The organism is Myxococcus virescens (assembly GCF_900101905.1).
Lineage (GTDB): Bacteria > Myxococcota > Myxococcia > Myxococcales > Myxococcaceae > Myxococcus > Myxococcus virescens.
The window spans coordinates 57,234-114,904 of sequence record NZ_FNAJ01000004.1 but is presented as its reverse complement, the minus strand read 5'-3'; the positions used below and the strand labels follow the sequence as shown (position 1 = coordinate 114,904).

Genomic DNA, 57,671 nt, shown 5'->3' with positions numbered 1-57,671 from the left:
TCCTGGCTGGAGACGCGCAGCCCCTCCAGCGTCGCGGTGATGAGGTAGGTGCCATCGGTGCCATCCGCACAGCTCGCACCGAGCGTGTTGGGCGCATGGCGCTCTGGCCCCACGGTGCCCATGCCGCGCACGAGCACGCCGGTGTCGCACGCGGACGCGAGGGTGGCGCAGCGGGGCGCCTGGAGCGTCGAATCGAAGTCGGCGATGTCGGGGTTGCGCACCGTCACCGTCATGGGCGCGGCGCGCCAGGCCTTGAGCGCGGTGTCGTAGGCGCGGACCTCCAGGGCGGCCGGGCCGTTGAGCTCTTCCCGGGTGTCCCAGTCGAGCTCGAAGGGGTGGGTGTCGTCACTGGCGCGCAGGAGGCCGTTGACCCAGAGGTCCACGCGCCGGACCGCCGCGTCGTCCCAGGCGAGCACCCGCACACGTGAGGTGGCGCGCACGGTGCTCCAGGGGAAGGGCGTCACGACGTGTGCCCAGGGGCGGTGGACGTCCCCCGTCGAGCGGCGGAAGCCCGCCTGGAGCAGCAGGTCGGGGGAGCCCGGCCCGGCGTCCTTCACGCGACCCGAGATGGCTGCGCCCGCGAGCGCGTCCATCACCTGGGCCGGGGTGGCGGTGGGGTGGATCTCCAGGTAGAGCGCGGCGGCGCCGGCGACGTGAGGTGTGGCCATGGAGGTACCGGAGAAGACCTCGCTTGCCGTGTCGTTGGCGATGCCGGCGGAGCGAATGTCCTCGCCCGGCGCGTACAGGTCGACGCAGGGGCCGTGATTCGAGAATGACGCGCGGGAGTCCTCCACGTTGGTGGCGCCCACGGTGAGGGCTTCCGCCGTGCGAGCAGGAGACTCGTCGCACGCGCTGACGCCGAAGTTGCCCGCGGCCACCACGGCGGTGACGCCGGCGGCCACGACGTTGCGGACCGCCTGGTCCAGCGCCTCCGAGACCTCCAGCCCGATGCTCAGGTTGGCGACCGCGGGGGACTGGTGATGGGCGGCGACCCAGTCGATGCCGGCGATGATGCCCGACAGGGGGCCTTCTCCGTCACAGTTCAGGATGCGCACGGGATGCAGCGTCACGGCCCGGGCCACGCCCCAGGTCGTGCCTCCGAGGGTGCCCGCGACGTGGGTGCCGTGCCCGTCGCAGTCCTCCGCGCCACCGTCGGGGTCCACCGCGTCGAAGCCCTCGCCCAGGCGTCCCTGGAACTCGGCATGCGTGGAGCGGATGCCCGTGTCGAGCACGTACGCGTGGACACCCGCGCCGCTCAGCGCCGGGTGATAGAGACCATCCAGGGGCAGGTCCTCCTGGTCCACGCGGTCCAGGCCCCACGCCACCGTCTCCGCCGTGGCGAGCGGGCGCACCCATGCATCCTGCTCGATGAAGGCCACGCGCTCGTCGGCGCGCAGCGCCTCCAAACGCGCGTCGTCCAGCTCCGCCGAGAAGCCCTGGAGCGCATGCTCATAGGTGTGGAGCACCTTCGCGCCATGCGTCTTGGCGAGGTTCGATACGTGCTCCCGCGTCTTCTGGGGCTCCTGGGATGCGGCGCGGGCCTCCGGGCGGAGCACGACGATGTATCGGTTTGGAATGGGGCGCTGGCGCGGGGCCGCAGGGGCGAGGGGAGCGGGCGGCTCGGTGCAACTGGTAGTGATGGTGAGCAGACACAGAAGCGGGACGAGATGGAGTTTCCACATGGGGCGTGGGCCTGAGGTGGGACGCCTCTCGCGGAGGCGTCATGCCTGTGCGAGGGCGGCGTCATGGTGCGCCCGCTTGGACGCCACGGGTGTCGGGATTGATCAATCCGGAGGGCCACTTTCTTCAGGCCGCTGAGCATTCCTGTGAGAAGCACCGCCGTTCCCCCGTCGTTCGACGTGTCTTCTCGCCTGTGCGGCTGATGCGCTGGACGGGGCTGCAGGCCCATGTCGGGGCCCCCGGCTGCAGGGCCCACGGGCGGTAGAGACCTGGACGACGACGCTCAAGAGAAGCCGATGGCGCGCCCTCGCCGAGAAGGTTGTAACACCTGGGACCGTTGGTCTACTGGGGGTGGGTGCACGCACTCTTGGGCAGATGCCGCACGTTGTTCAAGGACCTCCCAGTCCCGCTCGTCGAGAACACGAAGGTGACGGTTTACGTGTCCGAGCTGGAGGTCGGGCGGGAAGGTGGGCTCATCTGTACTTTCAGGTTCGCGTTCAAAGATGAAGTCGGGAACTGGGCAACCGTCGCCGAAGACCCGGTAGAGCTCGTTCCCTCCGAGTATCTACACGACCCACGCATCCCTTCGTACCTTCGGGCCGTGCCGCGTGCGGTGACCGAGCTCATGAATGCGCGAGGCTGCCTGTGGTTTACGCCGGCGGCTGCGCTTCAATCAGAGGCGACGACCGAGGACGCGCTCGTCGCCGAAATCGTAGCGCGCAGCGAGCCGATGTGGTGATTCGGTCCGGCATCGACGCGCGCGACGAAAGGAGCATGGACTGTCAGCATCGCGGGGAGCCCTCACGCTTTGGTCGCCCCCCAGCCTCGGAAAGGGGGGCGACCCGTCCGGACTGCCACGGTGAGGCGGCGGTCCCGAAGCCCGCCTCAATCACAGTAGAGCCGTTCTCGAAATTGAGCGAGCAGGCATGAGAGCGGTGGCCGGGCCGCTGATCGGCATGGAGGGGCTGGCCATGTTCGAAGCCGACCGGTGGACCTGACTGATGAACAGTGGAGCCTAATTGAGCCGCTACTCCCCGCAAGGAAGCCCTCTCGCCATTGGCGCGGCAAGCGCTTCTCCCCACGAAACCAAGCTCCTCGATGTCCACTCGACGAGAGCCTCATCGGCGACAAAGCCTATGACGCTGACAAGCTCGACGAGCGATTGTGGCATCAGCGAGGAGTGAAGCTGATTGCCCCGCACCGTCGAGGACGCAAGACGAAGACGCAGGATGGGCGCGAGCTGCGTCGATACCGCCGACGTTGGAAGATGGAGCGGCTTTTCGCCTGGCTCCAGAACTTCCGGCGTCTCGTCACCCGCTATGAAGTGAAGGTGGAGAACTTCCTCGGCTTTCTCCACCTCGGCTGAATCCTCATCCTCTTGAGGCAATTCTGAGATCACCTTTACTGCGCTGACGCCCGTGCGGACGGGCAGTCACGACGAGGTTAGAGGTCGACGATTTCGCAGTCGCGCACGAGGACGTTCATCATGAGTCCTTGCACCCGGCCGCGGACTTTGACGCGCGAGCCTTTGGAGAGATTCGCTGCCTTGTTTACGTGGTCGTCGGCGACGTAGCACTGGACCTGGGGAATCTCGAACTGCCGGCCGGTTCCGACGGTGATGTAGACGGAGTTCATGATGTCCTTCTTCACGTCGTCCACGATGCCAGCCGTTTGGATGACGTGGTCCTTGAAGTTCGAATCCGCGCGAACTTCGTTGTCAGAGTACTCAGAGAGAAGGGACCGGAGTTCTACGTCCTTCGGTGGGGGGCGGTTCGTCGCCGCGCTAGTTCCTTCGGAGCTCGCTCCACTCCGGTTCGTCCCCTTGTTCGCAGCTCCGATCGCGCCCGCCATGCACGTGCCGAAGAAGCAAAGGGAGAAGACGCCGCCCAGGACGAGGAACGTCACCTTGAGCGCCGACATGCCGCGCGGTGGCGGCGCACCGCACTTCGGGCAAGCGGCAGCGTTGCTTGCAACGTCATTCCCGCACTGCTTGCACTTCACCATTGCCATTGTTTCCCCCTCATGTGCACGTCCAACCGGACGATGCTGGAGTAGGGCTGCACTTCTAGGTGTTTTGCACGACCACCTGCAAGGCGTGGGTTGGATTCACCCCAGTCATGGTTGGGCGCCTTGCCTGCCGTAGGAACGCCGGGGTGCGGTGTCCTCGAGTTGGATTAAGAGGGTGTTGTCGAGCCTCGGCGCGGTGATCACCGTGAGGACATGGAGAAGAGCTATCCATCAGGCCTTACGGGCGAGCAGTGGCGGTTGGTTGAGCCGTTGCTGGAGGACTTCTACCGACGGAGCGGTCGGCCACCCCTCCATCCACGTCGGCGCATTCTCGATGCCCTCCTGTACGTCACGAGGGGAGCTATCTCCTGGAGGATGTTGCCGCACGACTTTCCACCGCGGGACACGGTGTACAGCTGCTTTCGACGTTGGCGTGACGCCGGGCTACTCGAGCGCATCCACGCAGCCCTGCGCGCGGAGACACGCTACCGGTTAGGACGCAATGCCCATCCCAGTGCAGGCGTGCTGGACAGTCAGGCCGTGAAGACGACGGAAAAGGGGGGCCGCCAGTCATGACGGTGGCAAGAAGATAAAGGGCCGCAAGCGCCACTTGTTGGTGGATACCGAAGGCCTCGTTCACGCGCTGCGCGTCCATCCAGCGAACGTCCAGGATAGGGACGGCGCGCAGTTGCTGCTGGGCCGCAAGTCCAAGGAAGACTTCCCACGGACGCGGAAGCTTTGGGTGGACTCGGGCTACACGGGCCGGTGCAAGTGCTGGCTGGAGGATAAGTGCGGATGGGAAGTGGACATCGTCCGTCGTCCCAACGAGGGGCGGCAGCGTTGGGACGGTCTACCCCCTGAGATTGAGCGGCCACCGCTTCCTCGTGGCTTCATGGTGGTGGAGCGCCGCTGGGTCGTGGAACGTACCTTTGGCTGGCTCAATCTCTTTCGCCGCCTCAGCAAAGACTACGAGCAGAAGCCCGCCTCCAGCGAGGCTTTCATCTGGCTGGCCATGACAGCGCTCCTGCTGCGACGACTCGCTCCTCCATGAGGGGGCGACAACACCCTTTAGTCCCCTCCCATCGCGACCATCGGCGGGATGAGCGTGTCGTCCTCGCTGGGGCCCTTGAATCATCTCGTCGATGTCGCTCTTGCTGACGCTAGGCGCGAGTACCCTCGCGAGTCCTGCGGCCTCGTGGTGGCCGCAGCCGGCGAGCAGCGGTACGTGCCCTGCCGTAAACAGGCCGAAGGGCAGGCCCACTTCATCATCCACCCGGAGGGCTACGCGGGAGCGGAGGCGGAAGGGGAGGTGCTGGCGGTGGTGCACTCCCACCCCAACGCCGCCCCGGAGCCGAGCGAGACGGACCGCGTCAGCGTGGAGCGCTGGGGGCTGCCCTGGCTCATCGTCAACGTCCCTTTGGGATACTGGCGGCTGTGGCACCCCACCGGATACCAGCCGCTGCTGGTGGGCCGTCCCTTCAGCCACGGCGTCCTGGACTGCTTCAGCCTCATCCGCGACTACTTCTCAAGCACGTGCGGAGGAGGCGAGCGCGGGGTTTGAGGCAGCGGCCAGGAAGGAGAGGACACCGCGAGTGGATTTTCGCAGAGTTGCTCCGGAGGACGTTCGACGTCGAGGTGTTCGCCTGCGTGAGGCGTGGAGGCAGGCTCAAGGGTCTTGGCGTACGTGAAGGGGCCCCGGGGGCGGACAATTCAGGAGCACCTGGGCATGCCCACGGGATGTGCGAGGTCGGCCCCGGCACGAGGGCCACCCCAGGCCGCAGGGTGTTGAAGCTCAAGAGGTGCCAAGAGGTCCAGGCCCCTGGTACGCACCTGAAGGGAGCGCGGTCTGGGCAGGCGTGTACCCCAAGCCAAGGGGGTTGCGTCCGGGCAAGGTCCTCTGAAATTCCGCCGATAATGCGGCGCGTCGCAGGCGGCCCCCGGAGCGGAAGAACACAGTTGTTCCGCTGACTTGCGAGGCCCGCCGATAATCTTCACGGGGCGATGTCGAGACCTCGCGCGTGGCTCCGACATCCCAATGAACGCGCACCCAATGCCGGGGCGCGGAGGCCCAGAGAAGAGAGAGCCACCATGAAGATGAAGTACATGCTGATGATGAACACCCCGAGCGGCGGTCCGTACCAGGTGATGAGCTGGCCGAAGAAGGACCTCCAGGCGCACATCGCGTTCATGGCGGGCTTCGCGACGAAGCTCGGGGAGACGGGGGAGCTGGTGGCGGCCGAGGGGCTGGCGGGGCCGGACCAGGCCAGGCGCGTGCGCGCGGGCGCGGACGGCAAGCCCATCACCGATGGCGTGTTCCCGGAGTCGAAGGAGTTCCTCGCGGGCTACTGGATTATCGAGGTGGACAGCCCGGAGCGGGCCTACGCCATCGCCGCGGAGGCATCGGCGGCGCCTGGGCTCGGCGGCAAGCCGATGAACATGCCCATCGAGGTCCGCCAGGTGATGAGCGGTCCTCCGCCCGACCTGATGTGATGACGGAGCCGAGGGACATTCGCATGGAGCACCTGTTGCGCGAGCACGCGCCGCGGGTGCTCGGCGCGGTCATCCGGCGGTTTCGGGACTTCGGAGCCTCGGAGGACGCGGTGCAGGAAGCGCTGCTCGCGGCGGCCTTGCAGTGGCCTCGCGAGGGCGTGCCGGACGACCCGCGCGCCTGGCTGATTCAGGTCGCTTCGCGGCGAATCACGGACCACGTGCGCGCGGAGACCGCGCGCCGCCACCGTGAGGAGCTGGTGGTCAGTTTGGTGCCGCCGGAGCTCCAGCTCGTGATGTCCCTGGATGGCGACGAGCTGGCGGGCCGGGATGACGCGCTCGTGCTGCTGTTCATGTGCTGTCACCCGGCGCTGTCCACGGCGTCGGCCATCGCGCTGACCTTGCGCGCGGTGGGCGGGTTGACGACGGCGGAAATCGCCAAGGCCTTCCTCGTGCCCGAGGCGACCATGGCCCAGCGCATCAGCCGGGCCAAGCAGAGCATCAAGAGCTCCGGGGTGCCGTTCCAGAAGCCCACGCCGGAGGAGAGCGCGCAGCGGCTGGGCGCGGTGCTGCACGTGCTCTACCTCATCTTCAACGAGGGCTACACGGCCACCTCGGGGCCGGAGTTGCATCGCACGGACCTGTCGGGCGAGGCGATTCGGCTGACGCGGATGTTGCACACGCTGCTGCCGGAGGACGGCGAGGTGGCGGGGCTGTTGGCGCTGATGCTGCTCACGGACGCGCGGAGGGCAGCGAGGACGGGGCCCGCGGGTGAGCTGATTCCGCTCGACGCGCAGGACCGGAGCCTGTGGGACGCGGGGATGATTGCGGAGGGCATCGCGCTCATCTCCGCGACGCTGTCGAGGGGCTCGGTGGGGATGTACCAGGTGCAGGCGGCCATCGCGGCGGTGCATGACGAGGCGTCGCGCGCGGAGGACACGGACTGGCCGCAGGTGCTGGCGCTCTACGAAGTGCTGATGGGGCTGATGGACAACCCGATGGTGGCGCTCAACCACGCCATCGCGACGGCGATGGTGCACGGGCCGCGGGCCGGGCTGTCGCTGCTGGAGGGGCTGGCCAGGGAGGGCCGGCTGGAGGGGAACCACCGGCTCGACGCGGTGCGCGCGCACCTGCTGGAGCGCGCGGGGAAGACGGTCGCGGCGGTGGTCCACTACCGGAAGGCGGCCGAGCGCACCACGAGCCTGCCCGAGCGCGACTACCTGCTGACCCAGGCCGCGCGGCTGAGCGACGAGATGGCGTAGTCCCTGAGCGCCGCGCGCTACTTCGCCGTGGCCGACGCCGCGCCGAGCTCGCGCAGCTTCTTCACGGCGTTGTCGTTCTTCGGGTTCAGCTCCAGCGACTTCTTGTAGCGGGAGATGGCCTCGTCCTTCCGGCCGGCCGCCGCGTAGCCCTCGCCCAGGCTGTCGTGGGTGTTGGCGTCCTCGGGGAAGAGAGACGCGTTCGCCTCGAACAGCTTCACCGCGTCGGCGACCTGGCCCTTGTTCAGCCGTGCGTAGCCGATGACGTTGAGGATGTCCGCGGTGACCTTCTCCTCCGCGGGGGCCGAGCGCTTGTGCGCGGTGAACCAGGAGACGGCGGTGTCCACGCCCTTCGTCCGGACGAGGAGGTCCGTCGTCATGAAGGCGTTCTCCAGGTTGTGGGTGATTCCCTTCCAGCCGTACTCGGTCGCCACGCTGGCGACGATGCGGTCGAAGAGGAGCCCGCCGTCATCCGAGTTGGACATGATGGCCACGCCGCTGCCCGTCTCGGCGAAGGCGACGAGGAGCGAGCGGTAGCCCGCGTTCGAGCCGCCGTGTCCGAACCACGCCTGTCCCGGCGGGAGATGGAAGCCGATGCCGAAGGCCTGGGACTGGCGCGTGAGCATCTGCTTCGCCATGGCCTGGGACACCACGCGCTGGGACTTGCCCTGGGTGGCCTTGGAGACCTCCATCGCGATGCGGGCGAGGTCCGACGGCGTGGTCCACAGGCCGGCCGCGGCTTGCTCCGGATAGATGTGCCAGCGTCCTTCCAGGTTCTTTCCGCCCGAGCGCGCGCCGACGGCGGCAAGGGGCTCCAGGGCCTTGGGCAGCGGCTGCTCGTAGGTGCTGTGCTTCAGGCCGAGCGGCGCCAGCACCGCCTCCTTCATGATTTGGGCGAATGGCTTCTGGAGCTGGTCCGTGAGCATCTGCTGGACGATGGAGGTGCCGCCGCCGCTGTAGCGCGTCAGGGTGCCGGGCACCGTGTCCACGCGGACGGGGGCGGAGTTGGCGGGCTGCTCGCCATCCAGGAGTTGTTGCAGCGTGGGAACGGGCGCCTGGGCCGCGTAGCCGGGGAAGCCGTGCACCGTCGTCCCGGCGCTGTGGGAGAGCAGCCGGCGCAGGGTGACCTTCTGCTCGCGGGTGAACGCGTTGTCCGGCAGCTTCCAGGAGGTGAGTCTGGCGTTGATGTCCTCGTCGAGCGACCACTTGCGCTTCTCGGCATGGTGCATCGCCGCGAGGGCGGCCACCGGCTTGCTGATGGACGCGGCCTGGAAGAGGGTGTCGAGGGTGACGGGCGCGGTGCCTCCGGCCTCCTTCACGCCGTAGCCCTTGGCCCAGGCGAGCGAGCCCCGGTCGAACACGGCGATGCTCAGGCCGGGGATTTCATACAGGGTCATCCACTCCTGGAGGGACAGGTGGCGGGGCTTCTCGCCGGGGATGGGGATGGAGGGGAAGCCCTGCTCCACGCGGGTGATTCGGGCGGCCTCGGAGGGGCGGGCCATCCACTGGGTGGTGGGCTTGCGCGTGTCCGCTCCAGTGAGCAGGACGACGGCCGAGAGCCCCGTGAGGGTCATGCAGACGGGACGGGATGTGGGTATGCGACGCATGGAAGACTCCCTGGGGCACCTGCGCGGTGGGCGACAGAGACCCTACGCGTCTTGCATGAGGTGATTGCCAGGGCCCCCTCCACGGGCGCCTTCACGGGCCGGAGGAACGTCAGACACTCGGGATACATCTGTTCTGGAATCAAGCGTTTACGCCACGCGATGACAAGGCTATGGCGTATGTCGATGCAGTCAGCACCCGTGGGATGGGCGCGCACGGCCCAGGTCCGCGTCGAAGCACCGCCGACATCCGGCCCCTGACGCACCGGGGGCTCTGAATGCACGCGAGGACGTGCGACCTCGTGGTGTGTTTGTCTCGCGAACTCCCCTATGACCTTGAAACTCTCCTGGCTGCGATGCGCCCTGGCCGTCCTCGGCCTCTGGGCATTCGTCCCTGGCTGTAAGAACAGCGAGCCTGATGGAAATTCACCGCCGGATGCCGCGGGCGAGCCCGATGCGGGCGGACCGGATGGGGGCCACGAGCCCACGCCCGATGGTGGCCCTTCGGACGGTGGGACGCAGACGTCGGATGGCGTGGGCTTCATCGGCTACGTGCTGCCCGCGTCGAACGCGGAAGCCGTCCCACGCAACGCGCGAGTCATCGTGGGGTTCGCCGAGGCGCTCGATGTCACCACCGTGAGCGCGGAGGTCCTCACGGTGTCGGAGAACGGCGTCGCGGTGGCGGGAACGGTGACGCATGACCCCGTCACGCGCACGCTGACCTTCACGCCAGGGCGTCCCTTCGCGGCGGATACGTTGGTGACGGTGGGCGTCTCCACGGCGCTGCGTCTGGTGTCGGGCAAGTCCCTGCCGGCGCCCTACCAATCGGTCTTCACGGTGGGGCTGGAGGCGGACACGTCGCCGCCGGAGGTGCTGGCCACGCGGCCCGGCAGTGGTGAGAGTGGCGTGTCGCCGACCTGGCCGGTGTACACGCTCTCATTCCGAGAGCCGATGGACCCGCGCACGCTCACCGGTGACACGCTCCGGTTCGAGCAGGCGCTGGGGTCGAACCCCGCGGCGCCGCTCACGGGTGTCATCTCCTACGATGCTCCGAGCCAGTCGGTGTCCTTCCGTGTCAGTCCTTTGCCCGCGCCGGGGGCGCTCGTCACCGGGACACTCTCCACGGGGGCGAAGGACCTGGCGGGCAATGCGCTCACGCAGGCGCACGCGTTCTCGTTCGTTGTGACGGCATCGCGCGACACCACCGCGCCGCGGGTGCAGGAGACGCTGCCGGAGGCCACGTCGGTGGGGGTGGCCGCGCGCTATGCGCCCATCATCGTCCACTTCAGTGAGCCACTCCGGCCGGAGAGCGTCACGCCGGACCGCGTCTACCTGGAGGAGCTGAACACCGACGGCACGCAGGTGGTCCGCCGGGTTCCGGGCACGCTGCGCTACGACGACGCGAAGCTCCACGCCGCCTTCACGCCGAAAGAGCCGCTGAAATACCAGACGCGCTACCGGGGGCGGGTCAGCGCCGTGGAGGACCTCGCGGGCAACGTGCTGGCGCTGTTCGACGGCTTCCACTTCGTCACGGAGCTGGAGCCCTCTCCGCCGCTGGTGCGTGATGCGACGCCGGCTCCGGACGCGCGCTTCGTGCCGCTGGGGAGCCCGCTGCGCGTGAGCTTCGACCGGCCGCTGGACCCGGCCACCGTCAACGCGCGGACGGTGGGCGTCGAGGGCGTCACGGGGCTGGTCAACTACGAGTCCTCCACGAACACGGTGGTGTTCCGGCCCGTGCCGCCCTTCGCGCCCGCCACGAACTACACGGTGACGGTGAAGGACGTGCAGACGCCGCAGGGGGCGGGCCTCGCCTCGCCGCACACGTACATGGTGCGCACGGTGGCTCCCGGAGTGAGGGTGAGCGCGGGGCGTCCCGGTCAGCCGGGGATGCCCGTGTTCGCCACGGGCCCCCGGGGGACGCTGGCCGTGTGGAACGAGGACACGGGGACGGCCATCCAGGTCCGCGCGGCCTTCGACAGCGGCTCGGGCTTCGGGGACTCCGTCCTGGTGGGGGAGGGACGCTCGATGACGCTGGCGCCGCAGGTGTCCGCGTGGGGCGAGCGCTTCGTGGTGGGCTGGTCGGACCGCTCGCTCGCGGGGGGCGCCGTCGCGCTCTTCGATGGGGCGGCCTTCACGCCCGTGACGCCCGGCATCAGCGGTCGGCTGTTCGGGGTGGGGAATCATCTCTATGCCGTCAATGGGAAGACCTTCCGGGTCCATGCTGGGACGCAGTGGTCGGAGGTCTTCACGGCTTCGAACCTGGGGTCGCCCGTGTCCCTCCTGCAGAATGGAGACCGGGTGCTGGTGTCGTCGGGGCGGAGCACGACGTTGGAGGTCTCGGTCGTGTTCGACGGGGTGCGGTGGCTGGAGTCCACGGTGTCGTCCCCGGTGGACGCGCAGTACATCCGCGTGGGGGACAGCTTCGGGCGGGCGTGGGTGTCCAACCAGGGGGTGGAGTTCGCGCTCTTCAACCGGGACACGCGCGAGTGGGGGTTGGGGGAGCTCATCACGACCGAGCAGATGACGAGCCTGCGCATCGCCTCGGATGGCAGCACCATCACGGCGGTCCTCGGCGATACGGGCGGGCTTTTCGCGTCGGTGCGCGCGAACGGGGCATGGCAGGCCCCATCGCTGTTGGACAACCTGGCGGTTCGCGACATCTGGGCGGTGGTGCCCCACCGAGGCAACTACGTCGCGTTGTGGACCGGTATCAACAGCGCCACGCTGGTGCGCGCCGTCTCGCAGACGGGAAGCTCATGGAGCTCGACCTCGAAGGCCGTGGTCGCGTCGGGGTTGAGCAGCGTGCTCGACGTGCGGGCGTCGGGGGATGACCTGCTGGTCCTGATGCAGAAGACCCAGCCGTCGTCCACGGCTGAAATCTGGGGCGCGGCGCTCACGTCGCAGGGGTGGCAGCCGAGCGTCCAGCTTCGTGGCCGGGAGGCGACTTCCTCGGTGTTGGTGCCGGTGGGGGCTCGCGCGGGTGCGCTCTTCATTCAGCCGGGGCGGCTCGTGGTGCGCGGCTATCTGGGAGGCGGCCAGTGGGACTCGGGGCTTGAGCTGGTGACGCCGGCGCTCGTCGGCAGCGTGCGGAACGCAGCCGTCCACTTCGAGTCCGACGGGCATGGGGCCGCCGCGTGGGAGCAGTTCGACGCGGGGGCGTGGAGTCTCTTCCTGGCGGAGTTCGACGGGACGGTGTGGATGGAGCCGGTGCGTGTGGGGCCGGGGGGCACGAAGGTCCGCGTGGCGGTGGACGACAACGGGGTGGTGGTGGCGTATCTCCAGCCGTCCACGCAGGCGGACCTGATGGACATCTGGGTGGTGTCCTCCGAGGCGGGGGTGGTGGGGGCGCCGCAACTGTTGGACAGCGTGGCGGCCACGGACCCGGACCTGGCGCTGGTGCATGGCCCCAGCGGCTTCATGGCGGTGTGGGGCGAGTGGGAGATTCGCGGAGCGCGGAGCGTGGATGGGGTGGCGTGGCGGGACCTGGCGACCCTCATCCCGAGGGTGTTCCAGGAGGCGCGTTGGTACAACACGCGGCTGGTCACGGTGGGTGAGTCCTTCGCGCTGTCGACGCAGCGCAATGAGCTCTACCTGAACATGAGCATCCACACCGCGGGCGTGTGGCAGCCCATCGCGGCCCCGGTCATGCCCAGTGACGTCTACGAGTTCGTCGCGGCGGGCAACTCGGTGATGTTGATGGCGCCCTTCGACGACGAGTTCCGCTACATCTTCCACAACGGCATCGCCTGGTCCGGCCAGAACATCGTCAAGTCGCCGGAGGACGGCCAAGGTGTGCTCGCGGCGGCTCCGAGCGGGTTCCGGATGCACACCGACAAGAGCTGGTGGCGGTGGAGCGGGACGGAGTGGCTGAAAGAGGCGACGGATGTCAGCCGTCCCTATTGGGCGGGCAGCCTGCGCTGTGACGCGAAGGGCTGCGGCCTGGCGACGGGAGCCGCGTTCGATACGCCGGTGAACCTGGCGCTGTCCTACGCGTCGGGCACGCGCTCTTTCTGGACGGGGGCCTCGCCCGCGCAGGGAGACTTCCCCGTCCAGGCGGGGAGTGTGACGTGGGACTTCGTGGCGGACACCTACCGCGTCACGTGGCGCCAGCCCGTGCAGCAGGGTGTGCTCGCGCTGCACGCCAGCACGGCCCTGTGAGGGCCTGAGTCCATGAGGAGGGGGCGGTGGATGTGTTCCCGCTCCGTCCTCGTGGCCCGAAGTCCGGAGCCGGGTGCTTCACCTGGGGGAGGTGAGGCGGTCCCAAGAGGAAACACGCATCACGCCGGGGTGCCTCGCGGGCCCCGGCGTTGACGTGTCACGAGCCCCCGCAGACGCGTCAACACGCCCCATCGCAAGCAGACCCATCGGACGCAAAGCCGTGGAATGACTCGAACCATCCGCGAGGCGCAGGTGGCACGCGTCCTGCTCTGGTGAAGCACTGCCCCCCTACACCAGACCTTCGCATGGTGCGAAGGCATCAACGAGGACGTTTCACATGTGCACTGATTTTCTGGTCGCGACCGAGGACTCGAGCGCTGTCGTGGTTGGCCGCAGCATGGAGTTCGGCGTCGACCTCGGCTCCAAGTTCCGGTTCCACGCCAAGGGGCATACGGTCCAGTCTCCTGGTTCCCTCACGCACCTGCATGGCCTCAAGTGGACGACGAAGTTCGACTACGTCGGCCTCACCGTCACGCTCTATGGCGTCACCGTCATCGGCGATGCGATGAACTCGGAAGGCCTCTCCGCCGGAGCGCTGTGGATGCCCACGTCCACGTATCCCCAGGCCGCCAAGGACCCGTCCCGGGGACTGGCGCCCGAGCTCTTCGTGGAGTGGGCCGTGGGTAACTTCGCCACCGTGGACGCGGTGAAGGAGGCCCTGGCGAACGGCGACGCCGAGCTGTGGCACAGCGACTGGATGTCGAGCAAGATCCCGCTCCACTTCGCCCTCCACGACGCGAAGGGCAACAGCATGGTCGTCGAGTTCACCGACCGGCAGATGTTCCTGTACGCGTCGACGGGTCATGACAACTCGCCGCTGAACATGCACAACCCCGTTGCCGTCCTGACCAACCACCCGACCTTCCCGGACCACCTGGAGAACCTCAAGAACTACGCGAGGCTGTCGTCCCGTGGCGCCACGCCCGTGAAGCTGGGAACCGGCACCTTCGCGCCTCACGGCTGCGGCAGCGGCCTCTTCGGGATTCCCGGCGACTCCACGCCCCCCTCCCGGTTCGTCCGGGCCGTCTACCTCCGTGAGTTCTCCGAGAAGCCCAAGAACGCGGCCGAGGCCCGCTCCCTGGCGCTGCACCTGCTCAACACCGTCGACATCCCCTACGGCACCAGCCGCGACTTGAACGAGGCCACGGGCAAGGACTCTCTCGACTACACCCAGTGGGTCGTCGTGAAGGACCTCACGAACCGCACGTTCGGCGTCCGGACCTACGACAGCCTGGGGCTGCAGACGCTGGACCTGCGCACGGTCGACTTCAAGAAGGCGGATGGCAAGACGCTCGCCATCTCCCCGGTGGATTCGCAGCTCGACGCCAACAAGCAGCTGGCGAGCTGAGTCACTGACTCCCCCTCCGTGGCGCGGGGCCGGGCACCTGGCTGCAAACGGGTACCCGGCCTCGCCGCCGCTCAGTGGATGCGAAGCGCGAGCGTGCCCAGGTGGTGACGGCCCACGGCTTCGAGCGCCCGGCCCGCCTCGTCCAGGCGGTACACCTGTGAGACCTCGACATGGCGTGGCCCGCGATTGCACTTCGCGTTTGAGAGCGGCACGCAGGTCACGGGGTGGCCTGCGCCGGGGGCGTCTGGGGCACGACGGAGACCTTGCCCTGCTCCTGCTGGAGGGTATGCGTGCTGCCGGGCGCGAAGCGCTGGAACTCCTCGAGTGTTTCGGGGGTGTAGGTGATGGCGGGCTGGTCGTCGCCGTGGAAGACCACGCTGTACCGCGCGTCGCGCGCGTTTCGTTCCTTCTCGCCCTTGCGCAAGGCCTTGGCGGGCCGCAGCTCGGCGTCGGTGGGCCAGCGCGCCTCGAGCGTGGTGCCGTTCGCCTTCACGTCCCGGTCGTGCATCCAGCGCCACTCCTTCCAGGTGTACCAGGTCGCCTGGCGCGGCACGCTCCGGTAGTGCGGCTCCTGGCGTGAGCGCTGCTCGTCCACGTAGCGCGGCTCCTTGCGCGTCTTCGTCACGGAGCAGTACCGGGTGGTGCAGCTCCGATCTCCTCCGGTGCAGGTCGTCTTGCAGGTCGCGAAGCCGTTCCTGTTGCTGGTGCACTGCTCGCTGCACTTCTTGGGCGTCGTGGTGCAGTCCTCACCGCAAGCCTCCTTGGCGCGGTAGGTCTCCGTGGTGAAGCCCCGCTGGACGCGCTCCGTGTAGCGGACGGTCGTGTAGCCGGCGAGCACCTGGTCGTCATGGTGGTGGCGCTTGCCCTGCGCCTTCACCAGGAGGGCGCCTTCTGGCCGGTCCTCCTCGAAGCCCTCGTCATCCACCAGGCGGTAGCGCTCCACGCTCACCGTGTGCTCCCAGGAGACCTCCTTGACCTGGAGCGTCCGCGTCCTCTCCGGCTCCGTCGTGGCCGCCGTCGCGGGGGCGGTCCCCTTCTTGCCGGAGGACATCCACATGGGACAGCAGCAGCCGAAGAACGCGATGATGAAGAGGATGTAGCAGCCCAGGCGCCTGTTGCTCTTCGCCCCCTTCTTCTCGTCTGGGGTGGGGCGCGTGGGCTCGGCGGGAATCGAGCCTTCGACGGCGGACGCGCCGCAGTGCTTGCAGCCGCCGTCCAGGGCCCGCTGGTCGCTCTCGCAATAGGCGCATCGCCAGTTGGGACCGGCGGTGGCCATCCTCAGCAGGGCCTCGTCGGTCACCGTGACGGCGGACGCGGTGTCCTCCGGCATCTCATACTGCTCGCTGCCGTCCTTGGCGTTCTTGCAGCCCTGGCACACCATGTAGCGGCCGAGGTTGCGGTGGTTGCAGCTCGAACAACGCCAGAACATCTCGATGTGCCGCTCAGACATCCTCTGTTTTCCCCCTCGGGTGCCTACCGCCGAGCGGTGCGGCCTATAGCACGGAGCGAGCCGGACGGGCGGCACGGCGAATCCCGTGCCGCTCCCGCGTCGCTCGGAGTGCGTGGGGTGACAGCCAGGGAGAAGAACCGCGTGTAGAGAGGTATTGAGACGAATCGACGCGAGGCAATCGCAACCTGCTCGCGCGGGAAGACGGTTTCAGACCGGATTGAATGGTACGCCTGGGCGTTTGGAGTCTTGAAGAGATTGCCTACACTGCCAGCGTTCATCCCCATACCCCTGGAGTGTCATGCGTCGCATCATCGCCCTGCTTGCCGCGCTGAACCTGGTTGCATGTACCCACGGTGGTGGCGCCGCGCCGGAAGCCGCCTCGGCCACGAAGCCCGCGGCGCCAAAGCCCGTCGCCACGCCCGAAGCGAAAGCGGCTGCCTCCGAGGCATCCGGACTGGCCATGAAAGGCGACAACGCACGCGCCCTTCCCCTGTTCCGAAGCGCTTGGGAAGGCGGGGTGCGCAGCAGGAACCTGGCCTACAATGCGGCCTGCGCGGCGTCCTTGCTGGCGGAGCGCGAGGAGGCGCTGGTCTGGCTGGAGCGCGCCGTGGAGGAAGGCTTCGATGACGCGAAGCACCTCCAGAAGGACCCTGACCTGAGCAACGTCCGGAGCCTTCCCGGCTACGCGGCGCTGGAGCAGCGAGTCATCGCCGCCGAGGCGAAGCAGTACGAGGCCGCGGACCCTGTGCTGCGGGACGAGTTGCTCAAGCGCATGGAAGAGGACCAGGAGGCGCGCAGTGCCCTCATCGCCTCGAACTTCCAGGATGAGGCCGCCAAGGCGAAGCTGAAGGACGTCGATGCGCGCAACACCACCTGGCTCAAGGGCGTCATCGCGAAGCATGGCTGGCCGGGAAGCGCGCTGGTGGGCCGGCGCGGTACCTTCGCCGCGTGGTTGCTGGTGCAGCACGCGGACCAGGATGTGGCCTTCCAGAGCGAGGTCCTTCCGATGCTGGAGAAGGCCGTGGCGCGAGGGGAGGGCTCCGCGAAGGAGCTCGCGTACCTCACGGACCGGGTGCTGGTGAATACCGGCAAGCCGCAGCGCTACGCCACCCAGTTGGAGGAGGTGGATGGAAAGACGGTGCCCAAGGCGCTGGAGGACCCCGAGAAGGTGAATGAGCGGCGCGCCGCCGTGGGGCTCGATACGCTGGAGGAGTACATCGCGGCCTTCGAGCGGATGAAGGCCGCGGCCACCCAGCAGAAGCCCTGAGCCGCGGGGGGCTGATGGCGGCCGCGCCGAGGGGGGCGGCCGCCAGGCGCTGCGTCATTCATCTGCTGTCATGCAATGCTTCGCGGGCACGAGACGCTTGCGCGCCAGCAACGGCAGCGCTGGACGGAGGTGGACGTCCGGCGCCCTCCCGCCCAGCCGCGTGTGGCTCGGCGGAAGGGTGCCGCTCGTGCGCCCGAGGCAAGCTTGCCGCGCGCGTGTCAGAGCGTGCGCATGAACGCGACCAGGTCCTTCTTCTCCTGCGCGTTGAGCCGGGTCTCCAGCACGAGGTTGAAGAACTCCACCGTGTCCTCCAGCGTCATGAGCCGCCCATCATGGAGATAGGGCGGAGAGTCCTTGATGCCTCGCAGGGGGAACGTCTTGATGGGGCCATCGGCGCCCATCACCGCGCCGTTCACCAGCCGGGGCTTGTAGAAGCGCTCCGCCTGCAGGTTGTGCATCAGGTTGTCTGTGTAATACGGCGGGAGGTGGCACACGGAGCACTGCGCCTTGCCGAAGAAGAGCGTCTGTCCGCGCATCTCCTGCTGGGTGGCCTTCTTCGGGTCCAGCTTCCCGTCGAAGCGGAGCTTGGGGGCCGGCGGGAAGTCGAGGAGGGCCTGGACCTCCGCCATGAAGTGTACCTGGCTGCCCCGCTCGAGAATGTTGACCCCTTTCTTCGTCGCGATGACCGGGTCCCCATCGAAGTACGCCGCGCGCTGCTCGAACTCGGTGAAGTCCTCCACGGTCTTCAGGGCCCGCTGTGAGCCGAACAGGCGCTGGATGTTCACCCCGCGGAGCGTCGGCGTATCGATGCGGTGGCGGAACTCCTGGGGCCGGATGTCGCCCACCAGGTGCGTGGCGCCATTGGAGTGGCCGTTGACGTGACAGTCGAAGCAGCTCACGCCCCGGCTGGGCAGTTCGGAGCGGCGGTCGGCGGTCTGATTGAACTGCTGCTGGGGAAAGGGCGTGACGAGCAGCCGGAGGCCTTCCAGTTGCTTCGGATTCAGGATGCCGTTGAACAGCTCCTGGACGTTCATGATGGTCACCAGCTTCCCCTGCGAGACATCCCCCAGGTCCGGGCGCGTGGTGAGGAAGATGGGCGGCGGGAACTCCGGCAGCAGGTGGTCCGGCAAGTCGAAGTCGAGGTCGAACCGTGTGAGGTCCCTCCCTTCCTGCCGCTTGATTTCATCGATGTGGAACTTGGGGAAGACCATGCCGCCTTCCGGATGATTCGGGTGGGGCAATGGCATGAAGCCCGCGGGGAAGAGCCCCCTGTCTCGAATCGCCTCCGGGCTCATGGCGGCGAGGGACTCCCAGGTCACGCCCTGCGGGAGCTTCACCCGCACGCCTTCCTGGACGGCTTTCCCCCGGGACATGGTGACGCCCCGGGCCGGACGGTTTCCCAGGTCATAGCGGCGTTCGAGGAGCTGCTGGTGGCGCGCGGTGATTTTGGGCTTCTCCGCCTTCATCCGCGCCATGACGTCAGCGAAGGGCTCCGTCTGGGCCACGGGCATGTAGCTGGTGCTACCCCGCCGCTGCACTTCCTGGGCGTGGGACATGCCTGTGTCCATCATGAAAAGGCCCATGACTGCGACAGCGATGTGTGGGATTCCCCCCTGCGGCTTCATGCAAGTCCTCCTCGGGTCTGCCTTCACCCGGAATGGTGCTCTGCTGTTCGGGCAAGGTATTCAATTGCGGCGGGTGTTTGTCCGAACCGGGGGCGAACCGTTGGCCAGTTCATACGTTGGCGCGGGTCCATGCCTGCGCAGCCGGCGGTGTGCACGGCGCGCGCACGGAGGCACGTCGTGCCAGGCAGAAGTGAGAGGCGCTCAGTGTCTGGACCACCACGGGCCCGGCGCGCGTCAGGTGCAGGGGGGCGCCCTGTCGCAGCACGTGGTCCTTCACGTCCCCTTCGCAGGTGAGCCACAGCAGGCCCTCCTGACAATGTGAGCGTCAGGGGCTCTCCGCCCTGCGTGCGCACACTCCCTCAAGCAGGAGCGCAGGAGGCGAGCGCGGGGCGTGAGGCAGCGGCCAGGAACGAGCGGCTGAAGGAGAGGACACCGCGAGTGGACATACGCAGAGTTGCTCCGGAGGACGTTCGACTTCGAGGTGTTCGCCAGCGTGAGGAGTGGAGGCACCTGAAGGGAGCGCGGTCTGGGCAGGCGTGTACCCCAAGGGGCTCAAGCGGCCTGTCCACCGCACGGGAGCATCACTCGGGCGGGCCCGTCCTCGGCCCCCCTGCGCCCTCCCTCCCCTTAACAGGGCCCCCAGCCCTCTTATGCGTTCTACCAGGGCACCAGCGAGGTGCAGCGGATGGTGATTGCCTACGAGACGTTCAAGCTGCTGGGCTGAAGTCCTGCACCTGACCGCGCAACGTGTGCGCGGCCAGTGTGCCCTGACAGGGCTCCGTCCTACTTGCAGGCGGACTCGTCGGGGTGCTGGCCCCGGAGCTGCGTCAGGCCGTCGGTGCACGCGGCAGTGCAGACCCTGGCCGTCTCGTCGTTCTGCCAGCAGGAACCGTCGGCGCCGTAGGTCACTTCGGCGGTGGCCTGAATCTCGGGGGTCGTGGCCTTGATGCAGGCCAGGTACTTCTTGCACTCGGCGCTCTGCTCCGAGTCATCGCTGCCACATGCCGTCAGTCCCAACACCGCAACCGCCAGGATCATCGACTTGAACAAGGTTCCTCCGAACCCAAGGGGAATCTGTCGTCTACCTGACCGTGTGGGGTGAGCTCAACCCTCCTTGGAGTCAGAATGACCCATCGCAGAGGAGCCTCCGCCGACACTTCATCCACTTCGACGGTAGGCGCATTGCTCAGGGCCAGGCCCGCGCGGTGAGCAGCGCGTCCGTGACAGGGCCTTGCTCACCGGAGGACACGAGGCTGCATTAGCCCACCGTAGTCCACGTGGAAGACGCACCCGCGCCGGCGCTGGAGGCCTTCGCTCCAGGCCGGGGTTCCGGGCTCGCTCGTCTCCACGGCCAGTTCCTCGCGCAGGTGGGCGGCGGCTTCGGACACATCCCGTGCTTCAGCTTGGCCCTGCTGGAGTGGGCTCACCGGTACAACGCGCACTGGCTGCTGGAGCGCCACCACTTCCTATCGCCGAGTCAGGCCCAGCGGGAGCTGATGCACAAACAGGTCGCCTGATTACGACCAACTCGGCGTCTCAAAAAAACGGTGCGGTACAGACCTGCGCCACACCTATGGGAGCCACCTCGCGATGCGCGGCGTCCCCCTCAAGGTCATCCAGGAGTTGATGGGACACGCGACCACCGGGCTAGCCACGCCGGAGGGGCACATGACGGTACGGAGGAAAAACAAAAGCCCAGCAACCCCGTAGGATTGCTGGGCTTTTAGTGGCGAGGAGTACGGGACTTGAACCCGTGGCCTCCGGCGTGACAGGCCGGCGTTCTAACCAACTGAACTAACTCCCCAGATGGGGCTGCGAGCGGCAGGGCCAAAAACCGAGCCTCTCACTAAAAGGCGAAGGGCCCGGAACCTTGCGATTCCGGGCCCTTCTTGGTGGCGAGGAGTACGGGACTTGAACCCGTGGCCTCCGGCGTGACAGGCCGGCGTTCTAACCAACTGAACTAACTCCCCACATCGGTACGACAGTGGGCGGAACAGGGATTGAACCTGTGACCATCGCCTTGTAAGGGCGCCGCTCTACCGCTGAGCTATCCGCCCGTCAGGCGTCCGCCGCGCTTCGGTGAGGCGGGCTTTTATCGGCCTCATCCGACACTGTCAAGCATACGCTTCAGCAGGTCCGATCATTCCGCAAGGCCGCCCAGGCCCTGGTGGGGAGCCGGGCGGCCAGTGGGTTGGCCATGTGGCTACGGGATGACCGTGCCGAGGTCCCCACCCTGGAAGCCGTTACCGGTGTTTCCGCTGCCGCCCCGGTCGTTCCGGTCGCCGTAGCAGAACGGCCCGCCGTTGAGCGAGTAGCGGTACGCGTAGGACGTCCCGACCGACACTCCCTCCGGCAGGCTTACGGAGTACTGGTCGTTGTTGCCCTCGTCACTGAGGTACGTGGCTGTCACCCACGTCCAACCCGAGATGCCCGGATCGCTGCTCGCGGGGCCGTAGCCGAGCTCTGCGACGACGCCAGCGCCCTGGCCGCTGCCGGGCGTGACACCGTCCACGTGTAGCTGGCCGTAGACGATTCGCGGGTCACCCTCGGCGCCCGCCGCGATCTCAAAGGGCCACTGGAGGTTGCAGTAGCCAATCCCCGTGTGGTTGCCCACCGTGAGGGCGTGCTGCTCGCCCAGCGTGTACCCACCCACGTTGCTGCCGTCCTTGTCGCAGTACGTCCACGTGGTGCCGTCCGTGGTGTAGCGCAGGCTGACTGCACGGTCGCCGGTGTAGGCCGGCGTCACGGTGGTGGAGAACTCATCCGTGTCCGCCTCACCGTCGGCCTCGCTGGTGTACTCCGCGGCCTTCCATGTGAACGCGTCCGCCTGGGTGGACGCGTTGGTGTCTGCGGCGCCCACGCCCACCTGCACCTGGACGTTGGCGCCCGGGCCCTCGCCCGCGGTGACGCCCGGGATGTGCACCCGGCCCACCACGGTGACGATGTCGCCGCTGCCCACCGTCGTGCCGCTCACGCTCTGCAGGCGGCAGTAGCTGTCCGTCGGCTCGGGATCCGGGGCCATGCTCACCGCCAGGCTGCCCGTCAGGTCCGCATTGAATCCGTCCGGGCCGCTGCTGTTGCCGTCCGCGTCGCAGTAGAGGAACTCGCCGCCGTTCACCTGGAAGCGGTAGGCGAACCGGTAGCTGCCCACCACGCCCGGGTTGGGCAACGTGGCCTCGTACTCGTCGTTGTCCCAGAAGTCGCCCTTGAACTGGGCCGTCGTGGACCAGTCCCACTGCGGGGATGTGGCTGGGTTCTCTCCGGCGGGTCCCCAGCCGAGTTGGCCCACGATGTCCTCGACTTCGCCTGTGGTGGTGTTGGTGAGGCCCGCCACGTTGACGTACGCGATGATGACGTGGCTGGCCGCATCCGCGGTGGTGTACGCCAGCGACTGCGGCGTGTCGTTCCCATCCGGTCCCAGCTTGCAGTAGCCGATGACGCGCGGGATGACGGGCTGGCCCGTCACGTTGAGCGTGCCGAGCTGGTCCATCTCGAAGTTCTGACCGCCGTCGTCCACGCCGTCGCCGTCGCACACGCGGATGGGGCCGCCGTCGTGGTTGAAGCGCACCGCGTAGCGGTACTCGCCGTTGAGGGTCGGGTTGGGCAGCGTGCCCTTCCACTGGTCGTTCACCTCGAAGTTGTCCTTGTCGAAGGTCAGCTGGGCTGACCAGTTCCACAGCGACGAGGTGCGCGGGTCCTCACCCACGGGACCCCAGCCGAGCTGGCCCGCCAGGCCTGGCCCTGCGCCTTCGCGGTCCGTCACGCCCGGCAGGTTGACCTGGGCGTACACCGTCTTCAGGCCCGACGTCTGTGTCGTCGTGTAGTTGATGGCCTCCGGCGGCGTCTGGTCGAGGCCAATCTTGCACCACGTCACCGCCGGCTTCGGCGCCTCGTCGCCCACGGTGAGCGTCCCCAGCTTGGACAGGCTGAAGGTCAGGTTGCCCTCGTCGCTGTCGTTGACGCCGTCCGCGTCGCAGAAGCGCCACACGTTCTCGCTGATGCTGAAGCGGTAGGCGATTCGCCAGATGCCCACGGTGCCCGGGTTGGGCAGGTCGGCCTCCCACTCATCGTTGTTGCCGTGGTCCGTCTTGTACGTGGCGTTCACCCACGTCCAGCCGCTGTCGCTGCGCGGGTCCGAGTCCGCCGGACCGTAGCCGAGCTGCGCCACCAGGCCCGAGCCCGCGCCACCGCCCTGCGTGACGCCCGCCGCGTACACCTGGCCGGCCACCTTGATGCGCGCGGTGTCGCCCGGCCGGTAGAAGACGTTGACCGGCCCGGGGTTGTTGTCGGGGCCCAGCTTGCAGTAGTCCACGCGCGGCCGGGAGATGAACACCCGGCGCAGCATGTCCTCCGACACGCCGTTGGCGCTGCCATCGCCGTCCGCCATCACCCACGTGGCGCCGTTGTCGATGGAGAAGCGCATGGTGACGACCCACTCACGGCGCTCACCGCTGATGGTCGGCTGGAGCAGCACGGTGCCCTGGTAGATGTCCGCCTCGCGGCTGCCCGAGTCACCCTCGTAGCTGGCCTCTTCCCAGGTGTAGCTGTCCGGGTTGAGCAGCTCCGCGTCCGCCAGGGCGAAGCCCACCTGCGCGCGGGTGCCGCCGCCCTGGCCGGTGCCACGGGTGATGCCGGTCACGGTGACGGCGCCGCGCACGGTGGTGCCCACCGGCTGTCCGTTGCTGACCGCGTCCACGTTGCCGTTGAGCACTTCGGCCTGTTCGATGTTCGCCACCGGCGCGCCTTCGAACGTGAAGCCGCCCACCAGGGTGCCGTGAGCGCTGTCCGGGTTCACCACGCGCACGTCCACCACGCCGGAGGTGGCGGTGGGGGTGTAGCCATAGATGCGGTGGGTGTTGACCACCACCACTCGCAGGGCCTCCTGCTGGCCGAAGTAGAGCTTCGCGCCTTCCTTGAAGCCGGCGCCGTAGACGTTGATGAGGGTGTGGCCCGAGACGGGGCCGCCCGAGGGCTGGACCTCCCGCACGACGGGCGCGTTGTCGCTGGGAGCAGGTCCTCCGTCTGAGTCGCCATCACAAGCGACGACCAGCAGCGGCAGGACGAGGACGAGGGCACGGAGACAGCGAGACGACATCGACATCACCCCTTGACGCCGCCAGCGGTCAAACCGCCGACGAGGTGTTTCTGAAGCGCGAAGAACAACGCCATGACCGGCGCGGAGACGATGAGCGCGCCCGCGGCGAACTTGCCCCACTCCACCTTGTGCTCGCCGACGAAGCGCTGGAGCGCGACGGGCAGGGTGAAGCGGGACGGATCATTGAGCAGCGTGGCGGCGAGGATGAACTCGTTCCACGCCGTCATGAAGGAGAAGAGCGCCGTCACGGCCAGCGCGGGCCGGGCCAGCGGGAGCACCACGCGCACGAACACCTGGAAGGTGGAGGCGCCGTCCATCACCGCCGCTTCTTCCAGCTCGCGCGGCAGCGTGTCGAAGTAGCCCTTGAGGTTCCAGATGCAGAAGGGCAGGGCGGTGGTGGCGTAGACCAGGACGAGCCCCGTGAGGCTGTCCAGCAGGTGCAGCTTCTGGAGGATGCTGTAGATGGGCACCATCATCAGCGTCGCCGGGAACATCTGCGTCACCAGCAGCGCTTGCATCCCGCCTTCCTTGCCGGGGAAGCGGAAGCGCGACAGCGCGTAGGCCGCGGACACCGCCAGCGTCAGGCCCACCAGCGTGGTGGCGCCCGCCACGACGATACTCGCCAGGAGCTGCCGGCCGAACACCCACCGCCCCGCCGCGTCCGTGCCGGAGAGCACCTGCCGGAAGTGCTCCAGCGTGACGGTTTCGGGGAAGGGGTTGGCGGTGAGCGCCAGCCCGTCCGTGGGCGACAGCGCCATCTTCACCACCCAGAGCACCGGGTAGAGCGTGGCCATGCACAGCAGCGTCAGCCCGGCGTGGATGGCGGCCATCTTCAAGCGCGAGGGGCGGTTCATCCCATCACCTCCGAGGACGACCGCATCAATCGCCTGGTGAAGGCGGACCAGACCAGCAGCACCACGAAGATGAGGACCGAGTACGCCGCCGCGAAGCCGTACTGCTCGTTGCGCTGGAAGGCCCAACGGTAGGCCTCCGACACCAGGATGTCGGTGCCGCCGCCCGGCTCACCGCCAGACACGAGGTAGATGATGTTGAACATGTTGAAGGTCCACACACTGCCCAGGATGACGGCCGGTAGCATGGCGGGCCTCAGCAGCGGCAGGGTGATGCGGCGGAACTGCGTCCACTTGCTCGCGCCGTCCACCTCCGCGGCTTCGTAGAGTTCCTGGGGGATGGACTGGAGCGCGCCCAGCGCCACCACCATCATGAAGGGGAAGCCCAGCCAGGTGTTGGTGGCCACGTTGGCCGCGAAGGCCGTGGAGAAGCGGGTGAACCAGCTCACCGGCTCCAGGTCCAGGGCGACCAGCAGGCCGTTGATGGCGCCGAACTGCCGGTGGAACATGCCCTTCCACATGAGCGCGGTGATGTAGTTGGGCACGGCCCAGGGGATGATGAGCAGCACCCGGTAGACCCCCCGCAGCTTCAGCAGTGGATCCTTCAACAGCAGCGCCAGGAACAGGCCGATGCTGACGTGGAGCACCACGTTGACCACCGCCCACAGCAGTGTCACGGCCAGCGTGAAATAGAAGGAGAGGGGCTCGGTGATGCTGTAGCCGCGGCTGGCCAGGATATCCACGAAGTTGGCCAGTCCTACGAAGGAGTATTCCCCCGCCTCGTGGTGGAACAGCGACAGGCTGAGGCCCACCGCGAAGGGGACGAACACCAGCACTGCCACGCCGGCCGCCGCGGGGGTGATGTACGCCACCGCCTGCGCCACATCCGGGTAACGGCGCTTGAAGGGCAGCGCCGCCGCCGGGCGCCGCAGCACATAGACGGAGCCGCCCAGCGCCATGGCGCCCAACAGGCCCAGCCAGGGCATGGGACTGGCGTCGGGCGGGCGCTCGCGGTGCAGCGCCCGGTAGCGCCGGTCCGCCAGCGCGCCCGCGTCCTGGGGCGCGGTTCCGCCCTGGAGCACCGCGCGCAGCGCCAGCTTCATGGGCTCCCAGACGCGCGCCATCTCCAGCGTGTTGGGCATGGGCGTGGCGTGGCGGGCCGCCTCGCGGAAGGAGGAGAGGAGCGTGTCCTCCCGCACCTCCTTCAGCGTGTACGCGGCCACGTCCGCCGGAATCTGCCGGCCCACCATGGCCCGCACGCGCGAGGCCTCGCCCAGGGAGATGAAGCGCGCCAGCGCCTGGGCCTGCTCCGCTCGCTCGGAGCGCGCGGAGACGTAGGCCGTCTCCACGCCCAGGAAGGGGCGGATGGGGATGTTCGTGGTGCTCACCGTCGGCAGCCCCACCACGCGGTAATCCACCTGGGGGGCAATCTCCCCGGCGAACCACGGCCCGCTGATGATCATGGCGGCACGGCCGTCGTTGAAGAGGCTCTTCACCAGCGCGCCCGAGGCCTCCTGGGGGATGAGGCGCTGGTCCTGCAGGTCCTTCACGAAGGCCAGGGAGCGGGCCATCCCCTGTGTGTCGAAGCTCGCGCGGCCGTTTGCATCGAACAGCTCGCCGCCGAAGCCGAAGAGGAACCCCGCGTGGAAGTAGAAGTCGCCGCTCTCGTAGGCCAGCCCGAAGCGGCCCGCGGCCGCGTCTGACAGCGCGGGCAGCATCGCCAGCAGCGCGTCCGTCGTCTCTGGCGGTTGGGGCACGAGCTTCGTGTTGACGTAGAGCGCCAGCGACTTGAGCGACATGGGATAGCCGTACACCTGGCCATCCACCTCCAGCGCCTCCACGGCGTTGGGGAAGTAGTCCTCGCGCGCCAGGCGACTGGCGGGAGCCACCAGGTGCATCGCGTGGAAGTTGCGCAGCCGCTCGTGGTTGAAGATGAAGACATCCGGGCCCACGCCATGGGGAATGGCGTTGGTCAGCTTGGCCGCGTAGGCGTCGTAGGGCAGGGCGAGCAGCTCCACCTGGACGCCCGTCTTCGAGGTGAAGAGCTCCGTGGCCTGGACGAGCGCCATCTCCTCGCCGCCGCGGTACGCGTGCCACAGCTTCAGTGGCTTCTCCGTCGCAGGCGCTGCGTGCGCGCTCAGCGCCGTGGCGAGCAGCGCCAGGCCGAGCCACCGGCTCACGACGCGACCTCCAGCGCGGCGCGCTGCTCCGGATGGCGCAGCGCCTTCGCGCCGTCCTGGGAGAAGACGTGCAGCGCGTCCCCCACGGGGGCCAGATGCACCTGGTCACCCACCGCGACGTTCACGCCCTTGTCGAAGCGAGCCGCCACCAGTCCGGCCTCTGTCTTGACGAAGGCGTACCCGTCGAAGCCCAGTCGCTCCACCGCGTCCACGGTGCCGGTGAGGGGCCCCTGGGACTCCACGCGCAAATCCTGGGGACGCAGGCCCAGCAGCACCGTGGCTTCCTCCGTGGTCACGTCCGCCGGACAGGGCAGGGTGAAGCCCTTGCCGGTAAACTGAGCCCCCTCGCGCCGCGCCTCCAGGAAGTTCATGGAAGGGGAGCCGAGGAACCCCGCGACGAACAGGTTGGCGGGGCGGTTGTAGAGCTCCAGCGGCGGGCCCACCTGCTGGAGGAGCCCGCCATTGAAGACGGCCACGCGGGTGGCCAGCGTCATGGCCTCCACCTGGTCGTGGGTGACGTAGATCATCGTCGCGCCCAGCCGGCGGTGCAGCCGCGCCAGCTCGCCACGCATCTGGACCCGGAGCGCGGTGTCCAGGTTGGAGAGGGGCTCGTCGAAAAGGAAGACCTTGGGACGGCGGACGATGGCTCGCCCCATGGCCACGCGCTGGCGTTGGCCGCCGGACAGGGCCTTGGGCTTGCGCTCCAAGAGGTGGCTCAGCTCCAACATTCCAGCCACCTCCTGCACGCGCGACGCAATCTCCGCGGCGGGGAACTTCCGGAGCGTCAGGCCGAAGGCCAGATTCTCCCGCACCGTCATGTGCGGGTAGAGCGCATAGGACTGGAACACCATTGCAACGTCTCGGTCACGAGGCGGAACGTCGTTCACCCGGGCGCCGCCAATGCGCACCTCGCCCGCGTCCACCTGTTCCAGGCCGGCGATGAGCCGCAGCAAGGTCGTCTTCCCGCAGCCAGACGGGCCGACCATCACCAGGAATTCACCTTCACCCACCTGAAGGTCCACGCCCTTCACGATGAGGTTCTGGCCAAACGACTTCTTGATCCCGCTCAGGGTGACTTCGGACAAGTCGTGCTCGGAGAAATTGATGGGGAGACGGTCGCGCACCTTACCCGGACGCTTCTTGTTTCCTCAAACCTCCTTGGTTGCTTGTGCTGCATCCTCCCGTCGCGTGCGCCAGTGAACGAAGGTCTGTTCCCGATTGGAAACCCGGGCCCTGCCTTGTCAGGCATGGAAGGCGCTTGTTATGGAAACGGAGTTTGATTGCCGGGCCGAGTCATGTCCGGACCTCGAGGTCAGCCTACCTGATGCGCACTCACAGAATGTCCCGCCTCGTGGGCGCGGCGCTGTCCACCGCCCTGTTCATCACTGGCTGTAGCGAGAGCGACTATGTCCGGCTGTACCACAGCGATGCTCGGGCCCCGAGCTACTCGGTGGACGACATCGAATCCCTTCGCCAGATCGGCCCCACCTTCGTGGACAAGGGCGTGAACTTCGCCCTGTATTCGGAGAACGCCACCCGGCTGGAGCTGCTGCTCTTCGAGGACCCGGAGAGCAACCGCCCGGCGCGCGCCTATGAGATGACGCGCTATGGCGACGTGTGGAGCGTCTACGTGGAAGGCGTGGGCGTGGGACAGCACTACGGCTTCCGCGCCTGGGGACCCAACTGGGAGTTCGACCCGCGGTGGTTCCCCGGGTCCATCCACGGCTTCAAGGCGGACGCGGACGTCTACGGCAACCGCTTCAATCCGAACAAGCTGCTCACGGACCCGTACTCCAAGGCCCTGCACCGCGATCACGACTGGAGCAAGGGCAGCACGGCCAGCGGTCCGGCCCGCACGGAGGTGACTTACGCGGCCTCCGCCAAGAGCGTGCTCGTCAAGAGCGGCGACTATCAGTGGGGTGAGGCGGAGCAGCAGTGGCGCGCCAACCGCCAGGACGAGAACTGGCAGGGGCACGGCTGGCAGGACCTCATCGTCTATGAGGTTCACGCCAAGGGCTTCACGGCGGACCCCGCCAGCGGCGTGCGCTTCCCGGGCACCTACCGCGGCTTCGGTGAGAAGGCGGCCTACCTAGCCGAGCTGGGCATCACCGCGGTGGAGCTGCTGCCCATCCACGAGAAGCCGCTGGACGGTGGCTACTGGGGCTACCAGACCATCAACTTCTTCGCGCCCGAGCTGTCCTACGCGGCCTTCAAGGAACCGCACCAGGTCATCAACGAGTTCAAGTGGATGGTGGAGCAGCTCCACAAGCACGGCATCGAGGTGATCATCGACGTCGTCTACAACCACACCGGCGAAGGGGGCCTCTGGCGCGAGAAGCTGGAGACGGATGACGTCATGCCCGGCGAGCCGCTGGAGTCCCTGGACCCCGCGGAGACGGCGGGCCTCTATTCGTTCCGCGGCATCGACAACCAGGCGTACTACGCGCTCAACCCGGACCGCCGCACGTATTGGAACAACACCGGCGTCGGTAACCAGACGCGCCCCAACCACCGGCCCACGCGCAAGCTCATCATCGACAGCCTGCGCTTCTACGTGGAAGAGCTCCACGTGGACGGCTTCCGCTTCGACCTGGCGCCCATCCTGGGTGAGCGCGACGGCGACTACAACCGCTGGGACGACCCGCGCAACACCGTGCTCCAGGATGTCATCGACGACCCGGTGCTCCAGAAGTACAACACCCGCATCATGGCCGAGCCGTGGAGCGCGGGCGGCTGGTACTGCATGCCGCTGGGCGAGTTCCCCAACGCCAGGACGCAGCCGGGCAATGGCTGGTACGAGTGGAACGGCCGCTTCCGCGACTGGTGGCGCGCGTTCATGAACCAGGACGGTTGGAAGCTCAACTCCAACGAGGGTTCGCTGTGTGGCCGGCCTGGCACGGTGGACGGCGGCTTCCTGATGTACGGCAGCCAGGAGTGGTTCGAGCGCAATGGCCGCCGCCCGTATCACTCCATGAACTTCATCACCGTGCACGACGGCTTCACGATGTACGACCTGTTCGCGTACGACGAGAAGCAGAACCGCTGCGGTCCGCTGAACCCGGTGTGCTGTGACACACCGAACAGCCCCTTCTGCGACAAGGTCAGCGGCGAGGATCACAACCGTTCCCGCAACTGGGGTCCGATTGGCGACGAGCGCGCGGAGAGCATGCGACGGCAGATGATTCGCAATGCCTTCATGTCGATGATGATCAGCCACGGCACGCCGATGATCCTGGGCGGCGACGAGTGGATGCGCACGCAGTTGGGGAACAACAACGCCTACTCCACGCTGTCCGACAACCCCTTCAACTGGTACCAGTGGGGTACGTACCTGGCGCGCGACGAACGTCACCGCATGTTCGAGTTCGTGAAGGCCGCCATCCGCCTGCGCAAGGAGCACGCCTACGCCTTCGCGCCGAAGGACTACGGCAAGGGCGCGCCGCTGGCCTGGAAGAGCGCCCAGAACACCGAGGCGGCGTGGGACAGCAAGCAGTTGATGATTCACTACTATGACGCGTCCTACGGGCCGGAATTGCTGGTGCTCATCAACATGGAGCCCCGCGCGGTGACGTTCACGCTGCCCGAAGGCCGCAAATGGACGCGGCTCATCGACACGCAGGCGTACTTCGACAGCCCCGCCTATCTCACGACGGCGGGCCTGGACAGCCGGTCCACGGGCAACTCCTGGCTTGATGCACCGTCACCAGTGAACGGTCCGACATACGGGATGCCGGAAAGAACCATCGTCGTCCTGCGTGCGGAGTAGGCAGGCAAGCAGGTTGGGCTATAAGCGGGGCCCGCCCATGCGAGTCCTGCCTGCGCGCCTCGGCGCCATCCTGTTGACGTTCCTGCCGCTCGTTGCCCTGGCCGATGCGCCTCGCGATCGCTTCGGGGCCGCGGGTTACTTCCGCATCATGACCCGCCCGGACTTCGCGGGCGGCTCGGGCCAGTTGGGCTATTACTGGCTCTACGGTCGGCTCCTCAACGAAAGCCCTTACGGTGAGCTCAACCTCCGGCTGGACGCGTTGCAGGCCACGCCGGGGACCGACGAGGTGTGGGCCGAGGTCCACTCCCGTATCTCTGGCAGGTCGTTTCGTTCAGCGGATCCCGGTAATGGCTCGCTGGTGAACTTCAGCGCTGACTACCTCTTCGTCCGCGCCGGCAACATCCTGCTGGACCGGGTGACGTGGCAGCTCGGCACGCTCGAGGACCGCTGGAACGACCTGCACATCTACGACCAGCGTCCCGGCACGCTGCTCTGGGACACGGTGGGCCTGTCCGGCACGTACCAGGGCGACCGTTACGACGTCCTGCTGGCGGTGGGGGACAGCGGCTACACGCTGCGCCCGAACAACTACAACACGGTGCTGACGGGCGCCGCGTCGTTCCGCTATCGGTTGATTCCTGGTCACCTGGAGGTGGGTATCCGCGGGCAGGTGGGCTACGAGCCCGCGGTGCGCGGCAACCGGAACGCGCTCTACGCGTCGCCCGGGACCCGTTACGAGAACTTCGCGCGGCGCGAGGTGGTGCGGCGCTACTTCGAGGCCAACCCGGGCGCGGAGGACCTGGTCCCGGACCTCAAGGCGCGCAGCGCGCTGTCGTACCGGGCCATGGGCTACGTGGGCTTCGGCGGGGTGGGGCCGCTGGTGTGGAGCAACCTGTACCTGACCTTCGAGAAGCGCCACCCACAGCCCTTCTACACGGAGAACTTCCGGGGCCGGGACTGGACCGTGTACGTCACGGACCAGACCGACGAGCGCTACGACGCCAACCTCGGCAACGAGGCCTACCTGCGCATCATCCCTGACAAGCTGGAGGCGCTCTGGGGCGTGTGGGCTGGCTATTCGTTCAACAAGGACAACAAAATTGCCGCGGGCGAGGACAACCGCGTCATCGCCTCCACGGTGCTCCGCCTTCAGTACTTCCTCACCGACAAGGTTCACCTCCTGGCGGAGAGCAGCGTCGCGCGCGAGAAGAGCCTGAACGGCAATCTCTATCGCAACCATGTGGACTCGGTGTTCACCAGCACCGACGGCATGGCGGACGCGCGTGGCCTGGAGTTCGGTGACAGCGACACGCGCGACACCTGGCAGTTCAAGGCCGGTGTGGTGCTCAACCCCACGGGCCGCAGCATCTACGCGCGCCCCAGTCTGCGGCTGCTGTACGGGCTCCAGCGCTCCACCCAGCATGCGGCGTTCGGCAACTCCTTCGTGGACAGCCTGGACCAGTACAACGTTTACGTCGGCCCCGAGCGTCACTGGCACTCGGTGGTCGCGATCGAGGCCGAAGGATGGTTCTGACAAGGCGATGGAGCGCGGTGGTCTCCCTCACGGCGGCGCTGGCCGCGGTGACGCTCGCGGCGTGTCTGCCTCGCGCGGCGCCTCCGCCCGTGGCGCCCAGCGGCACGGTGGTCGCCGTGGCCTACGTGCGGGATGACGCGAGGCGGGCCGGCGTGGTGGCGGACGTCCCGGAAGGACTGAAGCAGCGCATCGCGGAGACCCTGGCCAGGCGCAACCTGCGCGTGGAGGTGGTGCCCTACGCGGACTACGCCGCCTACTTCGCGAAGGTGCGCGACTCGCAGCGCCGCTTCGAGATGCTGAAGGCGCTGACGCCGGAGGCGCCGCTGCACCTGCTGGTGGAGACGCGGGTGTCGTTCTTCAGCCAGGTGGGGGGCCGCTTCTCGTGGGACATCTCGGTGCGGACCACGGGCGCGCGCGCGGACTCCGCCATGGCGCCCACCGTCGTCACCCAGGACTACGGCGCGGCGCTTCAGTTCGACCAGCAGCGCGAGGACGATGCGCAGTTGGAGGTGGCCACGCAGATCGCCGGGCAGGCGGGCGCGCTGTTCGACTCCTTCCTGGCCTCGCCCTTCCTGGTGCCGGACACGGACGGGGGGCCGGGCACGGTGCCGGGCCTCGACGCGCCGGCCGGACCGGGCATCGAGCCGGGCACGGGCACGCCGGCCGTGCTCCAGCCCTACCGGGGTTCGTGGGAGCCGCCGGCGGGAGACGCGGTCTACTTCGTGATGGTGGACCGCTTCTCCAATGGAGACCCGAAGAACGACGGTGCAGTGGACCTGGAGGACGCGCAGGCCTTTCACGGCGGAGACCTGCAAGGCGTCATTGACCGACTGGACGGGCTGCAGCAGCTCGGTGTCCGCACGGTGTGGCTTTCACCCGTCTTCCAGATGCGCACCGACAAGTTCCATGGGTACGGCGCCTTCCACGGTTACTGGGTGGAGGACTTCGGCCGGGTGGAACCGCGCTTCGGAGACGAGGCCCTGCTGAAGACGCTGGCGGCGGAGCTGCGCCGCCGGGACATGCGGCTGGTGCTGGACGTGGTGCTCAACCACGTGGGGCCGGAGACGCGCCTGTCGCGTGAGCGGCCCGACTGGTTCCACGGCCTGGGTCCCATCCAGGACTGGGGCGATTCACGCGAGCTGGTGATGGGAGACGTGCACGGCCTGCCGGACCTCGCCGTGGAGAAGGAAGACGTGTACGCGCACTTGCTGGCGCATTCACGCCGGTGGGTGGACGTGCTCCAGCCCGCGGGCTTCCGGCTGGACGCGGTGAAGCACATGCCCACCTCCTTCTGGGCTCGCTACAACGACGACTTGCGCCAGCACGCGGGGCCGGACTTCCTGCTGTTGGGGGAGATGCTGGACGGCGACCCGGTGCTGCTGTCGAACACGATGAAGGAAGGCCGCTTCGGGACGATGTTCGACTTCCCGCTGGCCTTCGCGCTGGTGGACGTCTTCTGCAGGGACCGCTCCCCGTCGCACCTGGGCGCCATCCTCTTCAACGACCGGCTGTACCCGGCGCCGGGCTCGCTCGTGACGATGGTGGACAACCACGACCTGCCCCGGGTGATGAGCGAGTGCGGGGGGGACGTGGAGCGGGTGAAGCGGGCGCTGGCGGTGCAGCTCACCGCGCGCGGCGTGCCGGCGCTCACCTACGGCACCGAGGAGGGCCTGACGGGCGCGAAGGAGCCGGAGAACCGGGGCGACATGCGCTTCACGAACCACCCGCTGCGGTCGTGGATTGGCGGGTTGCTGGCGTTGCGGCGAGGCAGTGAGGCCCTCCAGCGTGGCGAGACGTGGATGCTCGCCGCCCGGGAGGACCTCTTCGCCTACGCCCGCGTCACCGCCGACGAGGCCGTCGTCATCGCCGTGAATTCCCGTGACAGCGCCGTGGATGTGCTGCTGCCTGACGGGCTGGCCGGCGCGAAGCTGGAGCCGCTGGCCCTGGCGCCGCCGCTGGCCGCCGGGGGCGCGGGCTTCATGCGCGTGCCCGCCGGCGAGGTGGCCCTGGCGCGGCTGAAGCCCCAGGCGGCGGGCGGCTTCGCCACGGCGGCGAAGCTCGCGGGCCTGCGGTGGCGGGGGCTGGGCACGCGGCGTCAGGTGGAACTGGCAGTGGATGACCCGTCGGTGCGGTTGGTGGGCAGCGGGCCGGAGATGGGCGGGTGGAAGCCCGAGCGCTCGCTGCGTCCGGGGCCCGACGGCTTCGCGCTGTCGCTGCCCGTGGGCGCCGTCTTCGAGTACAAGCTCTTGCGCGGCGGCTCCCAGGGCACTCTTGACTGGGAGGACGGCGCCAATCGTCTGCTGTTCGTGGACGAAGGCACCGGGCCGCTGCGCCAGACGCTGGCGTGGAGCCAGCGCTGACCGCACGTGTTTCATTTCGCCCCGCCTGGCGCGGGGCCCACTCCGAGGTTCGAAGTGAACGACCGACTCCTCCGCGCGGCGCGCCGCCAGCCCACAGACACGACGCCGGTATGGCTGATGCGCCAGGCGGGCCGCTACCTGCCCGAGTACCGGGCCATCCGCGGCAACATCGCCTTCCTGGACCTGTGCAAGCACCCGGACCTGGCGGCGGAAGTCACCGTCCAGCCGGTGACGCGCCTGGGGGTGGACGCGGCCATCATCTTCTCGGACATCCTCATCCCCGTGGAGGCCATGGGCATCACCCTGGAGCTGGGGGACAAGGGGCCGCACTTCCCCGATCCCGTGCGCTCCGCGGCGGACATCGACAAGCTGGGCGTGCCGGACCCGGTGGATGGCACCGGCTTCGTGGCCGAGGCCATCCGCCGCACGCGCAAGGCACTCAATGACTCCGTGCCCGTCATCGGCTTCGCGGGCGCGCCCTTCACCCTGGCCGCGTACATGGTGGAGGGGGGCGGCTCCAAGAGCTACATCCTTATCAAGCGGCTGATGTTCGAGCAGCCCGAGCTGGCGCACCGCCTCTTCGGCAAGCTCACCGACACGCTCATCCCCTACCTGAAGATGCAGGTGGAGGCGGGCGCGAGCATCGTCCAGATTTTCGACTCGTGGGGCGGCGCGCTGTCGCCCTGGGACTACGAGCGCTTCTGCATCCCCTACCTCAAGCGCATGGTGTCCGAGCTGAAGGCCACTGGCGTGCCCGTCATCGTGTTCGGCGTGGGCATGTCCAACCACCTGCGGCTGCTCAAGAGCACGGGCGCGGACGTGGTGGGCCTGGACTGGACGCTGCCCATGGACGAGGGCCGGAAGGTGCTGGGGCCGGACGTGGCGGTGCAGGGCAACCTGGACCCGCTGCACCTGTTCCTCCCCCGTGAGGAGCTGGACGGCCGCGTGAAGGACATCCTCCGCCGCGCGGGCCCCGAAGGGCACATCTTCAACCTGGGCCACGGCATCCTCCCGCCCACGGACCCCGACTCCGCGAAGTTCCTGGTGGACGCCGTCCACCGCCACGGCGTGGCCCTGCGCCAGGGCACGCTGGGGGCGTAGGGTCGCTTTCACCCCCAGCCGGCGGCCTCCCGCGGGGAGTGTCCACCGATTGATTTTTGAATCAACGGACGATTGACGCGGCGCATTGCCGCTCGTTAGATGCCCACCTCCCGACTTCGCTGGAGGTGTGGCACACATGGCAAGCGAGAAGCGCAACGGCCCCCGAAGGGTGGCCATCGTCCGCGGCCTGCGGACCCCGTTCGTCAAGGCGGGGTCCGTGTTCTCGGGGCTGACGGCGCTGGATTTGGGCCGCCTGGTGGTCCAGGAGCTGGTCCAGAAGACGGACCTGGACCCGAACGTCATCGACCAGGTGGTGTTCGGCCAGGTCATCCCCACGTTGACGGCTCCGTCCATTGCCCGCGAGGTCGTCATCGCGGCGGGGCTGCCGAAGAAGATTGATGCCTTCACGGTGTCGCGCGCGTGCGCCACGTCCATCCAGGCGATGACGACGGCGGCCAACGCGATTGCCACGGGCGAGGCGGACGTCATCATCGCCGGTGGCACCGAGTCCATGTCGGACGCGCCCATCTTCACCAGCCGGCCGCTGGCCCACGCGCTGGTGGCGGCGTCCAAGGGGCGCTCGCTGCCGGACAAGCTCAAGCCCTTCCAGCGCCTCAAGGCCAAGGATTTGCTGCCGGTGCCCCCGGCCATCGCCGAGTACTCCTCCGGCATGACGATGGGGGAGAGCGCGGAGAAGATGGCCAAGGAGAACGGCATCTCCCGCGAGGAGCAGGACCGCATCGCCTTCAACTCGCACCGCAACGCGGCCAAGGCGTGGAAGGACGGCCTGTTCGACAACGAGGTCATGCACGTCGTCGTGCCGCCGAAGTTCGACAAGACGGCGGAGCGCGACAACATCGTCCGTGAGGACTCCAGCATGGAGGCGCTGGGGCAGCTCAAGCCGGCGTTCGACCGCAAGTACGGCTCGATTACGGCGGGCAACGCGTCGCCGCTGACGGACGGCGCCGCGGCGCTGCTGCTGATGAGCGAGGAGAAGGCGCGCGTGCTGGGCTACGAGCCGCTGGGCTTTTTGCGCAGCCACGCCTACGCGGCCACGGACCCGGGCGACCAGCTGCTCCAGGGCCCGGCCTACGCGGTGCCCACGGCGCTCAAGCGCGCGGGCATGACGCTGGCGGACATCGACCTGGTGGAGATGCACGAGGCCTTCGCCGCGCAGGTGGCCAGCAACATCCAGGCGCTGGCGTCCCCGGCCTTCGCGAAGAAGGCGGGCTGGAGCGCGCCGGTGGGCGAAATCGATCGGGAGCGGCTGAACGTGACGGGTGGCTCCATCGCCATCGGTCACCCCTTCGGGGCCACGGGGGCGCGCATCGTCACCCAGGCCCTCAATGAGCTGAAGCGTCGGAACAAGAACACGGCGATGTGCACCGTCTGCGCGGCGGGCGGCCTGGGCGCAGTCGTCATCCTGGAGCGTGCGTGATGGCCACCAAGGCGGAAGAGCTCGAGGTGAAGCAGGGCTTCTCGTACCGGGTGGAGGACGGCGTCGCCGTCATCACCTTCGACCTGCCGGACTCGCCGGTGAACACGCTGTCGCCGGAGACGGGCGAGGCCTTCCTGCGCGTCATGGCGCGCGCGGAGCGCGAGCCCGAGGTGAAGGCCGTCGTCTTCACGTCCGGCAAGAAGGACTCGTTCGTCGCCGGGGCGAAAATCGACTTCCTGCAGACCATCAAGACGGCGGAGGAGGCCACCGCCATCAGCCGCAACGGGCAGGAGGGCTTCGACAAGCTGGCCGACTTCCCCAAGCCCGTCGTCGCGGCCATCCACGGCGCATGTCTGGGCGGCGGCCTGGAGTGGGCGCTGGCGTGTGACTACCGCATCGCCACCGACAGCCCGAAGACGTCGCTGGGGCTGCCGGAGGTGCAGTTGGGCCTGATTCCGGGCGCGGGCGGCACCCAGCGGCTGCCGGCGCTGATTGGTGTGCAGGCGGCGCTGGACCTCATCCTCACCGGCAAGAGCCTCAAGCCCGCGAAGGCGAAGAAGCTGGGCGTGGTGGATGAGGTGGTGCCGGCGCCCATCCTCCGCGCCATCGCCGTGCGTCGCGCGAAGGAGCTGGCCGAAGGAACGCTGAAGGTGGACCGCCGTCACGGCCAGGGCTTCAAGGGCGTGGCCGCGAACGGCAAGGCGAAGGGGCTGGCGGGCTTCATCCAGGGCCTGGCCAACAAGGAGCTGTGGGCGGAGGTGGCGCTGGAGGACAACCCGCTGGGCCGCAAGGTCCTCTTCGACCAGGCGCGCAAGCAGCTGCTGAAGAAGACGCGCGGCAAGTTCCCCGCGCCGGAGAAGGCGCTCCAGGTCGTGCGCGTGGGCCTGGAGTCCGGGCACAAGGCGGGCCAGGAGGCGGAAGCGAAGGCCTTTGGCGAGCTGGTGGTGTCGGACGTCTCCAAGCGGCTGGTCGAAATCTTCTTCGCCACCACGGCGCTGAAGAAGGAGAACGGCACCTCCAACCCCGACGCGAAGCCGCGCGAGGTGAAGAAGGTGGCGGTGCTGGGCGGCGGGCTGATGGGCGGCGGCATCGCCTATGTCACCAGCGTGCTCCAGGGCGTGCCCGTGCGCGTGAAGGACAAGGACGACGCGGGCGTGGGCCGGGCCATGAAGCAGGTGCAGTCCATCCTGGACGAGCGCGTGAAGCGGCGCTCGCTCACGCGCCGCGAGGCCACGGCGAAGTCGGCCCTGGTGACGGCGGGCACGGACTACAGCGGCTTCAAGTCCGCGGACCTGGTCATCGAGGCGGTGTTCGAGGACCTCAAGCTCAAGCACCGCATCATCGCGGAGGTGGAGGCCGTCACCGGCGACCAGACCATCTTCGCGTCCAACACCTCCAGCATCCCGATTACGGAGCTGGCCAAGGGCAGCCGCCGGCCGGCGCAAGTCATTGGCATGCATTACTTCAGCCCGGTCCACAAGATGCCGCTGCTGGAGATCATCACCCACGCGGGCACCGCGGACTGGGTGACGGCCACCTGCGTGGAGGTGGGGCGCAAGCAGGGCAAGACGGTCATCGTCGTCAACGACGGGCCGGGCTTCTACACCTCGCGCATCCTCGCCCCGTACCTGAACGAGGCGGCGTACCTGCTGGCGGAAGGCGCGGACATCGCGGAGCTGGACAGGGCGCTGGTCGAGTTCGGCTTCCCCGTGGGCCCGATTACCCTCTTGGACGAGGTGGGCATCGACGTGGCGCAGAAGGTGGGCCCCATCATGGAGGCCGCCTTCGGCAAGCGCATGGCGGCGCCCAAGGCCCTGGAGAAGGTGGTGGCCGACGGCCGCCTGGGCCGCAAGACGCAGAAGGGCTTCTACCTGTACGAGGACGGGAAGAAGCAGGAGGTGGACAGCTCCATCTACGCCCTGCTGCCGCACGGCACGGAGCGCCGCTCCTTCGACCGCGCGGAGATGGCGGAGCGCGTGGTGCTGCAGATGGTCAACGAGGCCATCCGCTGCCTGGGCGAGGGCATCCTCCGCAGCGCGCGTGACGGCGACGTGGGCGCCATCTTCGGCCTGGGCTTCCCGCCCTTCCTGGGCGGTCCCTTCCACTACGTGGACAGCCGCGGCCCCGCCGAGGTGCTGCGCAAGCTGGAGCACTACCACGACAAGCTCGGGGAGCGTTTCGCCCCCGCGCCGCACCTGGTGGAGATGGTGAAGGCGGGCAAGACGTTCTACCCGCGCTGAGTCATTCCAGTGATTGCACCCGGGAGTCCTGCGTATCAGCGGCTCCCGGGCTTGACCGGAGGCCGTCTCTGGCCCGAGCCTCCCGGGCCCCATGGCCCGCTCCGCGTCCCGCACCATCGTCCTCGTCGTCCTGTCGGCCGTCGTGGCCTGTGGCGCCGCCGCCACCGCCGGGGCCTGGCGCTTCTTCCACAAGGACCCGAGCAACCCCGTCGTCCGGCTCGACGAGTACTTCACCATGGGCTGGGTGGCCTGGGATTCCAGCTGGTACATGCGGATTGCCCAGGAGGGCTACCAGTTCACCCCGGGCCAGCAGAGCTCGGTGGCGTTCTTCCCGCTGTACCCGCTGCTTATCCGCGCGGTGGAGTCGCTGGGGCCCAATGTGTACCAGTCCGGCGTGCTCATCACGCTGCTGTGCGGCCCGCTGGCGTTGATGCTCTTCACCGTCTGGGCGCGCAAGCTGACGGACGAGGACACGGCGCTGAAGGCCGGGCTGCTGATGGCCTGCTACCCCTTCACGCTCTACTTCTACGGCGCCATGTATTCGGACGCGCTGTTCGTCCTGCTGGTGGTGGCGGCCTTCCTGCTGTTGGAGCGCGGGCACCTGGGGCCCGCCGTCCTCGTCGCGGCGGTGGCCACCGCGGCCCGGCCCGTGGCGCCCGCGGTGGTGCTGGGCCTGCTGGTGCGCCGCCTGGAGTGGAAGCACGCGCGCGGCGAGAAGTGGAGCGCGGTGGACTTCCTGCCGGTGCTGTCGGGCCTGGGCTTCGGCGCGTACATGCTCTTCCTGTGGCACCAGTTCGGTGACCCGGTGGCCTTCGTGAAGGTGCAGGGCTCGCCCGGCTGGGAGCAGATTCCGGGCTGGCACACGTGGCTGAAGGTGAGCTGGTTCGAGCGCGTCGTGCTGGCGCCGCAGGACAAGCGCGAGGCCTTCCGGCTGGCCGCGCACGCCTTCTTTACGTTGCTGGCGCTAGCGCTGGTGTGGCCCACGCGCAAGCTGCTGGGGTGGGGCTACGCCGTCTACGTGCTGGCCATCGTCGGGTTGCCCGCGTGGTCCACCAAGGACTTCATGGGCATGGGGCGCTACCTGCTGTCCGCCTTCCCCGTCTTTCTCACCGCGGCGATGCTCCTGCGCGAACGGCCGCTGCTGCTGCGCGGGGCGCTGGCGGTGGGCGCCGCGTCGCTGCTCGTCCTCTCGTGGGCCTTCGGCGCGGACTACTACGTCTCATGAGCGACCTCCTCGAACAGGCCCTCCTTCGCTACGACGGGCTGCCCGTCGCAGAGCGCTTCCACGTCCACGCGCGGGCCTTCTCCGCGCCGCTGCTGGCCATGGCCGCGCGCACGCCCGTGGGCGCCGTGGCGGACATCGGCTGCGGGCATGGGTTGCTGTCCGCGCTGCTGGCCCTGGAGGACCCGGGCCGCACCGTGCACGGCGTGGACCCGGACTCGCGCAAGGTGGCCTGGGCACGGCGAGCGCTCGCGGGCCAACCCAACGTGCGCGTCGAGGAAGGCACCGTGGAGGAGACCCTGGCCCGAGGGGCTCTTGGGCGCTTCGACGCGGCGGTGGTGTGCGACGTGCTGTACCTGCTGCCGGAGTCGAAGTGGGCCGGCTTCCTCTCCACCGTGCGGGGCCTGCTGAAGCCCGGCGGGCGGCTGCTGCTCAAGGAGGTGGAGGGTGACGGCTCCTGGAAGCACCGCAAGGCGCTGGCGCAGGAGTGGGTGATGGTGTCGCTGCTGGGCCGCACGAAGGCCAGCGGCGGCATGGCGCTGAAGCCTCGAGCCGAGATGACGCGCTACCTGAAGGACGCGGGCTTCGCGGTGCGCGACGTGGTGGACCTGGGGCAGGGCTACACCACGCCGCACGTCCTCTACGTGGCGGAGAACAGCGTTCCGTAGCTGTGAAGCTCGATGCCGCGCTCGTGCAGCCGCGCCTTCACGCGCGTGCTGGTCAGTGCGGCCAGCTCCGCCTGCCAGCCGTAGCGCCACGCCGGGTCCTCGGGGACGTGCGGCGTGCCTTCACCCGGGTGACAGCCCAGCTCGAAGTCGCCCGCGGGCAGCGTGTCCACCACCGCGAGCAGGGCGGCCTCGTCCAACATCCCCGCTTCGAAGACGCCGCCCGCGCTCACCCGGCGCACGCCCTTGGGGGCCCGAGGCGCGGCGCGCGCGAGCACGGCCAGCACCGTGGCCTTCAGCGCGGGGCCCGGCGCCTTCAGCCAGCGCGGGCGAGGCAGGGCGTCCGGCCAGCGCAGGGGCAGCCCTTCGCGCGCGGCCAGGGACTCCACCAGGGGACGTACACCGGGCAGCAGGTGCAGGTGCTGGTGCCCGTCCAGGTGGTCCACCGTCACGCCCAGGGCGCGGGCCCGTTGAAGCTGCGCGGAGAGCTCGCGCGCCAGCTCGTCCCGGCGAACCTGTCCGGTGAGCCAGGCACGGGCGAAGTCGGCCCAGCTGCCACGCAGCCGGCCCTCCGGTGCTACCGTGGGCACCTCGTGCGCGGGCGCCGCGGGAGGCAGCCGCGTGGAGAGCGCCAGGTGGAGGCCCACCGCGAGCCGTGCCTCCTTCGCGCGGGCGGCGGCCTCGGGCGCGGTGGGGCCCGTGGCCAGCAGCGTGGCGCTGGTGACGATGCCATCTCGGTGCGCGCGGAGGATGCCCGCGTCCAGCGAGGCATGGAGCCCCAGGTCGTCCGCGTTCACCACCAGTCGCGTGAGGGGGCGCGTCATGCGGGGCTCAGCCTCGCGCCGTGCGGCCCGGCGGCACCGCGTGGAGCTGCTGCACGGAAGGCGGCAAGCGCACCGGGTGCACTGGCGGCTGCGGCGCGCGCATCTTCGGATAGAGCTTCACCAGCTCCCGCACCATCTTCGTGATGACGGAGGGCGAGGCCAGCGTGGACACGCCGCGCGTGCGAGGGAAGTAGTCCACGCCCATCTGGAACACGCGGAAGCCCTGGCGGATGGCCTTCACCACCAGCTCCGCGTCGATGAACGAGCCCTGGCTGTGCAGCTCCATGGCCTCCAGCACGCGCCGGTGCATCACCTTGAAGCTGAAGTTGACGTCCTTGATCTGGATGTCGAACAGCGACCGGATGAGCATGTTGTAGACGAACGAGTAGATGATGCGCTTGGGGCCCTCGCTCGTGCGGTCGAACCGGAAGGCGCAAATCATGTCCGCCTCCAGGTACGACATCAGGTGCAGCGCCCGCTCCAGCTCGCGCATGTCCCAGGGCAGGTCCACATCGGAGTACACGACGATGTCCTTCGTCGAGGCCGCCAGCCCGGTGCGCATGGCGCCACCCAGCTTCAGATTCACGGGGTGGTGGATGACACGCAGTTGGGGAACCTTCAGGGCCAGCGCCTCGCAGACCTCACGGGTGCGGTCCGTGGACGCGTCGTTGACGACGATGATTTCGAAGTCGTCCGTCAGGGCGGGGAGGACCTCCAGCGCCCGGCTGACGGCGCGCTCGACGTAGTCCTCTTCGTTCCAGGCGGGGAAGAACAGGCTGATGCTTGGGTATTGGGCCACGAGGGACCTCGGCGGGCGGACCTGCGAAGTTGGCGGCTCGCTAGCAGAGAATCCGGTTTTTATCCAATGGCAGGGGTCGCATATCGTCGCACGCCTATGATACCGTGAAATCACCATTTTGCGGGGACACTGTGAACTCCAGGCCTTTCACCCTGCTGGTAGTGGACGACTCGCAGTCGACGTTGCCTCGGTTGGCCCGTGCGCTGGGCCCGGAGGATTTCGCCCTCCGAATCACCGCCCACGGCCCGGAGGTGCCGAGGTTGGCGCGGGAGGTATCGCTGGTGGTGCTCTGCCCGGGCGAGGACGCCCAGGCCAGCGTGGGGTTGCTCGAACGCCTGATACCCGAGGAAGGCCCGGTAGGGCCCCCCGTGGTGCTCGTGGCGCCACCCGAGCCCAGAGGCCTCTGGCTGGAGGCCCTGCGCCGGGGGGCTGAGGTCGTATTGGACCCATGGTCGCCGGATGAACTGGTGGCCCGGGTGCATCGCGCCCTGGCCGCGAAGGCCCGGATGGAGTCGCTCGCCGCCCAGGTGAGCGAGCTCCAGCGGCTGTCGTCGACGGACGGCCTCACGGGCCTCCACAACCACCGCCATTTCCAGGAGCGGCTGAGGGAGGAGTTCCGCCGTGCCCAGCGTTATGACGACTCCCTGTCGCTCATCCTGCTGGACTTGGATTTCTTCAAGGAAATCAACGACAAGTACGGCCACTCCGCGGGCGACGGCGTGCTGCGCGAGGTGGCCGCCGCGCTCACCCGGGGCGTGCGCGAGACGGACCTGGTGGCCCGCTATGGCGGCGAGGAGTTCGCGGTGCTGCTGCCCCGCACCCACCTCACCGGGGCGCTCACCGTCGCCGAGCGCGTCCGCCGCGAGCTGCGCGCCCTGCGGCTGGAGGTGTCGGACAGCCTGCAAGTCACCGCGTCATTGGGGGTTTCCAGCTTCCCCCACCGCACCGTCCTCACCCCGGAGCAGCTGCTCCTGACGGCCGACGAGGCCCTCTACCAGGCCAAACGGGACGGCAGGGATCGCATCTGCCTACATCCCCAGCTCCCGGTCGGTCCGCTCGGAACCTAGCCCGGGTCAAAGACCCGGGGTCTGTATTGACCCATTTGGTGGGGATGGGTCTAATTAGACCCGGTGTTTTTTTGCGCCATGGAAATGTCAAGGCCCGTGATTCCAGACTGTTGGGCAGGGAGTTTCTGCTGGCAGGGCCATTGCATTTGTCTAGGGGCGGAAACAATTCATGGGTTCTCAAGCCGCATATGTCCACGGTCAGCAGGCCGAGTCGCCACGCGGGCGGCTGCTCCTGGTGGATGACGAGGAGAACATCCTCAAGTCCATCCGCCGGGTGCTGCGCCGCGGCGACTGGGACATCGAGACGGCGACGGACGCCGAGCAGGGCCTGCGGGCGGTGGAGGCCTTCCACCCCGAGGTGGTCATCTCCGATTTCCGCATGCCGGGGATGAATGGCGTCGATTTCCTTACCCGGGTGAAGCAGCAGGAGCCGCGGGCCCAGCGCATCATGCTGACGGGCCAGGCGGACCAGCAGGCCATCGAAGAGGCCATCAACCGGTCGGAGATCTTCCGCTTCATCTCCAAGCCCTGGAACGACAGCCACCTGGTGCTGACGGTGAAGAGCGCCTTCGAGCAGTACGCGCTCCAGGCGGAGAACGAGCGGCTCTACACGGTGACGCAGGCGCAGAACGCGGAACTGAAGCTGCTCAACGCGGACCTGGAGGAGCGCGTCGCCCAGCGCACGCGCATGCTGAGCCAGGCCAAGCGCGAGTGGGAGCTGTCCTTCGACTGCATGGAGACGCCGCTGTGCGTGGTGCGCGCGCGGGACTTCGCGGTGCGGCGGGCGAACCTGGCGTACGCGGACGTGGCGGGGCGCTCCATCGAGGAGATTCCCTCCGACACCACGTGCTACCGCTACCTCTTCGGCCGCAACGAGCCGTGCACGGGCTGCCCGCTGCCGGCGGCGGTGGAGAGCGGCAAGGGCGCGCGCGGTGAGGTCCGCCAGGGCGGGCGCACCTTCGTGGTGGCCGCCTACCCCATGACGGGGGATGAGCGCGTCGTCTGCACCTACCGGGACGTCACCGAGGAGCAGTCGATGACGCGGCGGCTCATCGAGACGGAGAAGATGGCCGCAGTGGGCCAGCTCGCCGGCGGGGTGGCGCACGAAATCAACAACCCGCTGGGCGGCATCCTCGCCTTCGCGCAGTTGATGTCGCGCGACGCGGGCCGCAGCGAGGCGGACCTGGAGTCGCTGGGCCTCATCGAGGAGAGCGCGCTGCGCTGCAAGCGCATCGTGGAGAGCCTCCTCAAGTTCAGCCGCCACAGCCGCGTGGAGGACCGGCGGCCCTTCGACTTGTCCAAGTGCGTGGAGGACGCGGCGGTGCTGTTCCGCGCGCAGCTCAAGTCCATGCCCACGGTGGAGCTGACGCTGGGGCTCGCGGACGGCCTGCCGAAGGTGTACGGCGACCCCGGTCAGCTCGCGCAGGTGGTGCTCAACCTGCTCCAGAACGGTCTCCAGTCGCTGCCCACGCGTGAGGGCAAGCTGAAGCTGGTGACGGGTCGCGAAGGCGACCGCTGCTTCTTCGCGGTGACGGACACCGGCACGGGTATCGAGGAGAAGTACCTGCCTCGCATCTTCGAGCCGTCGTTCACCACCAAGGCCCCGGGTGAAGGCACCGGCCTGGGGCTCTCCATTGCCTACCGCATCGTCCAGGACCATGGGGGCAGCTTCCACGTGGACACCCAGGTCGGCGAAGGCTCCTGCTTCACCGTTTTTCTGCCCATCCCCCTGCAGCTCGAGAGGTTGCCGTGAACCAAGTCAAGCGCGCCAAAGTCCTCGTCGTGGATGACGACTCCGTCGTCCTCAAGGCCGTGACGCAGATTCTCCAGCGCGAGGGCCACCCGGTGGTGGCCATTGACGACGCGGTGGAGGGCCTGGCGGCCGCGAAGGATCCGACCATCGACGTGGTCGTCCTCGACATCAAGATGCCCAACCTGTCCGGCATGGACCTGCTGCGCGGCATCAAGGCCGACCGCCCGGATGTGGAGGTCATCATGATGACGGCCTTCGCCACCGTGGAGACGGCGGTGGAGGCGGTGAAGGCGGGGGCGTACGACTACCTCACCAAGCCCTTCGAGAACATCGACGAGGTCAGCCTCACGGTGGCCAAGGCGGCCGAGCGCAAGGCGCTCAAGGACCGCACCCGCGCGCTGGAGGAGGCCCTCACGGTCCGCAGCCAGTTCGAGGACCTCATCGGCCAGTCCACGCAGATGCGCTCCGTCTTCAAGCTGGTGGAGACGGTGAGCCACTCCACCGCCACGGTGCTCATCCAGGGGGAGAGCGGCACCGGCAAGGAGCTGGTGGCCCGCGCCATCCACTACCGCAGCGCGCGCAAGGACAAGCCCTTCGTGGCGGTCAACTGTTCGGCGCTGACGGAGACGCTGCTGGAGAGCGAGCTCTTCGGTCACGTGAAGGGCAGCTTCACCGGCGCCACCGGCAACAAGAAGGGCCTCTTCGAGGCGGCCGACGGCGGCACCATCTTCCTGGACGAAATTGGCGACGTGCCCCCGGCCACCCAGGTACGTCTGCTGCGCGTGCTCCAGGAGGGTGAAGTCAAGCGCGTGGGCGCCAACGAGCCGGTGAAGGTGGACGTGCGCGTCATCGCCGCCACCCACGTGGACCTGTCCCGCGCCAAGGAGCAGGGCAAGTTCCGCGAGGACCTCTTCTACCGCCTCAACGTCATCACCATCGACCTGCCGCCCCTGCGTGACCGGCCCGAGGACGTGCCCCTGCTGGCGCACCACTTCCTCAAGCTCTACGCCTCCAAGGCGGACAAGAAGGTGACGGGCATCTCCCCGCGCGCCATGGAAGCCCTCACCTGCAACCGGTGGACGGGCAACGTGCGTGAGCTGGAGAACGTCATCGAGCGCGCGGTGGTGCTGACGGGCAACGAGGTCATCGACGTGGAGGACCTGCCGCCGGGCTTCCAGTCCGCGCCGCAGCCGGACTCCACGGTGGAGGTGTTCAGCCTGGCACACCTGCCGTACGCCCAGGCCAAGCGCCTGGCGATGCGTGCCTTCGAGCGCCGCTACCTGTCCGCGCTGCTGGAGAAGAACAACCAGAACGTCTCCAGCGCCGCGCGCGCGGCGGGCGTGGACCGCTCCAACTTCCGTCGCCTGCTCAAGCAGTACGAGGTGGCCGGCCGGTCCATGAAGCCCCGCGTGGTCTCCCAGGACGACGGCGAGGCGCTGGAAGCCGCGTCCTGACGTGTGTCGGCCGGCGGGCACCCGGGCGTTTCCCATGCGCGCCCGGGGCCCTCCTGGACTACAAAGGCGGGTTTGCGTGCAGACCCTGGCAATCGTCGCGAAGAGGGACAAGCCCGAGGCGGTAGCGCTCGCGGCTCAAATCCGTGAGCGGTACCCCCACCTGTCGGTGCTGGCGGACCGCACGCTGGCCCATGAGCTGGGCTGGCCGCGGGTGGATGACCGGGAGCTGGTGACCCGGGCGGACCTGATGGTGGTGCTGGGCGGTGACGGCACGCTCATCTACGCGGCGCGCCTGCTCGGTGGCCGCGGGGTTCCGATTCTGGGCGTCAACCTGGGCAGCCTGGGCTTCATGACGGAAGTCCCGGTGGAAGAGCTGTACCCCATGCTGGAGCAGGTGCTCGCGGGGCGCTTCCAGGTGGACTCCCGGATGAAGCTCACCTGCCGCCTGCTGCGCGGGGGCAGGGTGCTCATCGAGGACGAGGTCCTCAACGACGTGGTCATCAACAAGGGCGCGCTGGCGCGCATCGCCGACCACGAGACGTCCATCGACGGGGTCCCCATCACGACCTACAAGTCGGACGGCGTCATCCTGGCCACGCCCACCGGCTCCACGGCGTACTCGCTGTCGGCGGGGGGGCCCATCGTCCACCCGTCGGTGGACTGCACGGTGCTGTCGCCCATTTGTTCGCACGCCCTCACGCAGCGCTCCATCGTCGTGCCGGCGGACCGGACCATCCGGGTGACGCTGCGCAGTGAGACGGCGGACACGTACCTGACCATCGACGGGCAGACGGGCCACGGGCTCCAGGGTGGGGACTGCATCGAGGTGGTGCGCTCGCCCAACCGGGTGAACCTGGTGCGCAACCCGAAGGTGGCCTACTTCTCCATCCTCCGGCAGAAGCTCCACTGGGGCGAGCGCTGAAAGGCGCCGCGCGCCGTGTTCCTCTTCCTGTCGAAGGTGCTGGACCTGCTGCTGGCGCCGCTCTCCTGGGCGCTGCTGCTGTGGCTGGTGGCCTGGGGGCTGCGGCGGCGACGTGAGCGGCTGTCGCGCGTGCTGAGTGTGCTGGGCGGCGTGGTGCTGTACGCCTTCTCCATCGAGCCGGTGGCCATGGGGCTGATGCGGGCGACGGAGGCGGGGGCGGTGCGGTCCTTCCAACCGGGGGCCACGTATGACGCCGTCATCGTCCTGGGCGGCGGGTTGGATCCAGCCGCCACGGAGCGCACCGGCGTGCCGGAGTACAACGCGGCGGCGGAGCGGGTGCTGCGGGGCTTCGAGCTGCTGCGCGAGGGCCGGGCTCGGCAGGTGCTCATCTCCGGCGGTTCGCTGGACCCGAGGCCCGAGGCGGTGGTGGAGGCAGACGTGCTGCTCCGGCAGCTCCAGCAGTGGGGGATTCCGCGGGAGCGCATCGTCACGGAAGGGCGCAGCCGCAATACACGGGAGAACGCGGTGGAGTCCGCGCGCATCATCCAGGCGCGAGGGTGGAAGTCCCTGCTGCTGGTGACGAGCGCCGCGCACATGCCGCGCGCCGCGGGTTGCTTCGCGGCGGTGGGGCTGCGTCCGGACCTGTTGCCGGTGGACTCGCGGGCGTCGAACACGCCGCTGCGGCGCATGAGCTGGTTGCCGAGGTCTGGGGCCCTCAACCTGAGCACCGACGCCCTGCGTGAGCTGGCGGGGCGTGTGGTGTATCGCGTGCGAGGCTGGACGGCGCCTTGAGCGCCGCGCCCCGTCCTACTTCAGCGGCGCGGGCGGCTGACGCGCGTCGGGGGCCAGGGCGCCCGTGCCGCGCCGGGAGATACGGCCATCCGCCTGGGCATGCGGCGACGGCGTACCGGTGCGGAACGCCTCCGCCAGCACGTCCAGGGGCGAGTTCCCCGTCACCCTGGCCGGCGTGGACGGCTGGTTCCGCAGCATGTCGTAGCCGTCCTTGCCGCTGGCGAGGAAGCTCAGCGTTGCCAGCCGGTACGTGGCTGCCTTGTCCAACGGCCTTCCGCCCACCTTCACGCCCAGCACCCGCTGGCCGGCGGGCCGGTCCGAATCGAAGGTGAACTCCAGCCCGGATACCTGCGGAAAGCGGCCCGGCCGTGAGTCCTCGCGGCTGAGGCTGACGCCGTTCTCCAGCGCCGCGCGCAGCGTGTCCCCCTTCACCTCCAGCACCACCAGCTCATCCGCGTACGGCAGGATGGCGTGCAAGTCCCGCCGGGTGACACCACCCGCGGGCAGCAGCGCGTCCGCGCGCAGCGCCCCGGCGTTGACCAGCGCCACGTCCGCCCTGGCCGCCGCGCGGAACGCATCCGCGACGAACGAGCCCAGGTTCGTCTCCTGGGTGCGCACCAGCGCGGCCCGCGCCTCCAGGGCCACGGGGGAGCGGCCCACGTGCTCGGACAACTGGTTGAACAGCGCGGCATAGGGCTGCATGGCCGCGTTGAAGGCCGCGTCCTCCGGCACCTGCCGCGTCACCGGCAGCGTCTGCCACGTCACCTGGCGCACCGCGGCCGTCGCCGCGTCCACGTCCAGCGTGAGCCGGCCCAGGTCCACCGCGTCCGCCGCCACCTTGAAGATGGGCGTGCCCGTGCTGCGGTCCTCCAGCGCCTCGTGGTCATGCCCCCCGAGCACCGCGTCCACCTTGACGCAGCGGGTGAGCGCCCGGTCCTGGTCCGCCGTCAGGTGGGTGAGGGCCACCACCACCTGGGCGCCGGCCTCGCGCAGCTTCGCCACCTCGCCCCGGGCCGCCTCGCAGACGTCTCCGAAGAGCGTGTCCTTGCCGGCCTTCGTGGTGGCCTTTGTCTCCTGGAGCACCACGCCGAAGAGGCCCAGCTTGATGCCGCCCAACTCCCGAATCGCGGAGGCCTGGACCCCCGCGAAGAGGCCCCCGGACTTCGTGTCCCGCACGTTGGCCCCGAGCCACGTGAAGCGGGACTCGCGGATGCGCTCACGCAGGACATCGTCGCCGAAGTCGAACTCGTGGTTGCCCAGCACCGCGTAGTCCAGGCCGAACGCATTCCACGCGTCCACCATGTGCCGGCCCTTGAGCGCCTTGCCGTCCACCTCCACCAGCGACTCCACGGACGGAGACAGCGTGTCGCCCCCCATCAGCGTCAGGACGTGGGGGCTCTCGCGAAGCACCTGCTTGCGCAGCGTGGCGGCGCGGGCCATGCCCCCCCTTCCTTCCTCGACGGCCTGGACCTGGTAGACGTCCGCCAGGTGAAGGAGCGTCAGGCGCACCGTGCCGGAAGGCGGTGCGGGCGTGGGGGAGGGGGCGCTCGTGGCGCATCCGCTGGCAAGGACCGCGGCCAACGCGAGCAGGGCCTCACGTCGGGCCAGCGCTGTCTTCTTCGTCATCGTGCGTCGCTCTCCCCAGCGCGCTCCCTGGGTGGGGCGCAACGTGTGGGGCGTATCGCACTCATGCGTCGATGGCGAGCACCGGGAACTTCGCGCGCGTGTCTCACAGGGGGGCAGGTGTGCCGGTGGATACGTTTGACGCGCTGAGTTGTGGTGGAAAATTACAGATTCCGTGCAGAGCCGTTTGCACGGGATTTGCGCCGGTTGCTAGGACGCTCCCTGACCAAGGGAGGTTGTCATCCATGAGGCATAGCAACAGGTGGAGTGCGCTCCTGCTGGCGGGTGTGATTGCCGGCTGTGGGGAGTCCGCGCTCGAAGCGCCGCGAGGTTCCGCGGAAGAGACGGCGGTCATCAGCCAGCAGCTCAGCTCGTCCACGCGGCCCGGCATGGGCGCCACCGTCTATGCGGGTGGCACCACGTTCCGCGTCTGGGCGCCGATGGCGAGCCGGGTGTTCGTCTCCGGCGATTTCAACGGCTGGGGCACCTGGATTGAGCTGGGCAACGAGTTCAACGGCAACTTCTCCGGCGATGTGGCGGGCGCGGTGAAGGGCCAGAAGTACAAGTTCATCACCCGCAACCAGTGGGGCAGCGACGCGTGGCGGGCGGACCCCCGCTCGGCGTGGCAGGAGAACTCCACCGGCTCCAGCATCATCTACGACCACGGCGAGTACTGGTGGAACGCGCAGCAGTACAGCAGCCCTGGCTTCAACGAGATGATCATCTACGAGATGCACGTCGGCACGTTCCACGACTCGCCCGGCTTCGGCCCCGGCAACTGGAACAGCGCGATTGCCAGGCTCGACCACGTCCGGGACCTGGGCGCGAACATGATCAAGGTCATGCCCGCGTACGAGTTCGCTGGTGACTTCTCCTGGGGCTACAACGCCGCCTTCCCGTTCGCGCCGGAGAGCGCCTACGGGCACCCCAACGACATGAAGCGCTTCGTGGACGAGGCGCACATGCGTGGCATCGGCGTCATCTTCGACGTGGTGCACAACCACTACGGCCCCAGCGACCTGCCCATGTGGTGCTTCAGCGGCGACTGCCTGGGCTCGGGCGGCGAGTACTTCTACAACGACTGGCGCAAGAGCACGCCGTGGGGCGACACCCGCCCGGACTACGGCCGCCCCGAGGTCCGCGCGTACATTCGCGACTCGATGATGAACCTCACCCATTCCTTCCGGGGTGACGGTCTGCGCTGGGACGCCACCAAGTACATGCGCACGCAGAATGGCAGCGACACCACCGCCATCCCCGACGCGTGGCGCGTGTTCCGCTCCATCAACCGCGAAATCAACGCCACGCAGCCGTGGAAGATCAGCATCGCCGAGGACTTCGGCGGTGGTGACTCCATCACCAACGACGCCACGTCCGACACCTCGGGCGGCGCGGGCTTCGACTCGCAGTGGGGCGGCGACTTCGTGCACGCCATCCGCGCGGCGGTCATCGCGTCGAACGACAGCGGCCGTGACATGAACGCGGTACGCAACGCCATCACCCAGCGCTACAGCGGGCGGCACACCGCGCGCGTCATCTACTCGGAGAGCCACGACGAGGTGGCCAACGGCAAGGCGCGCGTCCCGGAGGAGATCTGGCCGGGCAACGCAGGCAGCTGGGCCGCCAAGAAGCGCTCCACGCTGGCGGCGGGCGTCGTCTTCACCTCGCCTGGCATCCCGATGATCTTCCAGGGCCAGGAGTTCCTCGAGGACGGCTACTTCCAGGACACGGACCCCGTGGACTGGGGCAAGAACAGCACTTACAGCGGCATCCGGACGCTGTACCGCGACCTCATCCGCCTGCGCCGCAACTGGTTCAACAACACGCGCGGCCTACGCGGTGGCAACGTCAACGTCCACCACGTCAACAACAGCGGCAAGGTGATTGCGTACCACCGTTGGGAGAACGGCGGGCCGGGGGATGACGTCGTCATCGTCGCCAACTTCAGCGGCACGTACTTCCCCAGCTACAACATCGGCTTCCCGCGCGGGGGCATGTGGTACGCGCGCTTCAACAGCGACTGGAACGGGTACTCGGGCGACTTCGGCAACACGGCGTCGATTGACACCGTGGCCTACAGTGGCGCGAAGGACGGCCTGTCGCATAACGCGTCGTTCGCCATCGGTCCCTACTCGCTGGTCATCTTCTCGCAGTAGCGCCTGACGGCACCGGGCGCCCGGGGTGGAGTCTCCCGGGCGCTCGTTCGCGCCTCAGACGTTGTAGCGCCGGCCCTGTGCGAGCGGTTCGATGAGGCTCGCGCTGGTGTCGAAGTCATCCGGGTAGTGGATGAGCCGCATCCGGGCGCGCAGCTCGGCGGGCAGCGCCGCCAGCTTCTCGTAGGGCGTGTGCACGCCGTAGTTCGTCTCGTGGATGATGAGGTCCGCCTTGGAGAGCCAGTCGATGAGGCCCTCGTCGAAGGCGGTGTCCGCGCTGTACCCCAGGCAGCGGCCCCCCGCGTGGATGCGCAGCGCGGTGGTGGGCACGTGGTGGTACGTCATCCGGCTCTCGATGAGAAAGGGTCCGTGCCGCACGGCGGCCTCCGTGGAGAGCGGCGTGTGGTCGAAGTAGTCCTCGAAGTGCTTGTCGTTGGGGGGCTCCCCGCGCCGCTCGATGAGGCACTCCATGCCCGCGGCCAGGTTGCCTTCCCACAGCCGGTTCGCGACGGCGGGGTGGGCCAACACCTCCAGCTTCCGCTGCAGCACGAAGAAGGAGAAGTAGCCCAGGCTCTCCAGACCCGAAGCGTGGTCCGCGTGCAGGTGGGTGAGGGCCACGGCGCTGACGCGGTCCGCGTCCAGGGGCACGCCGGAGGACTCGGACGCCTCGCGCATCATCTTCCGGATGGGATGCGGGCAGTCCACCAGCAGCACCTGGTCCTCCGCCTCCACGGCGAAACAGGACGAATAGCGCAGGGCGGAGAAGGCGTCGCCGATGCCGAGGGTGATGAAGGACAGGCTCAAGGCAGGCTCCGGAGGGAAGGGTCGAGTCGCTCCCGAAGTTTCGCCGCGACGGCCGGTGGACAGAAGGCGGAAACGTCCTCGCCGCGCGCCACGCGCGCCTTGAGTCCGCTGCTGCTCACCTCGGCCAGGTGGGCTTCGGCTGGGAGGAAGAGGGTGGACAGCTCGGGCGCCAGTGCGCGGTTGTTCTGCGCCAGCGTCGTCTCGAACTGGGCATCCGTGGCGCCGCGCACGCCGCGCAGCAGGACGCTGGCGCCAATGTCCCGCGCGAAGTCGACGATGAGCCCCTGCGTGCGCGCCACGGTGACGTTGGGGTGGTGCGCCACGGCTTCGCGGAGGAGCGCCACGCGCTCGTCGGCGGACAGCAGGCTCTGCTTGTCCGGGTTGACGGCCACCACCACCACGACGTGGCCGAAGAGGCGGGCCGCCTGCCGGACGACGGACATGTGGCCGGCGGTGACGGGGTCGAAGCTGCCGGCATAGACGGCGATGGTCATCACGACACCTCGGGAGCGGCCTCGGCGTTCGGGCTCTGGAGCGGGTGGAAGGAGAAGGCGGCGTACAGCGTGCCCGCCGCGCACAGGAACGCGGCCAGCGTGAAGTGGCCGGCATAGCCAAGGGCCTGGGCGCTGAAGCCACTCAGCGCGGCGGCGGCGCCCGTGGCCAGCACCACCAGGGACGCCTGCACGGTGTAGTCCGTGGCGGCGTGGTCCGGCCGGCAGGCGTCCATCATCGCGGTGAAGACGGCCGCGGTGGCCATGCCGCTGGCCACGTACTCGACGCCGCAGACGAGGGTGAGCAGGGGCAGGGACGTGGGGCCTCGAGCCGCCAGTGCGTAGAGCAGCACCGCGCCGGCCTGGATGCCTCCGAAGACGAGCAACGCCCGTCGCCGTCCGAGCCGCACCACCAGACCGCCTCCCAGCAGCGCCCCCACGAGTCCCGCGGTGAAGCCCACGCCGCCCAACAGCCAGCCGATGGCCGTCAGCGACAGGCCCTCGTCGACCAGGAAGGTGCGCAGCATCCCGGTGGCCAGGGCTTCGCCCGCCTTGTAGACGACGAGCAGCGTGAGCCACGGGCCGGCCCCCGGACGTTTCAGCCACCATCGCAGGCCCAGGCTCTGCGCGGGTGGTGGCGCGGTGGGGGGCTCGCGGAAGAGGGCAACGGGCACGGTGGCCAGGAGCAGCAGTGTGCCCAACGCGAGGAACGTGGGGCGCCAGCCCACCGCGTCGAAGACAGCGAGCATCACGCCTCCACCCAGAATCATCCCGACGCGGTAGGCCGCCACCTGGATGCCGTTGCCCCAGCCGCGCTCGGCCGGTGCGAGCAGGTCCACCGCCAGCCCGTCGGTGGCCACGTCCTGCGTGGCGGCCAGGAGGTTGATGCCCAGCACCGCGGCCATCAGCAGCCGCATGTCCGGGCCGCCTTCGGGGAGCGCGAGCGCCAGCAGGAGCCCCGACGACAGGCACTGCAGCGGCAGGATGTAGCCGCGCCGTCGGCCCCACCTCGCCGAACCGTGCCGGTCCATGGGCGGGGCCCAGAGGAACTTGAGCGCCCAGGGCAGCGCCAGCAGGTGCGCCAATCCGATGGAAGGCAACGACAGGCCCTGATGGCGCAGCAGCACGGGCAGGGCCTGGGTGAAGAAGCCGAAGGGAAGCCCCTGTGACAGGTAGAGGCTGGAGAGGAGCCCCAGCTTCGTGGCCGTCCTCATGCGTCCTCCTTCGCGCCGGCCGGGTCCAGCAGTCCCGCGGCCATGCGCTTCACCGTGCTGGCGGCGGAGCCCGCGGGGACCAGGCCCGGGACGCTGGCGGCGAGCACGAAGTAGCCCTGCACGGCGGCGAACAGCCCGGCCGCCAGCGCGGGCGCCTTGCGCCGTCCCACCACGGCGGCGACGAGCGACGTCAGGTGCTCCAGGTCGGCGCGCACCACCTGCGCGTAGATGGCTCGTACCTCGGGCTGCCGGATGGCCTCCGCGCTGATGGTGACCCAGCTCGCGACGGCCGCCGGGGCCGCGTCGCCGCCCGTGGCGAGGAAGGCCTCCACGAAAGCGTCCACGCGGGCGCGGGCGTCCGGGCCCTTCACCCGTTCCAGCCGCGTCGCCACCCGCTGCCGCGCCTGCGCCGCGAGCTGCTCCACCAGCGTGAGGAGAATCTCCTGCTTGCCACTGAAGTGGTAGTGCACCAGTCCCGGGCTCAACCCCGCCGCCTTCGCGATTTCGCTCACGGACGCGCGCTCGTAACCGCGCTCCGACATGACCTTCAGCAGGCCCGCGACAATCTGCTGACGGCGCTCCTCGGTGTTGGATGGACGGGGCATGGTGGTGTGTTTATTGGTTGTTTGACCAACTTATAAACAGGGCAGGCAAGGGCGTCAATCCCACCTGCCCCTGGGGGCGACGGCCCGAATGTGGAAGGACCCCAATGCGCTGCTAGCGTGGAGCGCATGACACGAACCGCCCGTCGCCGCCGCGTCGTGGTGCTGTCTGGATTCCTGGTGGGACTCTGCCTGGGCGTGCCGGGAGTCACCTGGGCCCTTCCGCCGCCGTGTGGCCCCAATGACCCGCCCGCTTTCTGCGACGCGAAGATGGTCGCCCTGCTCGTGCAGGCTGGCCGGGGGGCCAATGCCCTCCGAGTCGAGTCTGGAAGCGAGGTCCAGGTGCGCTGGCCCGACTGGAAGGGGGCATTGCGCCTGCAGGCGACTCGCAGTGACTCCGGAACCTATGAGGTCTCCGTGGGGCTGCCGGGAAAGAACACGCCCCTGAAGCGAGGGGTCCTCAAGAAGAAGGGAGCGGCGCTCACGCTCGTTCCCGGCAAGGACGTGCCCGCGGGCTATTTCGGCGCGGCGGGGCACCCGGTGAAGTTCATCCTCGATGAATGAGGTGGGGCCATGAAACTGCTTCGCTTCGCGCTGTGGGGGCTCGTTGTGGCCCTGGCATTCTCCGCCGGGGTCTGGTTCAGCAGGGACTCCGTCACTTCGCAGGTGCCGGCAGGGGATGCCGCCGTCCAGGCGCCCTCCGTCGTCGCCCCCACTCCGTCCGATGCGCGCGCCGCACCGCGTCCGGCGGAGGCGCCGAGGCGGGAGGCTGCCGTGACAGCGCCCTCGGCGGCACGTGACGCCACCGTGCTTCGCAGGCTTCCAGAACCCGCTGCGGCTGTCCCGGCTGCGCCCGAGAAGGACACGGCGCCCGAAGACCGGCCTCTCGCCTTCGCGCCCGAACTGCCGGAGCCCTTCACGCCGAAGGGCTTCGAGCGTGTGGCCTTTCGCGCCGCCAACGAGTGCGGCATGGGGCTCGACGTGGTGGCGGTGGACTGCTCCGAATTCCCCTGCATCGCCTGGACGCAGGCGAAAGACGACACCGTGAAGCACTTCTCCATGTCGGGGTGCGCCCCCTGGGAAGAGGCCTTTCAGCACCGGACGATGGTCGTCGCGAGCGGGCAGTTCAAAGAAGGCGGGGCCGGTGCCCGGTACCTGGCGTGGATGCCGCTGCCCGTGGACCCCGAGCTCAACCGCATCGCCATGCGGCGCGCCCGGGAGCGCACCGATGGCATGAAGGAAGCCCTGGGACTGCGGTAGTCCCCGCGCCGCCTCAGGCCGGAACGGCGTCCGCGTGGATGGGGACCTCTCGCGCGGAGACGAGCGCCTCGATGCCTGCGGCCACCATCGCCGGCACCTCCAGCGCCGGGAAGTGGCTGGTGGCGGGGAGCTTCAGCACGTGAAAGCCCGGATGCTCCACGCCGAAGTCCACCTGCGCCGCCAGGTAGTCGTGTGACTCCGGCCGCGCGTACAGGTGCATCGTGAGCGGCATGGGCTCCAGCGCCGCGAGCGCTCGCAGCGGAGAGCCCTCGCGGGCGTAGGCCGCTTCAATCTCCCGCCCGGCCCGGGCCCACATGGCTTCGTCGAACGCGCCCATGTCGTCGCGCACGAAGCGGCGGATGGCGTCGTCGTCGAGCCCCTCCAGCCAGCCCTGGAGCAGGCTGTCTCGCACCTGGCTCCAGCGCTCCGTCTGGAGCCCGCGCACGGCGCGGAGGAAGGCCGGGGTGGGCTCGGTGGCAATCCAGTCCAGCAGCACCATCCGCGGCACACGCGCAG

Annotated in this window: 45 protein-coding genes, 3 tRNA genes and 2 pseudogenes (2 of these 50 cut by a window edge); 27 read left to right on the top strand and 23 right to left on the bottom strand. The window is 68.7% G+C overall.

What is annotated here, in order from left to right:
- Window positions 1-1,556: the 5' portion of a S8 family serine peptidase gene (locus BLU09_RS13945; protein ID WP_090490048.1), read on the bottom strand. It extends 310 nt beyond the left edge of the window; only the first 1,556 of its 1,866 coding nucleotides appear in the window; it begins with the start codon at window positions 1,554-1,556; its stop codon lies beyond the left edge, outside the window.
- A 509-nt stretch (window positions 1,557-2,065) separates the two neighbouring features.
- Here BLU09_RS13945 and BLU09_RS13940 point away from each other — a divergent pair.
- Together BLU09_RS13940 and BLU09_RS13935 are read left to right on the top strand one after the other, a co-directional pair.
- A complete protein-coding gene (locus BLU09_RS13940; protein ID WP_143043139.1) occupies window positions 2,066-2,419 on the top strand; it encodes a hypothetical protein in 354 nt (117 codons plus the stop codon).
- 301 nt (window positions 2,420-2,720) lie between these two features.
- A pseudogene (locus BLU09_RS13935) lies at window positions 2,721-3,046 on the top strand (transposase); the annotation flags it as partial.
- Between the two features lie 77 nt (window positions 3,047-3,123).
- Here the strand turns inward: BLU09_RS13935 and BLU09_RS13930 are convergent.
- A complete protein-coding gene (locus tag BLU09_RS13930) occupies window positions 3,124-3,690 on the bottom strand; it encodes an OB-fold protein (protein ID WP_090490045.1) in 567 nt (188 codons plus the stop codon).
- Between the two features lie 210 nt (window positions 3,691-3,900).
- On the opposite strand from BLU09_RS13930, the gene BLU09_RS13925 reads away from it, so the two are divergent.
- The 4 genes from BLU09_RS13925 (at window position 3,901) to BLU09_RS13905 (ending at window position 7,436) form a co-directional block, all read left to right on the top strand.
- Window positions 3,901-4,738, top strand: a protein-coding gene (locus BLU09_RS13925; protein WP_090490044.1) for an IS5 family transposase whose coding sequence is annotated in 2 segments (ribosomal slippage) — window positions 3,901-4,244 and window positions 4,243-4,738 — 840 coding nt in all. Because the reading frame shifts where the segments join, the coding sequence is not laid out codon by codon here.
- 48 nt (window positions 4,739-4,786) lie between these two features.
- Window positions 4,787-5,248 (top strand): C40 family peptidase, encoded by a 462-nt coding sequence (locus BLU09_RS13920; protein ID WP_090490043.1) that lies wholly within the window; start codon window positions 4,787-4,789, stop codon window positions 5,246-5,248.
- A 527-nt stretch (window positions 5,249-5,775) separates the two neighbouring features.
- Window positions 5,776-6,177: a YciI family protein gene (locus BLU09_RS13910; RefSeq protein ID WP_090490042.1), complete on the top strand. Its 402-nt coding sequence runs from the start codon at window positions 5,776-5,778 to the stop codon at window positions 6,175-6,177.
- Window positions 6,177-7,436, top strand: a complete 1,260-nt coding sequence (locus tag BLU09_RS13905) for an RNA polymerase sigma factor (protein ID WP_090490041.1) — start codon at window positions 6,177-6,179, stop codon at window positions 7,434-7,436. Before BLU09_RS13910 ends, BLU09_RS13905 begins: the two co-directional genes overlap by 1 nt.
- 17 nt (window positions 7,437-7,453) lie before the next feature.
- Here the strand turns inward: BLU09_RS13905 and BLU09_RS13900 are convergent, their stop codons facing one another.
- Entirely contained in the window at window positions 7,454-9,040 is a 1,587-nt protein-coding gene (locus BLU09_RS13900) for a serine hydrolase domain-containing protein (RefSeq protein WP_090490040.1), read from the bottom strand.
- A gap of 327 nt (window positions 9,041-9,367) precedes the next feature.
- On the opposite strand from BLU09_RS13900, the gene BLU09_RS13895 reads away from it, so the two are divergent.
- Together BLU09_RS13895 and BLU09_RS13890 are read left to right on the top strand one after the other, a co-directional pair.
- Complete coding sequence (locus BLU09_RS13895) at window positions 9,368-13,195, top strand: Ig-like domain-containing domain (RefSeq protein ID WP_090490039.1); 3,828 nt, start codon at window positions 9,368-9,370, stop codon at window positions 13,193-13,195.
- A gap of 337 nt (window positions 13,196-13,532) precedes the next feature.
- Window positions 13,533-14,603 carry a linear amide C-N hydrolase gene (locus tag BLU09_RS13890; protein WP_090490038.1) on the top strand — a complete coding sequence of 357 codons (1,071 nt, stop codon included), beginning with the start codon at window positions 13,533-13,535 and terminating at the stop codon, window positions 14,601-14,603.
- A gap of 71 nt (window positions 14,604-14,674) precedes the next feature.
- Here BLU09_RS13890 and BLU09_RS38210 read toward each other — a convergent pair whose 3' ends face one another.
- Window positions 14,675-14,815: a hypothetical protein gene (locus BLU09_RS38210; RefSeq protein ID WP_244171702.1), complete on the bottom strand. Its 141-nt coding sequence runs from the start codon at window positions 14,813-14,815 to the stop codon at window positions 14,675-14,677.
- Window positions 14,816-14,820: 5 nt separating this feature from the next.
- Window positions 14,821-16,053: a hypothetical protein gene (locus tag BLU09_RS13885; RefSeq protein ID WP_090490037.1), complete on the bottom strand. Its 1,233-nt coding sequence runs from the start codon at window positions 16,051-16,053 to the stop codon at window positions 14,821-14,823.
- A gap of 298 nt (window positions 16,054-16,351) precedes the next feature.
- Between BLU09_RS13885 and BLU09_RS13880 the strand changes: the two genes are divergently transcribed.
- Window positions 16,352-17,320 carry a DUF6624 domain-containing protein gene (locus BLU09_RS13880; RefSeq protein ID WP_090490036.1) on the top strand — a complete coding sequence of 323 codons (969 nt, stop codon included), beginning with the start codon at window positions 16,352-16,354 and terminating at the stop codon, window positions 17,318-17,320.
- A gap of 218 nt (window positions 17,321-17,538) precedes the next feature.
- Here the strand turns inward: BLU09_RS13880 and BLU09_RS13875 are convergent, their stop codons facing one another.
- The 3 genes from BLU09_RS13875 to BLU09_RS13865 all read right to left on the bottom strand — a co-directional run bounded on the left by BLU09_RS13875 (window position 17,539) and on the right by BLU09_RS13865 (window position 19,995).
- Complete coding sequence (locus BLU09_RS13875; protein WP_244171701.1) at window positions 17,539-18,876, bottom strand: cytochrome B6; 1,338 nt, start codon at window positions 18,874-18,876, stop codon at window positions 17,539-17,541.
- 178 nt (window positions 18,877-19,054) lie between these two features.
- A complete protein-coding gene (locus tag BLU09_RS39360) occupies window positions 19,055-19,210 on the bottom strand; it encodes a hypothetical protein (RefSeq protein ID WP_244171759.1) in 156 nt (51 codons plus the stop codon).
- A gap of 518 nt (window positions 19,211-19,728) precedes the next feature.
- The gene (locus BLU09_RS13865) at window positions 19,729-19,995 is read right to left on the bottom strand and encodes a hypothetical protein (protein ID WP_090490034.1); all 267 of its coding nucleotides are present in this window, start codon (window positions 19,993-19,995) and stop codon (window positions 19,729-19,731) included.
- A gap of 227 nt (window positions 19,996-20,222) precedes the next feature.
- Here BLU09_RS13865 and BLU09_RS38745 point away from each other — a divergent pair, with 227 nt between their 5' ends.
- Together BLU09_RS38745 and BLU09_RS40075 are read left to right on the top strand one after the other, a co-directional pair.
- Window positions 20,223-20,462, top strand: coding sequence for a hypothetical protein (locus BLU09_RS38745; RefSeq protein ID WP_090490033.1), 240 nt, complete (start codon window positions 20,223-20,225; stop codon window positions 20,460-20,462).
- Window positions 20,463-20,502: 40 nt separating this feature from the next.
- Window positions 20,503-20,655, top strand: a pseudogene (locus BLU09_RS40075) (tyrosine-type recombinase/integrase); the annotation flags it as partial.
- A gap of 17 nt (window positions 20,656-20,672) precedes the next feature.
- On the opposite strand, the gene BLU09_RS13850 reads toward BLU09_RS40075, so the two are convergent.
- The 7 genes from BLU09_RS13850 to BLU09_RS13820 all read right to left on the bottom strand — a co-directional run bounded on the left by BLU09_RS13850 (window position 20,673) and on the right by BLU09_RS13820 (window position 28,156).
- Window positions 20,673-20,749 (bottom strand) — tRNA-Asp (locus BLU09_RS13850).
- An 89-nt stretch (window positions 20,750-20,838) separates the two neighbouring features.
- Window positions 20,839-20,915: transfer RNA gene (locus BLU09_RS13845), tRNA-Asp, on the bottom strand.
- Window positions 20,916-20,930: 15 nt separating this feature from the next.
- A tRNA-Val gene (locus BLU09_RS13840) sits at window positions 20,931-21,002 on the bottom strand.
- A 146-nt stretch (window positions 21,003-21,148) separates the two neighbouring features.
- Window positions 21,149-24,040 (bottom strand): IPT/TIG domain-containing protein, encoded by a 2,892-nt coding sequence (locus tag BLU09_RS13835; RefSeq protein ID WP_244171700.1) that lies wholly within the window; start codon window positions 24,038-24,040, stop codon window positions 21,149-21,151.
- A 5-nt stretch (window positions 24,041-24,045) separates the two neighbouring features.
- Window positions 24,046-24,894 carry a sugar ABC transporter permease gene (locus BLU09_RS13830; protein WP_090490031.1) on the bottom strand — a complete coding sequence of 283 codons (849 nt, stop codon included), beginning with the start codon at window positions 24,892-24,894 and terminating at the stop codon, window positions 24,046-24,048.
- Window positions 24,891-27,071, bottom strand: a complete 2,181-nt coding sequence (locus BLU09_RS13825) for an extracellular solute-binding protein (protein WP_090490030.1) — start codon at window positions 27,069-27,071, stop codon at window positions 24,891-24,893. The genes BLU09_RS13830 and BLU09_RS13825 overlap by 4 nt, the downstream gene beginning before the upstream one ends.
- Window positions 27,068-28,156 carry an ABC transporter ATP-binding protein gene (locus tag BLU09_RS13820; RefSeq protein ID WP_167371093.1) on the bottom strand — a complete coding sequence of 363 codons (1,089 nt, stop codon included), beginning with the start codon at window positions 28,154-28,156 and terminating at the stop codon, window positions 27,068-27,070. Before BLU09_RS13820 ends, BLU09_RS13825 begins: the two co-directional genes overlap by 4 nt.
- Before the next feature lie 239 nt (window positions 28,157-28,395).
- On the opposite strand from BLU09_RS13820, the gene BLU09_RS13815 reads away from it, so the two are divergent.
- The 8 genes from BLU09_RS13815 (at window position 28,396) to BLU09_RS13780 (ending at window position 41,400) form a co-directional block, all read left to right on the top strand.
- A complete protein-coding gene (locus BLU09_RS13815) occupies window positions 28,396-30,837 on the top strand; it encodes a glycogen debranching protein (protein WP_090490028.1) in 2,442 nt (813 codons plus the stop codon).
- Between the two features lie 37 nt (window positions 30,838-30,874).
- A complete protein-coding gene (locus tag BLU09_RS13810; protein WP_244171699.1) occupies window positions 30,875-32,371 on the top strand; it encodes a hypothetical protein in 1,497 nt (498 codons plus the stop codon).
- The gene (locus tag BLU09_RS13805; protein WP_090490026.1) at window positions 32,362-34,731 is read left to right on the top strand and encodes an alpha-amylase family glycosyl hydrolase; all 2,370 of its coding nucleotides are present in this window, start codon (window positions 32,362-32,364) and stop codon (window positions 34,729-34,731) included. Before BLU09_RS13810 ends, BLU09_RS13805 begins: the two co-directional genes overlap by 10 nt.
- Window positions 34,732-34,785: 54 nt before the next feature.
- Window positions 34,786-35,832: a uroporphyrinogen decarboxylase gene (gene hemE, locus BLU09_RS13800; RefSeq protein WP_090490025.1), complete on the top strand. Its 1,047-nt coding sequence runs from the start codon at window positions 34,786-34,788 to the stop codon at window positions 35,830-35,832.
- Between the two features lie 136 nt (window positions 35,833-35,968).
- Window positions 35,969-37,270: an acetyl-CoA C-acyltransferase FadI gene (gene fadI / locus BLU09_RS13795; RefSeq protein ID WP_090490024.1), complete on the top strand. Its 1,302-nt coding sequence runs from the start codon at window positions 35,969-35,971 to the stop codon at window positions 37,268-37,270.
- Window positions 37,270-39,510, top strand: coding sequence for a fatty acid oxidation complex subunit alpha FadJ (gene fadJ, locus BLU09_RS13790; RefSeq protein WP_090490023.1), 2,241 nt, complete (start codon window positions 37,270-37,272; stop codon window positions 39,508-39,510). The genes fadI and fadJ overlap by 1 nt, the downstream gene beginning before the upstream one ends.
- 91 nt (window positions 39,511-39,601) lie before the next feature.
- Window positions 39,602-40,735 (top strand): mannosyltransferase family protein, encoded by a 1,134-nt coding sequence (locus BLU09_RS13785; protein ID WP_090490022.1) that lies wholly within the window; start codon window positions 39,602-39,604, stop codon window positions 40,733-40,735.
- Window positions 40,732-41,400, top strand: a complete 669-nt coding sequence (locus BLU09_RS13780) for a class I SAM-dependent methyltransferase (RefSeq protein WP_090490021.1) — start codon at window positions 40,732-40,734, stop codon at window positions 41,398-41,400. Before BLU09_RS13785 ends, BLU09_RS13780 begins: the two co-directional genes overlap by 4 nt.
- Here BLU09_RS13780 and BLU09_RS13775 read toward each other — a convergent pair.
- Both BLU09_RS13775 and BLU09_RS13770 read right to left on the bottom strand, forming a co-directional pair.
- Window positions 41,373-42,221: a ChbG/HpnK family deacetylase gene (locus BLU09_RS13775; protein WP_090490020.1), complete on the bottom strand. Its 849-nt coding sequence runs from the start codon at window positions 42,219-42,221 to the stop codon at window positions 41,373-41,375. The two genes, BLU09_RS13780 and BLU09_RS13775, sit on opposite strands and share 28 nt — an antisense overlap.
- Window positions 42,222-42,228: 7 nt before the next feature.
- Entirely contained in the window at window positions 42,229-43,020 is a 792-nt protein-coding gene (locus BLU09_RS13770; RefSeq protein ID WP_090490019.1) for a glycosyltransferase family 2 protein, read from the bottom strand.
- A 104-nt stretch (window positions 43,021-43,124) separates the two neighbouring features.
- Here BLU09_RS13770 and BLU09_RS13765 point away from each other — a divergent pair, with 104 nt between their 5' ends.
- The 5 genes from BLU09_RS13765 (at window position 43,125) to BLU09_RS13745 (ending at window position 49,008) form a co-directional block, all read left to right on the top strand.
- Entirely contained in the window at window positions 43,125-44,087 is a 963-nt protein-coding gene (locus BLU09_RS13765; RefSeq protein WP_090490018.1) for a GGDEF domain-containing response regulator, read from the top strand.
- Between the two features lie 169 nt (window positions 44,088-44,256).
- Window positions 44,257-45,840, top strand: a complete 1,584-nt coding sequence (locus tag BLU09_RS13760; protein WP_090490017.1) for an ATP-binding protein — start codon at window positions 44,257-44,259, stop codon at window positions 45,838-45,840.
- A complete protein-coding gene (locus BLU09_RS13755; RefSeq protein ID WP_011555329.1) occupies window positions 45,837-47,294 on the top strand; it encodes a sigma-54-dependent transcriptional regulator in 1,458 nt (485 codons plus the stop codon). The genes BLU09_RS13760 and BLU09_RS13755 overlap by 4 nt, the downstream gene beginning before the upstream one ends.
- A 76-nt stretch (window positions 47,295-47,370) precedes the next feature.
- Window positions 47,371-48,216: an NAD(+)/NADH kinase gene (locus BLU09_RS13750; RefSeq protein ID WP_090490016.1), complete on the top strand. Its 846-nt coding sequence runs from the start codon at window positions 47,371-47,373 to the stop codon at window positions 48,214-48,216.
- Window positions 48,217-48,231: 15 nt separating this feature from the next.
- The gene (locus BLU09_RS13745) at window positions 48,232-49,008 is read left to right on the top strand and encodes a YdcF family protein (RefSeq protein ID WP_090490015.1); all 777 of its coding nucleotides are present in this window, start codon (window positions 48,232-48,234) and stop codon (window positions 49,006-49,008) included.
- 15 nt (window positions 49,009-49,023) lie between these two features.
- On the opposite strand, the gene BLU09_RS13740 is transcribed toward BLU09_RS13745, so the two are convergent.
- The gene (locus BLU09_RS13740; protein WP_090490014.1) at window positions 49,024-50,634 is read right to left on the bottom strand and encodes a bifunctional metallophosphatase/5'-nucleotidase; all 1,611 of its coding nucleotides are present in this window, start codon (window positions 50,632-50,634) and stop codon (window positions 49,024-49,026) included.
- A gap of 242 nt (window positions 50,635-50,876) precedes the next feature.
- On the opposite strand from BLU09_RS13740, the gene BLU09_RS13735 reads away from it, so the two are divergent.
- Window positions 50,877-52,787, top strand: a complete 1,911-nt coding sequence (locus BLU09_RS13735) for an alpha-amylase family glycosyl hydrolase (RefSeq protein WP_090490013.1) — start codon at window positions 50,877-50,879, stop codon at window positions 52,785-52,787.
- 54 nt (window positions 52,788-52,841) lie between these two features.
- Here BLU09_RS13735 and BLU09_RS13730 read toward each other — a convergent pair whose 3' ends face one another.
- The 4 genes from BLU09_RS13730 to BLU09_RS13715 are packed head-to-tail and all read right to left on the bottom strand — an operon-like array spanning window position 52,842 to window position 55,898.
- Window positions 52,842-53,588: an MBL fold metallo-hydrolase gene (locus BLU09_RS13730; RefSeq protein WP_090490012.1), complete on the bottom strand. Its 747-nt coding sequence runs from the start codon at window positions 53,586-53,588 to the stop codon at window positions 52,842-52,844.
- Window positions 53,585-54,082 (bottom strand): pantetheine-phosphate adenylyltransferase, encoded by a 498-nt coding sequence (gene coaD / locus BLU09_RS13725; protein ID WP_090490011.1) that lies wholly within the window; start codon window positions 54,080-54,082, stop codon window positions 53,585-53,587. Before coaD ends, BLU09_RS13730 begins: the two co-directional genes overlap by 4 nt.
- On the bottom strand, window positions 54,082-55,293 hold the full coding sequence (locus BLU09_RS13720; RefSeq protein WP_090490010.1) for an MFS transporter: 1,212 nt from the start codon (window positions 55,291-55,293) through the stop codon (window positions 54,082-54,084). The genes coaD and BLU09_RS13720 overlap by 1 nt, the downstream gene beginning before the upstream one ends.
- The gene (locus tag BLU09_RS13715) at window positions 55,290-55,898 is read right to left on the bottom strand and encodes a TetR family transcriptional regulator (protein ID WP_090490009.1); all 609 of its coding nucleotides are present in this window, start codon (window positions 55,896-55,898) and stop codon (window positions 55,290-55,292) included. Before BLU09_RS13715 ends, BLU09_RS13720 begins: the two co-directional genes overlap by 4 nt.
- A gap of 126 nt (window positions 55,899-56,024) precedes the next feature.
- Here BLU09_RS13715 and BLU09_RS13710 point away from each other — a divergent pair, with 126 nt between their 5' ends.
- Window positions 56,025-56,459, top strand: a complete 435-nt coding sequence (locus BLU09_RS13710) for a hypothetical protein (RefSeq protein WP_090490008.1) — start codon at window positions 56,025-56,027, stop codon at window positions 56,457-56,459.
- A 9-nt stretch (window positions 56,460-56,468) separates the two neighbouring features.
- Complete coding sequence (locus BLU09_RS13705; RefSeq protein ID WP_244171698.1) at window positions 56,469-57,155, top strand: hypothetical protein; 687 nt, start codon at window positions 56,469-56,471, stop codon at window positions 57,153-57,155.
- Between the two features lie 13 nt (window positions 57,156-57,168).
- On the opposite strand, the gene BLU09_RS13700 is transcribed toward BLU09_RS13705, so the two are convergent.
- A protein-coding gene (locus BLU09_RS13700; RefSeq protein WP_090490007.1) for an alpha/beta fold hydrolase crosses the window boundary here: on the bottom strand, window positions 57,169-57,671 show its 3' portion. It continues 328 nt past the right edge of the window; the window shows 503 of its 831 coding nt (coding positions 329-831); its start codon lies off the right edge, out of view — the gene reads right to left on this strand; its stop codon occupies window positions 57,169-57,171.

Bases quoted from the DNA above. Each gene is read 5' to 3' on its own strand.
- BLU09_RS13930 (WP_090490045.1), bottom strand. From the start codon at position 3,690: ATGGCAATGGTGAAGTGCAAGCAGTGCGGGAATGACGTTGCAAGCAAC.
- BLU09_RS13920 (WP_090490043.1), top strand. From the start codon at position 4,787: ATGAGCGTGTCGTCCTCGCTGGGGCCCTTGAATCATCTCGTCGATGTC.
- BLU09_RS13910 (WP_090490042.1), top strand. From the start codon at position 5,776: ATGAAGATGAAGTACATGCTGATGATGAACACCCCGAGCGGCGGTCCG.
- BLU09_RS13905 (WP_090490041.1), top strand. From the start codon at position 6,177: ATGACGGAGCCGAGGGACATTCGCATGGAGCACCTGTTGCGCGAGCAC.
- BLU09_RS13900 (WP_090490040.1), bottom strand. From the start codon at position 9,040: ATGCGTCGCATACCCACATCCCGTCCCGTCTGCATGACCCTCACGGGG.
- BLU09_RS13895 (WP_090490039.1), top strand. From the start codon at position 9,368: ATGACCTTGAAACTCTCCTGGCTGCGATGCGCCCTGGCCGTCCTCGGC.
- BLU09_RS13890 (WP_090490038.1), top strand. From the start codon at position 13,533: ATGTGCACTGATTTTCTGGTCGCGACCGAGGACTCGAGCGCTGTCGTG.
- BLU09_RS13885 (WP_090490037.1), bottom strand. From the start codon at position 16,053: ATGTCTGAGCGGCACATCGAGATGTTCTGGCGTTGTTCGAGCTGCAAC.
- BLU09_RS13880 (WP_090490036.1), top strand. From the start codon at position 16,352: ATGCGTCGCATCATCGCCCTGCTTGCCGCGCTGAACCTGGTTGCATGT.
- BLU09_RS13875 (WP_244171701.1), bottom strand. From the start codon at position 18,876: ATGTCCCACGCCCAGGAAGTGCAGCGGCGGGGTAGCACCAGCTACATG.
- BLU09_RS13835 (WP_244171700.1), bottom strand. From the start codon at position 24,040: ATGTCGTCTCGCTGTCTCCGTGCCCTCGTCCTCGTCCTGCCGCTGCTG.
- BLU09_RS13830 (WP_090490031.1), bottom strand. From the start codon at position 24,894: ATGAACCGCCCCTCGCGCTTGAAGATGGCCGCCATCCACGCCGGGCTG.
- BLU09_RS13815 (WP_090490028.1), top strand. From the start codon at position 28,396: ATGCGCACTCACAGAATGTCCCGCCTCGTGGGCGCGGCGCTGTCCACC.
- BLU09_RS13810 (WP_244171699.1), top strand. From the start codon at position 30,875: ATGCGAGTCCTGCCTGCGCGCCTCGGCGCCATCCTGTTGACGTTCCTG.
- BLU09_RS13805 (WP_090490026.1), top strand. From the start codon at position 32,362: ATGGTTCTGACAAGGCGATGGAGCGCGGTGGTCTCCCTCACGGCGGCG.
- fadI (WP_090490024.1), top strand. From the start codon at position 35,969: ATGGCAAGCGAGAAGCGCAACGGCCCCCGAAGGGTGGCCATCGTCCGC.
- fadJ (WP_090490023.1), top strand. From the start codon at position 37,270: ATGGCCACCAAGGCGGAAGAGCTCGAGGTGAAGCAGGGCTTCTCGTAC.
- BLU09_RS13785 (WP_090490022.1), top strand. From the start codon at position 39,602: ATGGCCCGCTCCGCGTCCCGCACCATCGTCCTCGTCGTCCTGTCGGCC.
- BLU09_RS13780 (WP_090490021.1), top strand. From the start codon at position 40,732: ATGAGCGACCTCCTCGAACAGGCCCTCCTTCGCTACGACGGGCTGCCC.
- BLU09_RS13775 (WP_090490020.1), bottom strand. From the start codon at position 42,221: ATGACGCGCCCCCTCACGCGACTGGTGGTGAACGCGGACGACCTGGGG.
- BLU09_RS13760 (WP_090490017.1), top strand. From the start codon at position 44,257: ATGGGTTCTCAAGCCGCATATGTCCACGGTCAGCAGGCCGAGTCGCCA.
- BLU09_RS13740 (WP_090490014.1), bottom strand. From the start codon at position 50,634: ATGACGAAGAAGACAGCGCTGGCCCGACGTGAGGCCCTGCTCGCGTTG.
- BLU09_RS13735 (WP_090490013.1), top strand. From the start codon at position 50,877: ATGAGGCATAGCAACAGGTGGAGTGCGCTCCTGCTGGCGGGTGTGATT.
- coaD (WP_090490011.1), bottom strand. From the start codon at position 54,082: ATGACCATCGCCGTCTATGCCGGCAGCTTCGACCCCGTCACCGCCGGC.
- BLU09_RS13720 (WP_090490010.1), bottom strand. From the start codon at position 55,293: ATGAGGACGGCCACGAAGCTGGGGCTCCTCTCCAGCCTCTACCTGTCA.
- BLU09_RS13715 (WP_090490009.1), bottom strand. From the start codon at position 55,898: ATGCCCCGTCCATCCAACACCGAGGAGCGCCGTCAGCAGATTGTCGCG.
- BLU09_RS13710 (WP_090490008.1), top strand. From the start codon at position 56,025: ATGACACGAACCGCCCGTCGCCGCCGCGTCGTGGTGCTGTCTGGATTC.
- BLU09_RS13705 (WP_244171698.1), top strand. From the start codon at position 56,469: ATGAAACTGCTTCGCTTCGCGCTGTGGGGGCTCGTTGTGGCCCTGGCA.